General features: G+C 44.4%; 54 protein-coding genes (2 of these 54 cut by a window edge). 34 read left to right on the top strand and 20 right to left on the bottom strand.

Going from position 1 to position 57,671, the window contains the following annotated elements:
* Window positions 1-706, top strand: partial view of a leucyl aminopeptidase family protein gene (locus tag E2K93_RS01305; RefSeq protein ID WP_135437349.1) — the 3' portion only. It extends 653 nt beyond the left edge of the window; 706 of the gene's 1,359 nt are visible here — the last part of the coding sequence; its start codon lies off the left edge, out of view; it ends in the stop codon at window positions 704-706.
* Window positions 707-885: 179 nt separating this feature from the next.
* On the opposite strand, the gene E2K93_RS01300 is transcribed toward E2K93_RS01305, so the two are convergent.
* A complete protein-coding gene (locus E2K93_RS01300) occupies window positions 886-2,604 on the bottom strand; it encodes an alkaline phosphatase family protein (RefSeq protein WP_135437348.1) in 1,719 nt (572 codons plus the stop codon).
* 188 nt (window positions 2,605-2,792) lie between these two features.
* Here E2K93_RS01300 and E2K93_RS01295 point away from each other — a divergent pair, with 188 nt between their 5' ends.
* Window positions 2,793-2,990, top strand: a complete 198-nt coding sequence (locus tag E2K93_RS01295; RefSeq protein WP_135437347.1) for a DUF3185 family protein — start codon at window positions 2,793-2,795, stop codon at window positions 2,988-2,990.
* A gap of 85 nt (window positions 2,991-3,075) precedes the next feature.
* On the opposite strand, the gene E2K93_RS01290 is transcribed toward E2K93_RS01295, so the two are convergent.
* A complete protein-coding gene (locus E2K93_RS01290; protein WP_228445432.1) occupies window positions 3,076-5,670 on the bottom strand; it encodes a TonB-dependent receptor plug domain-containing protein in 2,595 nt (864 codons plus the stop codon).
* Between the two features lie 468 nt (window positions 5,671-6,138).
* Here E2K93_RS01290 and recR point away from each other — a divergent pair, with 468 nt between their 5' ends.
* The 3 genes from recR (at window position 6,139) to adk (ending at window position 9,858) form a co-directional block, all read left to right on the top strand.
* Window positions 6,139-6,738 (top strand): recombination mediator RecR, encoded by a 600-nt coding sequence (gene recR / locus E2K93_RS01285; RefSeq protein WP_135437346.1) that lies wholly within the window; start codon window positions 6,139-6,141, stop codon window positions 6,736-6,738.
* 225 nt (window positions 6,739-6,963) lie between these two features.
* The gene (gene htpG / locus E2K93_RS01280) at window positions 6,964-8,907 is read left to right on the top strand and encodes a molecular chaperone HtpG (RefSeq protein WP_135437345.1); all 1,944 of its coding nucleotides are present in this window, start codon (window positions 6,964-6,966) and stop codon (window positions 8,905-8,907) included.
* Between the two features lie 306 nt (window positions 8,908-9,213).
* Complete coding sequence (gene adk / locus E2K93_RS01275) at window positions 9,214-9,858, top strand: adenylate kinase (protein WP_135437344.1); 645 nt, start codon at window positions 9,214-9,216, stop codon at window positions 9,856-9,858.
* A gap of 136 nt (window positions 9,859-9,994) precedes the next feature.
* On the opposite strand, the gene E2K93_RS01270 is transcribed toward adk, so the two are convergent.
* Window positions 9,995-10,396 (bottom strand): MAPEG family protein, encoded by a 402-nt coding sequence (locus E2K93_RS01270; protein ID WP_135437343.1) that lies wholly within the window; start codon window positions 10,394-10,396, stop codon window positions 9,995-9,997.
* Between the two features lie 192 nt (window positions 10,397-10,588).
* On the opposite strand from E2K93_RS01270, the gene E2K93_RS01265 reads away from it, so the two are divergent.
* The 5 genes from E2K93_RS01265 (at window position 10,589) to E2K93_RS01245 (ending at window position 14,415) form a co-directional block, all read left to right on the top strand.
* On the top strand, window positions 10,589-11,194 hold the full coding sequence (locus E2K93_RS01265; protein ID WP_135437342.1) for an energy transducer TonB: 606 nt from the start codon (window positions 10,589-10,591) through the stop codon (window positions 11,192-11,194).
* Window positions 11,195-11,476: 282 nt separating this feature from the next.
* The gene (locus tag E2K93_RS01260; protein ID WP_135437341.1) at window positions 11,477-12,085 is read left to right on the top strand and encodes an energy transducer TonB; all 609 of its coding nucleotides are present in this window, start codon (window positions 11,477-11,479) and stop codon (window positions 12,083-12,085) included.
* A gap of 53 nt (window positions 12,086-12,138) precedes the next feature.
* Window positions 12,139-12,801, top strand: a complete 663-nt coding sequence (locus E2K93_RS01255; protein WP_135437340.1) for an RNA polymerase sigma factor — start codon at window positions 12,139-12,141, stop codon at window positions 12,799-12,801.
* Entirely contained in the window at window positions 12,794-13,537 is a 744-nt protein-coding gene (locus tag E2K93_RS01250) for a hypothetical protein (RefSeq protein ID WP_135437339.1), read from the top strand. Before E2K93_RS01255 ends, E2K93_RS01250 begins: the two co-directional genes overlap by 8 nt.
* 140 nt (window positions 13,538-13,677) lie before the next feature.
* Window positions 13,678-14,415, top strand: coding sequence for an SIMPL domain-containing protein (locus tag E2K93_RS01245; protein ID WP_135437338.1), 738 nt, complete (start codon window positions 13,678-13,680; stop codon window positions 14,413-14,415).
* Window positions 14,416-14,494: 79 nt separating this feature from the next.
* Here E2K93_RS01245 and E2K93_RS01240 read toward each other — a convergent pair whose 3' ends face one another.
* From E2K93_RS01240 to hisG, 9 genes are all read right to left on the bottom strand, one after another.
* Window positions 14,495-14,968 (bottom strand): GNAT family N-acetyltransferase, encoded by a 474-nt coding sequence (locus E2K93_RS01240; protein WP_228445430.1) that lies wholly within the window; start codon window positions 14,966-14,968, stop codon window positions 14,495-14,497.
* Window positions 14,969-14,987: 19 nt separating this feature from the next.
* Entirely contained in the window at window positions 14,988-15,605 is a 618-nt protein-coding gene (gene hisIE / locus E2K93_RS01235; protein ID WP_135437337.1) for a bifunctional phosphoribosyl-AMP cyclohydrolase/phosphoribosyl-ATP diphosphatase HisIE, read from the bottom strand.
* A gap of 98 nt (window positions 15,606-15,703) precedes the next feature.
* Window positions 15,704-16,477 (bottom strand): imidazole glycerol phosphate synthase subunit HisF, encoded by a 774-nt coding sequence (gene hisF / locus E2K93_RS01230; RefSeq protein ID WP_135437336.1) that lies wholly within the window; start codon window positions 16,475-16,477, stop codon window positions 15,704-15,706.
* Complete coding sequence (hisA, locus tag E2K93_RS01225) at window positions 16,459-17,196, bottom strand: 1-(5-phosphoribosyl)-5-[(5-phosphoribosylamino)methylideneamino]imidazole-4-carboxamide isomerase (protein ID WP_135437335.1); 738 nt, start codon at window positions 17,194-17,196, stop codon at window positions 16,459-16,461. The genes hisF and hisA overlap by 19 nt, the downstream gene beginning before the upstream one ends.
* Complete coding sequence (hisH, locus tag E2K93_RS01220) at window positions 17,196-17,834, bottom strand: imidazole glycerol phosphate synthase subunit HisH (RefSeq protein WP_228445428.1); 639 nt, start codon at window positions 17,832-17,834, stop codon at window positions 17,196-17,198. Before hisH ends, hisA begins: the two co-directional genes overlap by 1 nt.
* Before the next feature lie 108 nt (window positions 17,835-17,942).
* On the bottom strand, window positions 17,943-19,037 hold the full coding sequence (gene hisB / locus E2K93_RS01215) for a bifunctional histidinol-phosphatase/imidazoleglycerol-phosphate dehydratase HisB (protein WP_135437334.1): 1,095 nt from the start codon (window positions 19,035-19,037) through the stop codon (window positions 17,943-17,945).
* A 2-nt stretch (window positions 19,038-19,039) separates the two neighbouring features.
* Window positions 19,040-20,221: a histidinol-phosphate transaminase gene (hisC, locus tag E2K93_RS01210; protein ID WP_135437333.1), complete on the bottom strand. Its 1,182-nt coding sequence runs from the start codon at window positions 20,219-20,221 to the stop codon at window positions 19,040-19,042.
* Window positions 20,214-21,638 (bottom strand): histidinol dehydrogenase, encoded by a 1,425-nt coding sequence (gene hisD, locus E2K93_RS01205; RefSeq protein WP_135437332.1) that lies wholly within the window; start codon window positions 21,636-21,638, stop codon window positions 20,214-20,216. The genes hisC and hisD overlap by 8 nt, the downstream gene beginning before the upstream one ends.
* A gap of 3 nt (window positions 21,639-21,641) precedes the next feature.
* Complete coding sequence (gene hisG, locus E2K93_RS01200) at window positions 21,642-22,544, bottom strand: ATP phosphoribosyltransferase (protein ID WP_135437331.1); 903 nt, start codon at window positions 22,542-22,544, stop codon at window positions 21,642-21,644.
* Between the two features lie 586 nt (window positions 22,545-23,130).
* Here hisG and E2K93_RS01195 point away from each other — a divergent pair.
* The 15 genes from E2K93_RS01195 to E2K93_RS01125 all read left to right on the top strand — a co-directional run bounded on the left by E2K93_RS01195 (window position 23,131) and on the right by E2K93_RS01125 (window position 37,009).
* The gene (locus tag E2K93_RS01195; RefSeq protein WP_228445426.1) at window positions 23,131-25,104 is read left to right on the top strand and encodes an ATP-dependent DNA helicase; all 1,974 of its coding nucleotides are present in this window, start codon (window positions 23,131-23,133) and stop codon (window positions 25,102-25,104) included.
* Between the two features lie 55 nt (window positions 25,105-25,159).
* A complete protein-coding gene (tsaB, locus tag E2K93_RS01190) occupies window positions 25,160-25,858 on the top strand; it encodes a tRNA (adenosine(37)-N6)-threonylcarbamoyltransferase complex dimerization subunit type 1 TsaB (RefSeq protein ID WP_135437330.1) in 699 nt (232 codons plus the stop codon).
* Window positions 25,859-25,884: 26 nt separating this feature from the next.
* Complete coding sequence (locus E2K93_RS01185; RefSeq protein ID WP_135437329.1) at window positions 25,885-26,604, top strand: M50 family metallopeptidase; 720 nt, start codon at window positions 25,885-25,887, stop codon at window positions 26,602-26,604.
* Window positions 26,601-27,155: a Slp family lipoprotein gene (locus E2K93_RS01180; RefSeq protein WP_135437328.1), complete on the top strand. Its 555-nt coding sequence runs from the start codon at window positions 26,601-26,603 to the stop codon at window positions 27,153-27,155. Before E2K93_RS01185 ends, E2K93_RS01180 begins: the two co-directional genes overlap by 4 nt.
* Window positions 27,156-27,271: 116 nt before the next feature.
* Window positions 27,272-28,168 (top strand): alpha/beta hydrolase, encoded by an 897-nt coding sequence (locus tag E2K93_RS01175; RefSeq protein WP_189637825.1) that lies wholly within the window; start codon window positions 27,272-27,274, stop codon window positions 28,166-28,168.
* 258 nt (window positions 28,169-28,426) lie between these two features.
* Window positions 28,427-30,082, top strand: coding sequence for a long-chain-fatty-acid--CoA ligase FadD (gene fadD / locus E2K93_RS01170; RefSeq protein ID WP_135437326.1), 1,656 nt, complete (start codon window positions 28,427-28,429; stop codon window positions 30,080-30,082).
* Window positions 30,083-30,235: 153 nt separating this feature from the next.
* Window positions 30,236-31,363 carry a ribonuclease D gene (rnd, locus tag E2K93_RS01165; protein ID WP_189637824.1) on the top strand — a complete coding sequence of 376 codons (1,128 nt, stop codon included), beginning with the start codon at window positions 30,236-30,238 and terminating at the stop codon, window positions 31,361-31,363.
* Between the two features lie 142 nt (window positions 31,364-31,505).
* Window positions 31,506-31,796 (top strand): YcgL domain-containing protein, encoded by a 291-nt coding sequence (locus E2K93_RS01160; RefSeq protein ID WP_135437324.1) that lies wholly within the window; start codon window positions 31,506-31,508, stop codon window positions 31,794-31,796.
* A gap of 8 nt (window positions 31,797-31,804) precedes the next feature.
* A complete protein-coding gene (locus E2K93_RS01155) occupies window positions 31,805-32,848 on the top strand; it encodes a lytic murein transglycosylase (protein ID WP_189637823.1) in 1,044 nt (347 codons plus the stop codon).
* A 127-nt stretch (window positions 32,849-32,975) separates the two neighbouring features.
* Window positions 32,976-33,542, top strand: coding sequence for a YcgN family cysteine cluster protein (locus tag E2K93_RS01150; RefSeq protein WP_135440370.1), 567 nt, complete (start codon window positions 32,976-32,978; stop codon window positions 33,540-33,542).
* Entirely contained in the window at window positions 33,499-34,308 is an 810-nt protein-coding gene (locus E2K93_RS01145) for a tRNA-uridine aminocarboxypropyltransferase (protein WP_228445424.1), read from the top strand. The genes E2K93_RS01150 and E2K93_RS01145 overlap by 44 nt, the downstream gene beginning before the upstream one ends.
* Before the next feature lie 192 nt (window positions 34,309-34,500).
* Window positions 34,501-35,481, top strand: coding sequence for a TolB family protein (locus E2K93_RS01140; RefSeq protein ID WP_135437322.1), 981 nt, complete (start codon window positions 34,501-34,503; stop codon window positions 35,479-35,481).
* Between the two features lie 32 nt (window positions 35,482-35,513).
* The gene (locus E2K93_RS01135) at window positions 35,514-35,822 is read left to right on the top strand and encodes a hypothetical protein (protein WP_135437321.1); all 309 of its coding nucleotides are present in this window, start codon (window positions 35,514-35,516) and stop codon (window positions 35,820-35,822) included.
* A gap of 90 nt (window positions 35,823-35,912) precedes the next feature.
* Window positions 35,913-36,305: an ACT domain-containing protein gene (locus tag E2K93_RS01130; protein ID WP_135437320.1), complete on the top strand. Its 393-nt coding sequence runs from the start codon at window positions 35,913-35,915 to the stop codon at window positions 36,303-36,305.
* Window positions 36,306-36,400: 95 nt separating this feature from the next.
* Complete coding sequence (locus E2K93_RS01125) at window positions 36,401-37,009, top strand: hypothetical protein (RefSeq protein WP_135437319.1); 609 nt, start codon at window positions 36,401-36,403, stop codon at window positions 37,007-37,009.
* A gap of 579 nt (window positions 37,010-37,588) precedes the next feature.
* Here E2K93_RS01125 and E2K93_RS01120 read toward each other — a convergent pair.
* The 3 genes from E2K93_RS01120 to pabB form a co-directional block, all read right to left on the bottom strand.
* Complete coding sequence (locus tag E2K93_RS01120; protein ID WP_135437318.1) at window positions 37,589-38,965, bottom strand: L-serine ammonia-lyase; 1,377 nt, start codon at window positions 38,963-38,965, stop codon at window positions 37,589-37,591.
* A 121-nt stretch (window positions 38,966-39,086) separates the two neighbouring features.
* Window positions 39,087-39,656, bottom strand: coding sequence for a CoA pyrophosphatase (locus E2K93_RS01115; protein ID WP_135437317.1), 570 nt, complete (start codon window positions 39,654-39,656; stop codon window positions 39,087-39,089).
* Between the two features lie 118 nt (window positions 39,657-39,774).
* Entirely contained in the window at window positions 39,775-41,178 is a 1,404-nt protein-coding gene (gene pabB, locus E2K93_RS01110; RefSeq protein WP_135437316.1) for an aminodeoxychorismate synthase component I, read from the bottom strand.
* Window positions 41,179-41,436: 258 nt separating this feature from the next.
* On the opposite strand from pabB, the gene E2K93_RS01105 reads away from it, so the two are divergent.
* The 3 genes from E2K93_RS01105 to E2K93_RS01095 all read left to right on the top strand — a co-directional run bounded on the left by E2K93_RS01105 (window position 41,437) and on the right by E2K93_RS01095 (window position 46,549).
* Window positions 41,437-42,966, top strand: a complete 1,530-nt coding sequence (locus E2K93_RS01105; protein WP_135437315.1) for a fumarate hydratase — start codon at window positions 41,437-41,439, stop codon at window positions 42,964-42,966.
* Between the two features lie 93 nt (window positions 42,967-43,059).
* Window positions 43,060-45,084: a prolyl oligopeptidase family serine peptidase gene (locus E2K93_RS01100; protein ID WP_135437314.1), complete on the top strand. Its 2,025-nt coding sequence runs from the start codon at window positions 43,060-43,062 to the stop codon at window positions 45,082-45,084.
* Between the two features lie 148 nt (window positions 45,085-45,232).
* Window positions 45,233-46,549 carry a DNA recombination protein RmuC gene (locus E2K93_RS01095; RefSeq protein WP_135437313.1) on the top strand — a complete coding sequence of 439 codons (1,317 nt, stop codon included), beginning with the start codon at window positions 45,233-45,235 and terminating at the stop codon, window positions 46,547-46,549.
* Between the two features lie 57 nt (window positions 46,550-46,606).
* Here E2K93_RS01095 and E2K93_RS01090 read toward each other — a convergent pair whose 3' ends face one another.
* Complete coding sequence (locus tag E2K93_RS01090; protein WP_135437312.1) at window positions 46,607-47,944, bottom strand: sodium-dependent transporter; 1,338 nt, start codon at window positions 47,942-47,944, stop codon at window positions 46,607-46,609.
* A 312-nt stretch (window positions 47,945-48,256) separates the two neighbouring features.
* Here E2K93_RS01090 and E2K93_RS01085 point away from each other — a divergent pair, with 312 nt between their 5' ends.
* A complete protein-coding gene (locus E2K93_RS01085) occupies window positions 48,257-48,898 on the top strand; it encodes an MBL fold metallo-hydrolase (protein WP_189637897.1) in 642 nt (213 codons plus the stop codon).
* Between the two features lie 86 nt (window positions 48,899-48,984).
* On the opposite strand, the gene E2K93_RS01080 is transcribed toward E2K93_RS01085, so the two are convergent.
* Window positions 48,985-49,386 carry a DUF6524 family protein gene (locus E2K93_RS01080; RefSeq protein WP_135437310.1) on the bottom strand — a complete coding sequence of 134 codons (402 nt, stop codon included), beginning with the start codon at window positions 49,384-49,386 and terminating at the stop codon, window positions 48,985-48,987.
* 386 nt (window positions 49,387-49,772) lie between these two features.
* Between E2K93_RS01080 and upp the strand changes: the two genes are divergently transcribed.
* Entirely contained in the window at window positions 49,773-50,399 is a 627-nt protein-coding gene (upp, locus tag E2K93_RS01075; RefSeq protein ID WP_135437309.1) for a uracil phosphoribosyltransferase, read from the top strand.
* Between the two features lie 638 nt (window positions 50,400-51,037).
* On the top strand, window positions 51,038-51,403 hold the full coding sequence (locus E2K93_RS01070; RefSeq protein WP_135437308.1) for a hypothetical protein: 366 nt from the start codon (window positions 51,038-51,040) through the stop codon (window positions 51,401-51,403).
* 189 nt (window positions 51,404-51,592) lie between these two features.
* On the opposite strand, the gene E2K93_RS01065 is transcribed toward E2K93_RS01070, so the two are convergent.
* Window positions 51,593-51,898, bottom strand: coding sequence for a hypothetical protein (locus tag E2K93_RS01065; RefSeq protein ID WP_135437307.1), 306 nt, complete (start codon window positions 51,896-51,898; stop codon window positions 51,593-51,595).
* Window positions 51,899-52,079: 181 nt separating this feature from the next.
* Window positions 52,080-53,936: a M2 family metallopeptidase gene (locus tag E2K93_RS01060; RefSeq protein WP_135437306.1), complete on the bottom strand. Its 1,857-nt coding sequence runs from the start codon at window positions 53,934-53,936 to the stop codon at window positions 52,080-52,082.
* Window positions 53,937-54,396: 460 nt separating this feature from the next.
* On the opposite strand from E2K93_RS01060, the gene E2K93_RS01055 reads away from it, so the two are divergent.
* From E2K93_RS01055 to E2K93_RS01045, 3 genes are read left to right on the top strand one after another with little or no spacing between them, the layout of a single operon-like run.
* Window positions 54,397-55,026, top strand: a complete 630-nt coding sequence (locus E2K93_RS01055) for a TetR/AcrR family transcriptional regulator (RefSeq protein ID WP_135437305.1) — start codon at window positions 54,397-54,399, stop codon at window positions 55,024-55,026.
* Window positions 55,027-55,028: 2 nt separating this feature from the next.
* Complete coding sequence (gene nagZ / locus E2K93_RS01050) at window positions 55,029-56,069, top strand: beta-N-acetylhexosaminidase (protein ID WP_228445422.1); 1,041 nt, start codon at window positions 55,029-55,031, stop codon at window positions 56,067-56,069.
* Window positions 56,070-56,113: 44 nt separating this feature from the next.
* Window positions 56,114-57,481 carry an SLC13 family permease gene (locus tag E2K93_RS01045; protein ID WP_135437304.1) on the top strand — a complete coding sequence of 456 codons (1,368 nt, stop codon included), beginning with the start codon at window positions 56,114-56,116 and terminating at the stop codon, window positions 57,479-57,481.
* A 24-nt stretch (window positions 57,482-57,505) separates the two neighbouring features.
* Here the strand turns inward: E2K93_RS01045 and E2K93_RS01040 are convergent, their stop codons facing one another.
* A protein-coding gene (locus E2K93_RS01040) for a transporter (protein ID WP_228445420.1) crosses the window boundary here: on the bottom strand, window positions 57,506-57,671 show its 3' portion. The gene runs 644 nt beyond the window's last position; the window shows 166 of its 810 coding nt (coding positions 645-810); its start codon lies off the right edge, out of view; its stop codon occupies window positions 57,506-57,508.

The following is a 57,671-nucleotide window of genomic DNA, read 5'->3' as shown; positions in this document are numbered from 1 at the left end:
TGGTAAAGGCGTCTGTTTTGACAGCGGTGGTTTGGATGTAAAACCGGCTGCAGGTATGCGCTATATGAAAAAAGACATGGGTGGCTCGGCGCATGTGCTTGGTCTTGCTCGTCTTATCATGGCGTTTGGTTTGAATGTACGTTTACGAGTGCTTATTCCTGCGGTAGAAAACGCCATTTCAGGCAACGCCTTGCGCCCAGGTGATGTCGTTACAACGCGCAAAGGTCTTACCGTAGAAATTGATAATACCGACGCTGAAGGTCGTTTGGTGTTGTGTGATGCGCTTGATGAAGCGATGAACGATAAGCCAGATATGGTGATTGATTTCGCTACGTTAACTGGTGCGATGCGTGTTGCCTTAGGCACCGAATTACCAGGCTTTTTCGCCACCAATGATGCGACCGCGCAAGGCATCACTGATGCCGGATTAACCATACAAGATCCAGTATGGCGTATGCCATTGCATCAACCGTACGCGGATATGCTGAAAAGTGATGTTGCCGATATGAGCAATTGTGCCACAGGCCCGTTTGGTGGGGCGATAACCGCGGCATTGTATTTACAATCGTTTGTTGAGCAAGGTACCGACTGGTGTCATTTTGATATTATGGCGTTTAATGTACGTCCACTAGCGGGTCGCCCTAAAGGCGGTGAAGCGTTCGGTGTGCGCGCGGTCTTTAAACACTTACAGCAAAAATACGGTTAATTCGCGAGCGCAATTAAAGTGTGCTTAATGCTTTTAATACGTTTGATGTGCTGAGTTTGTTAGGGCTTAATACGTTAAGCACGATAGCAATAGCTTAAAATGAATATGAAAACGCCGAAGGTTTTGCCCTCGGCGTTTTTTATTTTTGACTATGTTTGGCAGTTATCATCGAAAGCATGTTAGCGGTCGACAACCTCGACCAACACTTTGCCTTCGCTGGCTGATGGCGCTTTGATGTTTAACAAGGCCGACAGGGTTGGCGCCAGATCAATGGTTTCAACACGGCGATTGACGTTTTTTGCTGCTATGTCTTTTCCAACAAATATAATGGGCACATGGGTATCGTAATTCCATGGCGAACCATGGGTTGCAGTGACCGTTAAGCCTTCTAAATCATTGATGAAATCGTGTGGCTTAAATACCAGATAGATATCGCCTGAACGCCCCTGACTGTGGTTGTTAAATACCGCTTGGTATACGGGCGTATCAGGGAAGTTTCCTGACTCAAGTTTATGACTGGCAATCGCGGTAAAAATTTCTTCGCGTTTATTCAGCTCGGCGACCAACAAGTCTTGAACCATGGCCGGTGGAAAGTCAGTCTTAGCGATGGTGTCCATATCAAGATAGATATACGGTGGTGAGAACGCTTCAACCAACCGTTCATTGATGCGCAGCAGCTTTTTAACGGCTTTGACTTCATCGCTTTGTTCCCAATCGGTACGTGGCACATATTCACCGTAGATGTTTTTCTCATTCAAATAGCCTGGCACTTCCGGACCGCCGTGATCGGCAGATAACACGATTACCGTATTGGCAAGACCAACGTGCTCATCAATAAATTCAAACAAGTCTGCTAAGGTTCGGTCTAAACGTAAGATGTTATCTTCCGATTCGAGGCTGGACGCGCCAAAAAAATGGCCTATGTAGTCGGTAGCCGACAAGCTGATGGCCAAATAATCGGTAATATCATCGTCGCCAATGTCTTCTGCCTTAACCAAAGCTTTGGCAAAGTCGACGGTCATCTCGTCACCGACAGGGCTGACCGTGAGCAAGGTGGTAAAGTATTTAGACGACGCACTGCCAAAGGCATGAGGAAAGGTGCGACCATATCCGGCCATATCCATCTCCCAAGCTTTATCATCGTCATTGCCAAACAAATAGGTGTCTTTTTTGTTTAACAATTGCCATTGAGTACCAGCAAATTGTTTTATGTAACCTTTGTCGTTCCAGTCTTCTACCCAGCTTGGATACGCTTGGTAGTAATAATTTGAGGTGACAAACTCACCGGCTTGTTTTGAAAACCAAAATGCTTTTCCTGAATGACCTGCCAGTGACACTGCGCCACGGTCTTTTACGGAAACTCCAAACACCTTGGCCTTGCCATTGGTACTGATGCTCAGTTCGTCGGCAAAGGTTGAGCCGATGATGTTGGTTGGTGAACGTCCTTCAACGTTAGCGGCTTTTTGCGTTGGGTCGATTTCGGTGTCTTTGTCGACGCTGGCACCTTTGCTTAGCAGCACATAGTTGTCGTCTTCAATATTATATACCTGACGCTGAGCTTTACGATCAAACCACATATTGGCAATCAAGCCATGCGTTGCTGGTGTGGCGCCTGTTGCTAGGGTGACATGTCCTACAATGGTTTCGGTATTGGCATGTGGATGGTGAGCATCTTTGTAAACGACGCCATTATCAAAGAGATAATTAAAGCCATTTTTGACGAAGCGATCTTGATAACGATAGGGCAGATCGGCTCTTAATTGATCAACGGTGATTTGTAATACCAGTTTTGGCGGTTGTTGCTCAGCCTGCACCGCGCCACAAATGCCCATTAACATGAATGATAGGGTAATAGGATAGTTAAATCTTCGCGTATTCTTATATACGTTTTTAAGCATAACAATTCCTCTGATGATTGATGTATTGTGGCTTAGACTTGCAGAGCAACATGGTGAACATTGTGTTTCTCTGTATGCATTTAAGCCTAAGTCAGCATTAGCATTTCGGCAAATTTGCACAACTGAGGTGGTTGTCGTAGTCTAATAGCCATAGTTAACATTTTATTTACAAGGTTGAGGGAAACGCTATGTCAGGTAAATTAGCAAGTGTAATATTGATGATCGTCGGTGTGGCTTTGGCTGTATGGGGGCATCAACAGCAAGGTGAATTCACGGCACAAGTATCGGAAGCGGTAAGCGGTTCACCAACCGATGAAGTGATGATGTTTTATATCGCCGGCGGTGTGTGTTTCGTGGTAGGTCTGGTGTTGTTTTTAAAAAAATAATCGTCGCTCTATTTCATAATCTTTGCAGCACCATAAAAAAAACGGCGCATTTAGCGCCGTTTTTGTTTCTGCTAACACATTACCGTTAGAACTTGTATGTCGCTTGTGCGTACATGAAACGGCCTTGACCGCTGTGCACGTTAACAACAAAGCCCATAAAGTCGTGATAGGCAAACGGTGGTTCTTCGTCAAGCAAGTTGGTCGCACCTAAGGTCAAGGTAACGTCTTCAAAGCCAAAGTAGTTCACTGCCGCGTCTACTGTGGTCATCGAATCCACTTTCTTGTCGATGCCTAACGATGCTTCTTGTTCGAATTCGTCAATGAAGTTAACCGCTAAGGTCGAGGTGAAGTTGTCTAACATCCAGTCTACCGAGGTTGTCCAACGGACTTCTGGTTGCTCAAAACCACCTTCTTCGGTGCCTTTGTAATCTTCAAACTCTAAAACGTAGTTCATCACATAACCAAAACGGAACTGACCAAAGCCGGTTTCAAGGTTGTAACGAATATCAACGTCTAAGCCCGAGGTATCTAAGTCACCAATGTTTTGGAAACTGTCATTAACGCGAATAACCTCACCCGGATCGTTTGCGATACTGGTAGGGCGACGCTCTACGATATCTGGATCCAAACCAAAGTTATCCATCACAAATTGCGTATCAGCATCAATGATGTCTTCAATTTGATAATCGTAGTAATCAACCGAGAAGTTCAAGTTATCGGTGATATTGTAAATGATACCAACGTTATAACTGGTTGATTCTTCAGGGCCAAGATCTGGGTTACCTTCAAATACCGCGGTGTATTCTTGTGGCTCACAGGCTCGATCTTGGTTACCAATAGCATCACAACGTAAGGTATCGACCAAGTTTGGTGATTCATCAGTGGTACCCAAACCTAATTGGTGTAACGACGGTGCTCTAAATGCGGTGCCGTAAGAACCACGAATACTTAAATCATCGGTTGGAGTCCATAAAAATGAGACTTTTGGATCGGTTGTTGTACCAAAGTCACTGTAATCTTCATAACGTACCGCAATTTGAACTTCTAATGAATCAAATACCGGAATCGCTACCTCACCAAAAATGGCGGTGTTGTCACGATCACCATTGGCTTGCGTTGCCTCGGTACCAAACACGTTACCGCGTAAGAATTGATCATCTGGGTTGTCAGATATTTTCTCTTCACGATACTCTGCACCAATCGCTAACATCAAATCACCTGCTGGCAACTCAAACACCGGACCAGAGAATTTGATATCGAGGGATTTATTGGTGGATTTACCAACACGCGTGGTGGTGGTTTCAATGTAATCTAAAGATTCTTGTGAGTTAGAAGATGGCTCAAATGGGTTCCACAAACCGCTGTCGATGGCTTCTTGAATTCGCAGTGAATTCGGGAAACCATCTACGCCGCGCTCTGTTGACTCACTTTTGATGTAACTGTATGCCGCTTCCCAGTTCCAATCACCAATGTCACCTTGCAAACCAAAGATCAAACGATAGTAATCGGCATCAACACGTTTTTCACGGTTACCAATATCAACGGTACGACGACGCATGGTTAAGTCTTGACCAAAAAACTCATGGCTTGGCATATCCGCAAATGGATGGTTTGGATTATCGCCGGCCATAAACAGCTCATTAAAGCTTGGGCTACCGGCACCACGGATGATGGATTTGGCGTTCTGACCATTTAACTCAGCAAAGCCGCGTAAGGTGTCAGAAATTTCATAACTGCCCATGTAGTTGTAGCTGAAACGCTCAACGTCAGGGAACATCGTCATATAAGGCGCATAATCGTAACGACACAGATTATTGGCAAAATCACGATCCGCTTCAGGACAGGTATCATTGCCGTACAGGTCAATTAAACGATTTGAAGGGTCAGCAGCCAGGGCAATGGTGCCAGGGATACCCGATGATGAACGGAAATCCGTTGCCAATGGGTCGCCTGTGCGTGCCGCTTGGTTAGAGGTTTTTGAATAATCACGATCCGCGTACAACACTTCTTCGCGATCAAAATAGTCGACGATAAAAGTATGGCTAGATTTATCGGTTTGGTGACCAAATACTAAGCTGACGTTTTGCTCTTCACCACCACCGTCGGCTGTATCGCCATATTTAACGGTGACTTCTGCGCCATCAATGTCATCGCGTAAGACAATGTTGATTACACCAGCAATCGCGTCAGAACCATAGATTGCTGAAGCGCCATCTTTAAGGATATCAATGCGCTTAATGGCCGATACCGGAATATTATTGATATCAACAAAAGCTGTATCTATGCCTTTAGCAAATGGGCTTACCGATACACGGCGACCGTTTACCAAAATCAACGTAGAGTCGGCACCTAAGCCGCGCAATGAAACCGATGAACCACCATTAGCGGTGTCATCTGAGCTGTTTGCTTGAGTTGAAAAGGTACCTTGGCCAGAAATTGGCAGTTTAGCGAATACGCCAATCAAGTCGGTTGCACCGGTACGGGCGATATCATCGCTGTTTAAACTGGTGACCGGTGAAGGGCCTTCCATATTGGTACGTTTAATGTGTGAACCGGTAACTTCAATGGTTTCAATATCACCTTCGACTGCCTCATCAGCGGCCTGTGCAGTGAAACTTAGATTTGCTAACAAGGCGCTTGATAACGCCATAGCGAGTGAGCTTTTTCTAAACATCGTCATAGTTTTCTAGTCCTTATGCTTATATTTATTAGTCCCCTGTAAACATGGATACGGCTTCATTCGCACGCTTACAAAAGTTGCGCGTCACGATTTAAAAGCAAGTTAAAACGAGAAAAAGAAACGCTTTTGTAAAATGACAGAGTCTACATCAGCATTATATTAGGCACACGGATGGGGTAGGCAGGCCGTTAACCGAGGGAGTAACTGGTTCGAATTGCATTCCATCACTGTATATCCATGTTCTTTTAACCGTTTACGTTACCCTTAATCGAGAAACTAGCCCTATAGTTGAACATTAATTGGACACTGTCCAGTCCTTTATTAACATGTCATTTACATTAAATGTTACGAAAAATGAACAGGTTAACACTTTTGACGCATTTTATTGGCTAATCCTGTCAACACAGGATGAAATGCACCGCCGTTGTTTGCTAGTATGCAGGAAACGGTTTATACAACAGATTGACTATGAAACTCAGCCCTTTGGTTCAGGACTTAATTGACGGTTTAAAATGCTTACCTGGCGTAGGCCCAAAATCGGCACAACGTATGGCATTTCACTTGCTTGAGCGCAATCGTATCGGTGGCGGAAAACTGGCAACGGCATTAGCGATGGCAATGGACGATGTTGGCCATTGCAAAGGCTGTCGAACCTTCACCGAAAACGATTATTGTGATATTTGCCAAAGCCCATCACGTGCAGAAAAACGACAAATGTGTGTGGTTGAATCGCCTTCAGATATTATCGCCATCGAACAAACCGGCGAATTTACCGGTCGCTACTTTGTGTTAATGGGGCACTTGTCACCAATTGATGGAATAGGCCCAGAACAACTTGGTTTGGATATATTGGATAACCAACTGCAAAATGGCCAGTTTGATGAACTCATATTAGCGACTAACCCAACGGTTGAAGGGGAAGCGACGGCGCATTTTGTGGCTGATATGGCAAAACGATACGATATTTCTACCTCACGCATTGCCCATGGTGTGCCGGTTGGCGGCGAATTAGAATACGTTGATGGCAACACCTTATCGCATGCCTTTAGTGGCCGAAAAACCATCTAAAACTTCTCTTTTCAAGGGGTCAGAACACTTGAAACGTTCAAGTGTTCTGACCCCTTGAAGGTTCTTTGAGAAAATATTTTCATAAAATTTCCGCTTTCCCCTTTAAATCGAAAATAATTATCCCCACTTAATTTTCATCTGTTACCGCACAGTGAGATGCCGAACATAAGGTGTTGTTGCTGTTTTGCGGTGTGTTGTTAAGTGTATTTTCAGGAGATGTTTTTTATGTCTGACCAAAGTCATAAAGAAGTTCACGGTTTTCAAACAGAAGTTAAACAACTTCTGCAGCTTATGATCCACTCACTTTATTCTAATAAAGAAATTTTCCTACGTGAGTTAGTATCAAACTCGGCAGATGCTGCCGATAAATTACGTTTTAAAGCGCTAGAAAATGCCGAACTTTATGAAGGTGACGGTAACTTGCGTGTGCGTGTGTCTGCGGACAGCGATGCCAATACCATCACCATTTCTGATAATGGTATCGGTATGACTCGTGATGATGTTATTGCCAACCTAGGTACCATTGCCAAATCAGGTACAGCGGATTTCTTCTCGCGTTTGTCAGGCGATCAAGCATCTGACTCGCAACTTATCGGTCAGTTTGGTGTTGGTTTTTATTCTGCCTTTATCGTTGCTGATAAAGTGATTGTACGTACCCGTGCTGCCGGCACTGACGCAGCGGATGGTGTTGAATGGACATCCGCCGGTGAAGGTGATTTCACCGTTGAAACCATCGAAAAGGCCAATCGTGGTACTGACATCATCTTGGTATTAAAAGAAGATGAAAAAGAATTCCTAGATGATTGGCGCTTAAAGTCAATCGTCACCAAATACTCAGATCACATCTCTATTCCAGTTGAAATGCTGACTCCAGCTGTTGATGCGGTTGATGAAGAGAAAGATGAAGAAGGCAATGTTGTTCGTCCTGCTATCGAAGCAAAGCCAGCTGAATGGGAAGGGGTGAACAAAGCCGAAGCACTTTGGACTCGTGAAAAGTCAGATGTATCTGATGAAGAGTATAAAGAGTTTTATAAGCATGTATCACATGACTTTGCTGAGCCGCTTTTATGGGCGCACAACAAGGTCGAAGGTAACACAGAATACACCTCGTTATTGTACGTACCAAGCAAAGCACCATTTGATATGTACAACCGCGAACGCCAACACGGCTTAAAGTTATACGTCCAACGTGTGTTTATCATGGACGACGCTGAACAATTTATGCCGACTTACTTGCGCTTTGTTAAAGGTTTACTTGATTCTAACGACTTACCATTGAACGTATCGCGTGAAATCTTGCAAGACAACAAAGTTACCCAAGCGATGCGCAAAGGTTGTACAAAACGCGTATTGGGTATGTTAGACAAGCTGGGTAAAAAAGACGCTGAAAAATACCAGTCGTTCTGGGATGAGTTTGGTCAAGTTCTAAAAGAAGGCCCAGCTGAAGATATGGCCAACAAGGAAGCCATTGGCAAGTTGTTGCGCTTTAGCTCTACGCACACCGACAGTGCGTTGCAAAATGTATCGTTAACCGATTACATCGAGCGTATGCCAGAAGATCAAGACAAGATTTACTATGTCGTTGCCGACAGTTTTGAAGCGGCGAAAAACAGCCCGCATTTAGAAGTGTTCCGTAAGAAGGGCATCGAAGTATTATTGATGAGCGATCGTATCGACGAATGGTTGATGAGCCACTTCACTGATTTTGATTCAAAACAGTTCTCTTCGGTAACTCGCGGTGACTTAGACTTAGGTGACATGGACGACGCGGAAACCAAAGAAGCGCAAGAGAAGCTGGAAAAAGAGTTTGATTCAGTGATCGGTCGTCTTAAAGACAGCCTAGGTGACAAAGTAAAGGATGTGCGTATCACCCATCGTTTAACCGACTCTCCAGCGTGTATTGTTACCGATGAGCAAGACATGAGCAGTCAAATGATCAAGTTGATGCAATCGGTTGGTCAGGAAGTGCCTGAAAGCAAACCTATTTTTGAAATCAACGCCGAGCACGATTTGGTCAAACACATTGCCGATGAAAGCGATGGTGACAAATTCAATGAGTGGACTGAGGTTTTATTCGAGCAAGCCATGTTAGCAGAGCGCGGCAGTTTGAAAGACCCAGCATCGTTTGTTAGCAAACTTAACAAATTGATGATGAGCTTAACCAAGTAACACCTTAACAGGGCGTTTCGACAATAAGCCGACGCTTAAATCGCGTAAAAGGCCAGCATTTGCTGGCCTTTTTATTGTCTGACAATGGCTCGCTAGCCATTGAGTTTTATCACTATTGTGTTGCTCGTCGTTTATTTTTGCTGACTTACCGCAAATATTGTTGAAAAAAGATGACTTTTTTATGAAACATTTGGATTGAAACACTTGTTTGCAAACTGGTCAGCAAGTATCATTGCGTTTTTATAAATATAAATTTATGGCTCCGATGCAATTCGTGTCTGAGTTACGACATTTAAAGGTCTGTTTATGCGCATTATTCTTTTAGGTGCACCGGGTGCTGGTAAAGGTACTCAAGCTCAATTTCTGATGAGCAAATACGGTATTCCACAAATTTCGACAGGCGACATGCTACGTGCGGCGATTAAAGCTGGTACGGAGCTGGGTTTGGAAGCGAAAAAAGTTATGGATGCTGGTCAATTGGTTTCTGATGAGTTAATCATTGGTTTGGTAAAAGAACGCATCGCACAAGACGACTGTAAAGACGGTTTTTTGCTTGATGGTTTCCCACGTACCATTCCACAGGCCGACGCAATGAAAGAAAATGGTGTCTCTGTTGATTCTGTTATTGAATTTGACGTAGCTGACGAAGTAATCGTCCAGCGTATGGGCGGCCGTCGTGTTCACCCTGGTTCTGGTCGTGTTTATCACATCGTTTACAACCCACCAAAAGTGGAAGGTAAAGACGATGAGACAGGCGATGATTTAGCGATTCGTCCAGATGATGAAGAGTCAACGGTACGTAAGCGTTTGGGTATCTACCATGAGCAAACTAAGCCATTGGTTGACTACTATCATGCAGAAGCAAAAGCAGGTAACTGTAAGTACATTACTATTGACGGTACTAAGCCGGTTGAAGAAGTAAGTGCTGAGCTTGCATCAGAGCTTGCATAAATCGCAACGCTGATTAATTAGATACAAAAAGGCCCGCAGTAGCGGGCCTTTTTTATGGTCAATACGTTAAGCATTGCGGGTAGTAGTCTGGTACTAATATTGCTTTTAGGTATTGCTTTTAATGCATCAAATGTTATTAAAAGATGGCAATAATATTTAATATCGACAACACCAAAATGGTGATAAAGGTACTTAACGTGCCAACAAATCGCTGCCAAGAGGTACCGATGCTTTTCCCTAGGCCAATAGCATGAAAAAAGCGAGCGGTTACCAATAAACCACCAAAGGCGTGTACAAACATTACATTGCCACCACCCAATTCGTAAATTGCTAACAGTAATAAAGCAATTGGCACGTATTCGATGAAGTTCGCGTGCACACGTATTGCTTTAGCCAGCTCTGGGTGTTCTCCACCGCCGTCACCAATGCCGACACGCTTGTTACGACGCTGACCAATGACTTTGAATGACAAGGCAATATATAAGATGGCGAGGATGCCTGTATAAAAGCCGGTAATGGCTAAAGAAGCTGTTTGCATAAGTTTTTGTTCTCGTTAATGAATATCGGTTACTATGTTAGTGCAAAGCAATCTTTCCGAAAACCAGTTTCTGCATTTTTTGCAAGATATTTTGGCTTTTAGTATCTAGGACTATACTTATAGCACCATTTTCTGCGGGAGAGCTTTATAGCCAGGCAAGCTGAATCAATAAAGACAAGATATGGGGGAGAAGTGAAGTTTTTTGTGCCAATTATTTTAGGAGCATTCATCTCGTTCGCCCTGTTCGCGATCATGGCATCTCTGGTTGCCACAGAAGAGGTCTATATTGAAGAAGTTGAAGACAACCCCATTATTACCATCGTTAAGCTGCCTGAAGACTCTGCCATCGCCCGTAAAAAGCGCATACTCGATCCACCGCCTGAACCATTACAAAAACCCAGTGGTCTGATTGGTGTTGATATGCCCAAAGTGACTACCGAAACCAAGTTGCCGAATGTCAGCATGCCTCAAATCGAAGTCGATGGCTCACTTGAATCGCAGGAGTTTGCGGTTGGTGCCATTAAAGATAACGACGCAAGACCAATTTATCGTGCCTTACCGCGTTACCCCATAGAAGCCGCCCGAGAGCAGATTCGCGGTTGGGTAAAACTGAAATTTGCGGTCAATCGTTACGGCAAAATCGAAAACATTGAAGTGCTCGATGCCAGCCCACCAGAGATATTTGATCAAGCCGCCATTGACGCATTAAAGCGTTGGAAATATCAGGCCAAAGTGATCGATGGCAAAACCGTGCGTCAAGAAGGTATGTCTGTGCGCATCGACTTTGGTAAAAAATAATATCGCTCTTTTTCACATTTTTTAAATTTGTTTAACTTTCTTTAACCCCTTTCTTAATTCCCCAGCGTTTTTCCTATAACAGTGCATCAACTTCATTAAGTGCCATAAGCAAAACCATCTATATGATGTTTAGTAAGGTTTTTAATATGGCGTTTGGCATAGCGTTAACATAATGCATGAGCTGAAGACGATGAGTAAAACAGGATGTTTTGCGCGCTGACTGGTACCAGACCATCACCAGGGCATGGCCCTAACAATAGATGTTCCAGGCAGGAGAATAAGATGAAAAAACTCGTATCTTTGTTAACCATCACCAGTATGGTTGTATTCGCGCTATTTGTGGTCATGGCCTCGTTAGTCACACCTAAGCAAGGCGGAATTAGTGAACCATTAGCATACACGCCCATAGAGTTCGTCGAACCACCTAAAGACAGCACAGTGAAAACCAATGAGCGTAAAATAAAGCCGCCACCAAAGCCAAGAACGACGCCACCATCACCAACACCTGTGGCAAGTACATCGCAGGGTATTGATATCGATATATCCGTACCTGGACCGAGTATGAACGATTCATCGCTGGACAGTATGGACAATTTTGTTATGGCGGATCATGAGGCGCGACCTATTGTCCGGGTATCGCCTAAGTATCCTGCGATTGCCGCACGTGAAGGTAAAGAGGGGTGGGTGATCTTATCGTTCAGTATTAATGAGCTTGGGGCAGTAACCAATATTGAAATAGTGGAGTCTAATCCTAAGCGTACCTTTGATAAAGAGGCCAAGCGGGCACTGAAAAAATGGAAGTACAAAGCCAAGCTCGTTGACGGTCAACCGGTTGCACAACATGGTATGACAGTGCAATTAGATTTTACATTAGACCAGGCTAATGGTTAGGTGATAATCTGTTGATTATTAGAATAATAACAAGTCGATAAAAGGGATTGCCTTTGATCAAAATATCCTCTTTACGTTGGTCAAAACGAGATGCGGGGCGCGATATGGATAACGCTAGCGCGACTACCCGTGCCTCGTTTTGGCAAGGCTTACGGCAAGCATTGCACGGACTGTCGTCAGCCTCTAACGAGCAATTGCTACGAACATTTGCCAAACAGCAGGACGAAACGGCACTGCATCTTCTGGTCGATCGTTTACATCAAGATGTGTTCCATTACGTGCTTAGCCAAAGTGACAAAACGCTGGCGCAAGACATCACTCAAATTACCTGGCTAAAAGTGTTGGACAAGGCACCTTTATTTGTTGATAAAGGCGGTAACAGTGGTAAAGCCTGGGTGTTTCGTATTGCTCGTAATGCGTTAATCGATGAGTTACGAAGCCAACAACGTTGGCAGTTTGAAACACTCGATGAAGTACACGTGGCAAATCAAGAGAGTTTGCAAACGGTCGAGCAAGATGGCGATTTACAACAGGCCTTTGATAACGTCTTAGCCAACCTACCATTTGCTCAACGTGAAGCATTTGTATTGCAACAAGAAGGCTTTTCGATTGTCGAGATCAGTGAGATTTGCCAAGAAAAGTCAGAAACCATCAAATCTCGATTGCGTTATGCCCGCAACACCTTTAAACAGCTTTTAGGAGGTTACCATGAGTAACCACGATGATAAATTTGACCAACAACTCGATGCACTATACCAAGGTCGTAAGCAAGCCAATCAGGCGAGTGGTAAGCAGCAACAACAGATAAAAGATGACCTGTCTGCTCGTATGCAAAACAGTGACGATATCAGTCGTCGCTTACATCACAAATACCAAAATTGGTCGTCGTTTAAAGTCGCTGGTTTTGCGGCATTGATGTTTGTTGTTGCGGTGCCACTGTTTGACCAACTTAAGCAGCAGCTGGATACCGTGGCGGTGAAAAAACTCGATGTGGTGGTGCTTGAACAACCGGCAACGGACAGCTCACAAACTGAAGATGCAGACCAGCTTGCCAGTTTGGCGTTACCGGAATTTCAACCGGTTAATAAGCGCCCGATGCAGTTTAATGCCATTGCTGCCATCGACGATGCCGCTAAAATCGATGCCTTTAATCAGCAAGTCAGTGAGTACTTTCAAGAGCAGCAACATGTGTTTGCTGATCAACAGCAGACGCTTTATGCCAATCAGGTTGTGACTGGACGGTTGATCAAAGAAAAGGATATGTGGTTTATTGAGTTTTGCGATAAGAATTTGCAATTGCTGGCGTTTGAAGAGGTTGAGCAATATTTGCTGGCGGATCCGTTATTGGACGAAACCAGAGAAGGCCAGTATGTGGATTTATATGCCAATGGTAATACGGTGTTGGCGTTATTAAATAACGAACACGTGCATCAATGTGATGAAGTGCATTAATGATACTGAAAGACGCTGATTCAAAACGGTGAGCATTTTCATACACCGTCTTTATCGCTGCAATCGTAGACTGTATCAATCACCTATAGCTAACAGCGCGTAAATCAGACAATGTAATTTACCAATAAAAAGGACACAGTATGAAAACGACCCATGGTGTTATTGTGGTGTTATCTTGGTTGATGTCAATCATAGCAACGCAAACAGCAGCACAAGCTCTACCGGATTTTCCGTTTGTGACGGTTGAGGTGACGAGCGAGCGGCAAGTGCAACCGAATCAAGCAAGTCTATCGTTTCAGTTGTTAACTTTCGACAAACAAGCGGATGTCGCCAGTGAACTACTGCATATGAGTGTTACCACAATGCTTGAGCAGCTAACCCGGCTTGGCATAAAAAGTGAGCAAATCACCTCATTTGAAATCAGTAAACGGGCAAAGCGCAAACGTGATGATGACTATAACTCGTTAGATATACTGGGTTATGAAGTCAGGCAGGCATTTAAACTTGAACTGTCTGAGTTAAGCCAATACAGCGACATCGTCAATATTTTGTATAAGGCTGAACATGTGCAAGACATCGAATCACGTTTTGATCATAGCGAACGCGAACAGATCAGCGCCGAACTCGTGTTTGACGCGGGCAAGAAAGCCAAACAAAAAGCGCAACGTTTGGCGAAAGGGTTAGGGGTTGATATCGAGTCAGTGTTTGCTATCAATGATAGCGGCTCATTTAACAATGCCTTAGCGTCATTTGCGGTTGCCGACAGATACGTACAATACGGTTCATTTGCTCGCAAAGCAGCGCCGATTACCGTCTTTGAGCCGCAGTTTATCGAGATATCAAAAACCATTCATGTGATTTACAAATTAGCGATCTAGTTGGTAGCCAACAAGCTTTGAAACTCAAACTTTGAAAATGGAGCCTTGAAACTCAAACTTTGAAAAAACACAATCCAAGTTAAACAGGCTGACACGCCTTAAGCATGCCAATATGCGGAATGCCGTCTTCGAGGTACATCTCTGAGACGGTAGCAAACCCTAAGTCTTGATAAAACGTTTCTAGGTATTGCTGCGCAGAAATTTTGATATCTTGTCCAGCAAAATGCTGCTGACATAAGTCTAATGCCTGAACCATCATCTCTTTACCCAGACCACTCCCGCGGTGACTCTCGGCGGTAGCAACACGGCCTATGCTGACGTAATCATCATAAGACACGCCTTTTGCCAAGATGCGTAAATAACAGGCTAGGGTGTCATCATCATAGCCCAGCAAATGCAAGGTTTGGGGATGGCGATCGGCATCGTCAAGCTCGGGGTAGAAACACTCTTGTTCAACCACAAAAATGTCGACTCGCAATTTTAACGCGTCATAAAGCTCGTTGATGCTCAACTGTTGAAAGGTTTTGGCCTGCCAGTACATTGTCTTACTCATTGGGGATGCATTTAAAAAATTATTGATGGCGTGATTGTAATACCTTCATCACTTCTTTTAAATCAACATTTTGCTCAGCAAGTAAAACTAAGCTGTGATAAAACAAATCGGCACATTCATTAAGCAACTCGTCACGGTCGTTGGTGGCAGCAGCAAGTGCGACTTCGACGCCTTCTTCACCTACTTTTTGCGCACAGCGTTTGGTACCGCTGGCTAATAATTTCGCTGTATAACTGTCTTCCGGTTTGTCGTTTTTGCGTGCATGTATGACCTGCTCTAAGTAGGCAAGAAAGTTTTTATCCGCTATATCTTGCTCGGGAAAGCATGAATCTGTGCCTAAGTGGCACGTTGGTCCATGAGGCCGTGCCAATATCAACAGGCTGTCTTGGTCACAATCGGCGACGATACTCACCACATCTAAGGTATTGCCTGAGGATTCACCTTTTTGCCAAAGACGCTGTTTTGAGCGAGAAAAAAAGGTGGCTTTTTGATTGGTTAACGTTGCGCTTAACGCCTCTTGGTTCATATAGCCTTGCATCAATACGCTGCCGGTATCGGCGTGCTGAACGATTGCTGGGATCAGGTTATCCATCTTGTCCCAAGAAAGTGACTCTATATTATGGTTCGTTACAAGCATGTTGTTTCCTTTAATATGGTTAGCTCTTAGCTCTTAGCTCTTAGCTCTTAGCTCTTAGTTCTTAGCTCTCAGCCGCGGCGCTTGCGCTCGTATGAGCGCTAGCTGCGCATGGCAATGCCTTGCCCGCGTAGGTAATCTTTTAAATCGTTAATATCTATGATGCCTTTATGAAACACGCTCGCCGCTAACGCTCCGTCGACATCGGCATCGACGAAAGCGTCTTTAAAGTGCGCCATCGTACCGGCGCCACCAGAGGCAATAAGGGGTATTTGACATACTGCTCGCACCGAACTCAGCTGTTTTATATCGTAACCTTGGCGCACGCCATCTTGGTTCATCACATTTAGCACGATTTCGCCGGCGCCACGTTGTTGTACTTCTTTGACCCAGTCATGGGTATTCCACCGGGTTTTGGCGGTTTTGCTTTCATCACCGGTGTATTGGTATACCTGATATTGGCCTGTGTCTTGATCAAAATACGAGTCAATACCAACCACCACACACTGCTGACCAAATTGTGCGGTTAGGCGTGAGATTAAATCCGGGTCGTTTAACGCTGGTGAGTTAATCGAAATTTTATCTGCGCCCATCGCTAACAAGGTTTGCGCATCTTGCTCGGTTTTGATGCCACCGGCGACACAAAAGGGGATGTCGATAACGCGGGCTATTTTCTCAACCCAGCTTTTATCGACAACACGGGCATCTGAGCTGGCGGTAATATCGTAAAATACCAATTCATCAGCACCTTCGGCGGCGTAGCGTTGTGCCAGCGGTACGATGTCACCGATGATTTCATGATTGCGAAATTTGACGCCTTTGACCACCACGCCATCACGAACATCCAAACAAGGAATTATGCGTCTTGCCAGCATGTGATAGCCTCCTTGACGGTAAATTTACCTTCTAATAAGGCACGACCTAAAATAATACCATCGGCGCCAGATGTGGCGACTTGTTTGATATCATTTAAGCTGCCAATGCCGCCTGAAGCTTGCCAGAATATTTGTGGAAAGGCTTGTTTCATTTGTTGATATAAGTCGACATTAGAGCCTTGCAAGGTGCCGTCTTTGGAAATGTCAGTACATAAAATCTGAGCGATATTGTCGGCGCCGTAAAAGCGAATTAATTGCTCTAAGGTTTGCTCGCTTTGTTCGATCCAACCGTGGGTCGGTAAGCGTTTTTCACCAAGCTCATTTATTTGCACATCCAGCGCTAAGACAATGCGTTGCTTGCCATATTGCTGCAACCAATCTTTAACTAACTGTGGTTGTTTGATCGCCAAACTGCCGATCACGACGCCACTGGCGCCGAGTTCAAGCAAGGTGTCGACGTCTTTTTGCTCACGCACACCACCGCCAACTTGCACCGGCATAGGTGCCATGGCAATGATCTCACTTAACCGTTTGGTTTGACGATTATCACTGTTTTTTGCACCGTCTAAATCAACCAAGTGTAAACGTTGGCCACCATCGTTAAAGTACTGTTCAACTAGCGCTTCTGGCGTTTGTTTGTATTCGGTTTTTTGACCGTAATCACCTTGATATAAGCGTACGGTTTTACCATCGATTAAATCAATTGCCGGAATGATCATCAGCAATTCTCCATAAAGTTTTTGAGAAGTTTGGCACCGCTTTTACCGGAGCGCTCAGGGTGAAATTGCACCCCATAAAAGTTATCGCGAGCTAAGCTTGCAGAAAACGCTTGGCCATAGTGACACTGAGCAAGGGTTGCATCGCCTACAGGCGCACAATAGCTATGCACAAAATAAAAGTAATCTTGCTCAGTAATACCAGTAAACAGTGGCGAGTTGGCAATAGAGCCCAGGTTGTTCCAGCCCATATGAGGCATGCGTAACGCCTGTTCGGTGGTGTTCTCTATGGCGTTTATCTGGCTATCAATGATGCCTAAACAATCGGTCGCTTGTTCATTTTCGGTCGATTGCTTGGTTAATAATTGCATACCCAAACAAATACCGAGCAAAGGTTGGCTTAGCGTTGGCACCAAGGCATCGAGACGCTTTTGTTTGATCCCTGCCATCGCGTAGGCGGCGGCACCAACGCCAGGTAAAAACACTTTTTTAGCGGCTTTTATGGCATCGTGATCATCACTGACTACGATGTTATAGCCGAGGCGCTGCAAGGCAAACTTCAATGAATTGATGTTGGCACAACCGGTATCGATGATCAGCGCGTCTGGCGTTGATGTATTGATGTCGGAATCTGTTATCACGTGGTGTTTCCTATATAAAAACTATGTTATTGCACATATCGCTAAAGCCTAAATTGCTAAAGCCTGACCAGCTAAGGTTTGAATAGCTGAGCTATCGTCAGGCAACCATTACAAAACGCCTTTTGAACTTGGTAATGCGTCTCCACTGACCTTAATGGCTTGGCCTAACGCACGGCCGAACACTTTAAATAAACTTTCCACTTGATGATGGCAGTTACCTTGGCTGGTCGAAAGGTGCAGGGTGACGGCCATGGCATCGGTCAAACTTTTAAAAAAGTGACTGACCATTTGCGTCGACATTTCACCAACACGGTTGTCGCTAAATTCGGCGTTAAACTCGATATGCGGGCGGCCAGATAAATCAATGCTGCATTCGGCTCGACACTCATCCATCGGCAACACAAAACCAAAGCGGTCGATACCACGCTTATTACCAAGGGCTTGTTTTAGTGCCTCACCCAAAGCTAATGCGGTGTCTTCAACGCTGTGATGATCGTCTATATGCAAGTCGCCCGTTACCTGACAATTGAGGTAAAAACCACCGTGGGTGGCGATTTGATCAAGCATGTGATCGAAAAAGCCGATGCCGGTGCTTATTTGTGAGCCACCTTGGCGATCAAGGTTTACCTCAACATTAATGTCGGTTTCTTTGGTGGTACGGGTAACGCTGGCAATACGGTCGTTGCGCAGTAACTGATCGCAGATATCATTCCAGTTAAGTTGATCTCTATCGTATTTAAAAGCTCGCAAGCCCATGTTGCTGGCCAATTGCACGTCGGTGTCTCGGTCACCAATAACAAACGAGTTAGCAAAATTGATTTTCTGTTGCTGTAGGTAATCGCTGACCAAACCGAGTTTAGGCTTACGGCAACTGCAGTTATCTTCATCAAAATGTGGGCAAATAAGCACATCAGCAAACTGCACACCTTGTGATGCAAATAACGCCATCATTTTATCGTGAGGCTGGTCAAAGTCGGCTTGAGGATAGCTGCTTGTGCCTAAGCCATCTTGGTTAGATACCATCACCAGAATGTAGCCCGCAGCTTGCAGTTGCAATAGAGCCGGAATGACCGATGGCTCAAATACCAGTTTTGCCAAACTGTCGACTTGCTTATCGATTGGCGGTTCCTCTATCAAGGTTCCGTCGCGGTCGATAAATAAAATATTGCTGTTGTCTTTTATAAAATCGAGGGCCTGACTCATGGTTATTCCTGTGTTTCTTTATTAAATAGATTGTCGGTACTGGTGCCATAGAACTGCTCGTTAAAGCTTAATACGGCGATGAAAAATTGTTGTAATTCGGCTTCACTGCCAATACTGACTCTGAGGCAATCATCCAGCCCAAGCTGTTTGGACTGGTTACGAATGACCACCCCTTGTTCAAGCAAGCTGGTAAATAACGCTTGGCTATTATCAACACGAAACAGCAAATAATTGCTGTTTGACTCAAATAGTTGCACCAGCCAAGGTTGTTGTTGCAGGAAGTCTTGGGTTTTATCCCTAAGTTGCTTGGTGCTTGCCACTCTGTTTTGCATATCACTGCGCTGAGTCAGTGCTTGGCTGGCAATCATGGCAACCGGTTGGCTGATTGGGTAGGGCGCAATCACTTTGCACAACTGATCAATGATGGATGGATTCGCTAGGGTAAAACCGCAACGCAAACCGGCCAGAGCAAAGGCCTTACTTAAGGTGCGCAATATCACCAAGTTGGCATATTTATGCAGTAATGGCACTAAGGTTTTTTCCGGGCAGTATTCGATATAGGCTTCATCAATCACAACCAAGGCACTGTCTTTGTATAATTCCAGGGTAGTAACAATGTCGACCAAGTCGATGTTGTTGCCAGTAGGGTTATTTGGAGAACAAATGAACACCAATTTCACCTTGCCAACGTGTTGCTGCATGGCGCTAATATCTAATTGCATGTTGTCTGTTAACAGCGGCGCGTGAATCACACGTGTATTGTGGGCTTCGGCGCTGATAGCGTACATGCCATAGGTCGGTGGACAAATTAAAATACTGTCTTGTGCCGATTGGCAAAAGGTGCGAATAAGCACTTCGATACCCTCATCAGCGCCACGCGTGGCGAGTAAGTATCGATTGTCGATGCCGCAATAGTCACTGTAGGCATCAATCAAGGCTTGCGGTTGGAAGTCTGGGTAGCGATTGAGCGTATCTAAAGACAAGGTTGTTGTGCGACTGTCACCGGCTTCATTGGCATTGAGCCAGACTTTACCTTGGGATTGTTCACGCCTTGCCGACTGATAGGGCACCATATCTTTGATATCGCGGCGCACTAATTCATTGGCAAGCTTTTGTGCCTGACAGTCCTCAAGGTTGCTTTGATACTGATTAAGGCGTGAGGCTTTGTCGTCAACATTACTCATCGGCTTTGTCCTTTGCAGTTGCGTCCTGTGTGGTATTGCCCTTGAGCGGAGCATCCTTTTGGTCTTGATCTTTAATTTGATTTTGGTCTTTTGGCGTTGCTGCTAATTCACTTGCTAAGGTGCGCTCGACCTCTGGGTTAACTCGAATGGTGACGGCACGCTGATGGGCATCTAGACCTTCAGCATCGGTTAACTCAACGATGGTTGGCGCTAACGCGGTAAGACCTTGTCGGCTTAGCGTTTGTACCGTATAACGACGGGAAAAGTCAGCCAAACTTAAAGACGACAATACCTTTGAATAGCCATAGGTGGGTAGCACATGGTTGGTGCCACTGGCGTAATCACCAGCCGATTCAGGGGTGAAATCGCCAACAAAGATAGAGCCAGCACCACGCAGCTGGGTCAATAACGTGTCATTATCGCTGGTTTGAATGCTCAAATGCTCTGGGCCATAAAGGTTGGAAACCTCGGCGGCTTGTTGCAAAGAGTCGGTCACAATAAAGCGGCTTTGCTCAAGTGCTTGCTCGGCAATCGCTTTACGAGACAGGCTTTGCAATTGTGACTCGACGTGTTGTTTAACCGTTTTGGCAACCGATTCACTGTCGCTTAGCAGAATAACTTGTGAGTCCGTGCCATGTTCTGCTTGCGATAACAAATCCGCTGCAACATAGGCTGGATTGGCACTGTCATCGGCAATAACCAATAACTCTGACGGCCCTGCAGGCATGTCTATGGCAAAGCCAGGCACCTGTTGCGATAATTGCGATTTGGCTTCGGTGACAAATCGATTGCCAGGGCCAAACACCTTATTTACCGCTGCTATCGACTCGGTACCTAGCGCCAATGCCGCCACGGCTTGCGCGCCGCCAATGGTATAAATCTCACCTATTTGGCACAACTTAGCGGCGTATATAATCTCATCGGCAATATCACCATTTTTGTCTGGTGGGCATACCAATACTACACGGCGACAACCCGCAAGCTTTGCCGGAACGCCTAACATTAACACCGTCGATGGCAGCGGTGCAGAACCGGCGGGAATGTACAAACCGACACTGTCGATGGCTTCTGTTTTTAAGATGCATTCAACACCAGGCATGGTTTCGACCTGAATATCTTGTGCCTTTTGCGCGCTGTGAAATGCTTCAATTTGACTGTAGGCGGTTTGGATTGCCAATTTGCGTTCAGCCGATAAGCTTTGTGTTGCTTTGACAACCGCTTTGTCGGTTAAACGTAAAGACGCTAAGCTTACGCCGTCAAACTTTTTGGTCAGTGCAAATAGGGCGTCATCGCCGTTGCATCTGACCTTATTAATGATATCAGCGACATTGTCTCGCAGTGTATCGCTGTCACTAATTGCAGGGCGTGCTAGTGTTTTTTGCTTGTCATTAGCACTAAGTTGAGACCAGGTGATCATGGCTTACCCCATCATCTTTTCAATTGGCATGACAAGGATGGAGTTACAACCTAGTGCTTTAAGTTGTTCCATGGTTTCCCAAAAGATGGTCTCACTGCTGACCATGTGTACGGCAACCAGATCATCGCGCTCTGCTAAAGGCAATACCGTTGGGGTTTCGCTGCCTGGCAACAAGGCTGAAACATCATTCAGTTTATCTTTTGGTGCGTGCAACATAATGTATTTGCTTTCACGTGCTTTTAAAACACCCTTGATACGAGGTAATAGCGTATCGATGGTTTGTTGTTTGGTTGATGAAAGGGCATTTGGGCCCTTAATTAATGCGGCTTTTGACGTGTAAATGACTTCCACTTCTTTTAAGCCATTGGCTTCTAGCGTGGTACCGGTTGATACCAAATCGCAAATGCCATCGGCCAAACCAACTCGAGGCGCCACTTCTACTGAGCCATTGAGCTTGGCAATTTCAAAGGAAATGCCATTGTCTGTCGCAAAACGATTTAATAACCTTGGGTAGGTCGTAGCAAGACGCAAACCATCAAGACTGGCAATACCTTGATAATCGAACTCTTCTGGCACAGCAATGGATAAACGACAACCGCCAAATTGCAACGAGCAGATTTTTTCATACTCACTGGCTTCTTGGGTTAATTGACGTTGCAGAGCGTGCTCTTCTAGCGAGTTATCGCCAACAATACCAAGATCACATACGCCATCCATAACCAAACCCGGGATGTCTGATGAACGCACCAGCATAATATCGACCGGCATATTGGCGACATGAGCCAGTAATTTCCGATCCGCTAAGTTGAGTTTCATGCCGCATAATTTAAAGAGCTTTTGTGATTCATCGCTCAAACGGCCGGATTTTTGTATCGCAATGGTTAATCTGTTTTTATCTAGTGTCATGGTGTTTTCACCTGATTGTTCTATGTCGTTAGCAAATTACGTGGGCTTTTATTTAACTCATAAAAAAGCCCCGAAAGTTTGGACTCTTTCGGGGCGGGTATTATTTACCTTGCTGAAGAGCCCATAGCCCCTCAGCGAATAACCTGAGGGCTAACCGCAAATGTGGTGATGATGGTGTAAGTTCAAGTTATTCATAATATTCTCTTCGCTATTGAGGCACGACTTATGTGTTGTGCTTGCTCTTTATACTAGTCTCATTTTAATCAAGATCACAAGAGTCTCTCTTGTATTAAAATGTAATTGCATATATTCATTTATCAATAAAGTTAACCAAATACGCTGTAAAGACTAGCTGTTAACCTTTAATTAACACCTTATCATGTGAAAATTTTAGCGCAACCCCTAGTTTGTTCTATTTAATAATAATTCATCATATTGTCATATTTATATAGTTGACTTAGCCCGAAACGAAGCGTGTTGTTGAAATATTTGTTCACAGATTATTGTTGTTGTTTAGCATTATAAAAGCGCATTAACCTTGTTATAATGCTCAGCATAAACCATTCCAATATGCAGACATAAGCGGTTGAGTAGTCAGACTTTATTTATCAAAAGCGTTCACGAATCTTTTGCCGAGCAAGGTGCTCTGGCGAACGTCATTGACGGTTTTAAGCCACGCCAAGCGCAATTGGATATGGCCAACCATGTGGCGCAAGCCATAGAAAAACAGCAACATTTGGTTGTTGAGGCGGGAACAGGTACTGGTAAAACCTTTGCTTATTTATTGCCAAGCATTCTCAGTGGTAAAAAAGTCATTGTCTCAACGGGTACCAAAAACCTGCAAGAGCAACTGTTTCATAAAGACTTGCCGGTGGTAAAAAACGCATTGCAGTCTGGTGTTAAAGTGGCGCTATTAAAAGGCCGCTCAAACTATTTATGTTCGTTTCGTTTGGAGGAAAATTTCTCCAGTGCACCGGAACGTCGACAAAAATCAGCGGTAACGTTAGACAGCCAAGGCTTGAATGATCTGGTTAAGGTTAGAGAATGGTCAAGTCACACTGAACGCGGTGATATTGGCGAGTTAACACAAGTCAGTGAAGATTCGATGATTTTGCCATTGATCACCTCGACCGTCGATAACTGCCTCGGTCGAAATTGCCCTGATTATGACGCCTGTTATTTGGTTAAAGCCCGAGAAAAAGCCATCGATGCGGACTTGGTGGTGGTTAACCATCATTTATATTTTGCCGATATGGCGTTAAAAGATACCGGCTTTGGTGAGCTGATCCCAAAAGCCGATGTCGTGGTGTTTGATGAGGCGCATCAAATCGGTGACATTGCCAGCGAATATTTTGGTAAGTCGTTCTCCACCCGCCAGTTGCTAGAATTGGCGAGCGATTGTATGCAGCAGTATCGTGTTGAATTAACCGACGTTAAGCAACTGCTCAAAGCCAGTGAAAAACTGGCTCGCTCGGCAGGGGACTTTCGTTTACTGTTTGCCATGGACCCAAGTCGTGGCAATTGGCGCGAGCAGGTACAATACAGTCAGTTTTCTCGCGGTTTTGCCCAGCTTTATGACGATTTAAAGTTTTTATACGATGTGTTAAAAATGTGCATTTCGCGCAGCGAAGTCATTGATAACTGTTTTGAACGTTGCACAGAGTTGTTGGCCAAATATGAGGTTATGCAAGACACCCAAGCGTTTGGCATGAGTCTGTGGTATGAAACCACCCGACGTCATGTGGTATTGCATCAAACACCGTTGTCGGTTGCGGATAAGTTTTCAGAGCACACCGACAGCAGCCAAGGTGCCTTTATTTTCACCTCGGCAACCTTGTCGGTTAATGGTGATTTTGCTCATTTTACCAAAGCTTTGGGCTTAGATAATGCACAGCAATTGATGCTGGAAAGTCCGTTTGATTATCAGAGCCAATCGAAATTATTGGTGCCTCGTTATTTACCACAGAATAATGATCGAAATCGTGCCCAAGCCTTGGCAAATATTGCCATTCCATTAATCAATGCCAGTAAAGGTAACTGCTTTTTATTATTCACCTCTTATCGCATGTTAAATCAAGTGGCCGAGTTATTAAGTGAAGAGATAGACAACACCTTATTAGTGCAAGGTCAAACGGCAAAATCGACCTTGCTCGATCAGTTTATTGATGATCCGCACGCGGTTTTACTGGGCACCGCCAGTTTTTGGGAAGGGGTCGATGTACGTGGTGACAGCTTAACCTGCGTATTGATTGATAAATTACCGTTTAGCGCCCCTGATGAACCATTATTGCAGGCAAAAAGCGATGATGTTCGACGCAAAGGCGGCGACCCGTTTAAGCAAATTCAGTTACCTGAAGCGGTAATCTCCTTAAAGCAAGGGGTAGGCCGTTTGATTCGTGACGTCAGCGACAAAGGTGTTTTGGCGATTTGTGATACGCGAATTGTAAACCGTCCATATGGTGCGGTATTTTTGGCATCACTGCCGAATATGAGCCGTACTCGCGAGCTAAATCAGGCAGTTAAATTTTTAAAATCGCTGCATCAAGATATAAAAAAGTAAGTTACAATAGCCAATATAACTAATTTTCACCCGTTTTAAGTAAGAGAGAGCACACGTGAATTATCTGGCCATCGACGCCTCGACCGAAGCCGCATCTGTGGCGTTATCATTTAACGACAAAATCTATCATCGTTTTGATATGTGCCCGCAATCCCATAGTTTGTTGTTATTACCTATGGTTGATGATGTCTTAAAAGAAGCCAACGTCAGCATCGCTGATCTGGATGGTCTTATTTTTGGTCGTGGCCCTGGCAGTTTTACTGGCGTTCGCATCGGCATTGGTGTGGCACAAGGGTTGGCATTTGCGGCGGATATACCCGTTGTCGGTGTTTCTACGTTACAAGCTATGGCACAACAAGCCTATGATCATTTTTCTCACCGCAACGTATTGTCTGCTATTGATGCGCGCATGAGCGAAGCTTACGTTGGTTTGTATCAAGTGGACGAAAACCAGCTGATGCAACCGCTGTTAAATGAAGCGGTGATGGCACCGGATTTAATTAAGGCGCATATTGACGATGTGATCAGTGATGATTTGCACGGTGCTGGCAGTGCTTGGGATTCGTATCAAGATAAAATGGCCTCATTGGGGGACATTGTTGTTGATGAGAAAGTGAAGTTTCCACATGCGTTAGCGATGTTAAAATTAGGCGCCGCGGAATTTGCCAAAGGCAATGGCGTCGATGCCGAACATGCGCAACCTGTTTATGTTCGCGACACCGTTACCTGGAAAAAGCTGCCTGGTCGCGAATAAACCAATAATGATATTTAGGAGGTGAGATGAGTCAATCAAGTAACAACACATCATCCACCTCTGTGCGCCTGTTTACCAATGTCTATTTGTTGCTTCTGCTAGCCATTGTCATCAAGTACCTACCCATCGTTTCAATTCCTTTTGAATGGTTAGAAAGCTATTTTCATGAAATAAGCCATGGCATTGCCGCCTTACTGAGCGGCGGTCATATTGTGCAAATCCAATTGTTTGCTAACGGTGCAGGCTTGTGTACCACTCGAGGTGGCAGCCCAATGTTTATCGCCTTTGCCGGCTACTTTGGTGCCGCCATTTGGGCGATGGTGATATTTTCTCTGGCTAACGTGCATGACAAAATTAGTCGAGTTCTAAGTTATCTATTGGTGGCCTTGCTTGTGGCATCGATGATCTTTTGGGTGCGCGACTTTTTAACCTTATTTATCTGCCTGATTTTAGTCGGCGTATTCGCCTTGAGCATAAAAATCCAACACCTTGGTATACTTAAAGGTGTATTGCAGTTAATCGCCTTAAGTGTGGTGCTAAGTGCTATCAAGTCGCCGTTGTATTTGATGGACAACCGTGCCATTGGTGACGCCAGTGCGTTGCAACAAATGACCATGCTGCCAGAGGTCGTATGGATCTTATTTTGGTGTGGGTTTGGCTTGTTTGCGCTATATCGTATGTTGCGCTCAGCCCATACCAGCAAACTCAAAACTAAGGCGAAAGAAGCTAAAGGAGCCGTATCATGAACTCTGTCCGTCTCATCGCCACAAGCTTACTGATTGCATTGTTGAATACCGGGTGTGCCAACATACCTGATAGCTTAGAAGTCAACGATACAACGCGGTTAATTCCTTTTGCCGATGTTCGTGCCATGCCTCAAGGGTATATTGGCGAAACGGCACGCTGGGGCGGTATCATTGCTAGCATTGATGTCAAAGAAAATGGCACCGTATTAGAGGTGGTGTCGATGCCACTCAATGCAAACATGCGACCAAAAACAAAAAATAGCAGTGAAGGGCGATTTCGAGTCATTACCGAGGTCTTTCTTGACCCGGTAATTTACTCTGAGGGACGAAAAATAACGGCAGTTGGCGTCATTGGCGAAGGTGAAAACGACACCATAGGCGAGTATGCCTATTTGTTTCCGGTGTTAAAAAGTGACCGGGTATACCTTTGGAAGAAAGTCACTAAAATCAATGTGCATACCATGCATTCTCCGTGGTGGCACTCGCCATATTACTGGCAGTACGCGCCAGTGCACCAATACCCGACTACGGTTACGGTAGAGCAGCCGTAAAGGCCAGTAAAAACCTGTTTATCGAGTGCTGTGCAATGTTATGTTAACGGCGAGAGTAACTGCAAACGCAACAGCAAAAGCAACAACAGCAAAACCAATCACTAAAAGAGATATTTGTGTCGACTAATAAAGCAAACAACAATAACAATCATAACATCAGCGCAATACGCTTTGACTTGCCGCAAATTAGCTTGCACGGTCTCGAAATTGGCAACCCAGATGGCAAAACCATTCTTTGTTTACACGGCTGGCTAGATAATGCCGCCAGTTTCCTGCCGCTTTTTGAGCAATTACAACAAAGCCAGTCGGCGTTGTTAAGCCGCTGTCGATTTATTGCCATTGATTGGCCAGGGCATGGTTTAAGCGATCACCGAGGTGGCGACGCGCATTATCATTTTGTTGATTACGTTGATGACCTATACCAATTGTTGCACCATTTGAAACTGCAAAAAATAACCTTACTTGGCCACTCTATGGGCGGCATGGTGTCGACCTTATTTGCCGGTACATTTGCCGAAAAAGTAGAGCAATTGTTGCTGATTGAATCCGTTGGCCTGATCACTGAAACCGACGAGCCAGGTAAATTACTGCGCCAAGGCATTGAAAGTCGAGCCAAGCAATCGCAGAAAAATAAGACTTTGCATAAAGATATAGATAGCGCTGTTAAAGCACGCATGAATGTGTCCGATCTTGACTATGATTCAGCGCAAAAAATCGTCTCTCGGGCAACGGTTGACGTTGATGGCGGCGTGCGTTGGCGCTCAGATCCTAGGCTTCGAACTGTTTCTTTGATGCGCTTTGCCTTGCCACAAGCACAACACATTGTCAGTCAGATCAGCGCACCAGTAACGCTGATAAAAGGTGACCAAGGTTTTGCCATGATTGACCAAGGTTTGACATTTTTTGGTAAAAAAATGCGCAACTTGAATACCGTCACTTTTGCTGGCGGCCATCATGTACATATGCAACAAGCTCAACAACTTAGTCAACTTTTAGAGCAGATTCTTGGCTAAATTTTCGTTTTTGGACTGGTGAACAATTATCCAAACAGATGTTTTTTCTGGTCGTACCTCTTGCTTTTTCCCGCGGTTGTGGAATGATACCCCGCTAAACCAAATGTCTAGCTATCAACTATACTTGTCGGCATTATCGGAGAAAATAACCGATAAACTGTCGTTTAAACGTCACTAAAACCGACGAACTTAGGTTGATGGCAACAACAATAATAACGGGTTGCCAAGGCAAAAACCCGAGTGATCAGGAGATGGGCTGTGGAGAGAATCTGGCTTGAGAAAAGCTATCCAGCAGGGGTGCCGTTTGACATCGACGCGGATAAATACGCATCGTTAGCTGAGTTGTTTTTCAAATACACCGAACAATATGCTGACAATACCGCATTCATTAATATGGATGTGTCCATTACATATCGTGAATTACTGCAGCAAGCCAAGAGCTTTGCCAGTTATTTACAAAATCAATTGGGCATGAAAAAAGGCGATAAGCTGGCCATCATGGTACCCAATACATTGCAATACCCCATCGCGTTATTTGGTGGCTTGATTGCCGGCATCACGATCGTTAACGTTAACCCGTTGTACACCGCTCGTGAGCTTAAACACCAATTACAAGATGCTGGTGTAAAAACCATTGTCATCATTGATAACTTTGCAAAAACATTGCAAGAGGTTATTGATGATACTCCGGTTGAACATGTCATTTTAACCTCGCTTGGTGATCGTTTAGGTCTGGTGAAAGGCTTTGTCGTCAATATGGTGGTTCGTCATGTCAAAAAGATGGTACCAGCGTATAACCTTGCCAATACCATTGCCTTTAATGATGTGATCAAACAAGGCAATGCAAATCTGTTTAAAGAAACCGATGTTAACGGTGAAGACTTAGCGTTTTTACAGTACACCGGCGGTACAACGGGTGTCTCAAAAGGCGCGATGTTAACCCATCGCAATATGGTCGCAAACCTAGAACAAGCCAAAGGCGCATTAAAGCCGTTGTTGGTACCAGGTGAAGAAACCATTGTTACAGCCTTACCGCTTTATCATATCTTTGCGTTAACAGCGAACTGCTTAACCTTCTTTACCTTGGGCGGCTGTAATCTATTGATCACCAACCCAAGAGATATGCCGGGCTTTATTAAAGAGCTAAGCAAGTACAAATTCACCGTTGTGACTGGGGTAAATACCTTATTCAATGGCTTGTTGAACACACCTGGTTTTAAAGACTTAGACTTTAGCAAACTTAAGGTGTCACTCGGCGGCGGCATGGCGGTACAACGTCCTGTGGCTGAACGCTGGCAGCAAATCACCAAAACTCGCATGCTTGAAGGTTACGGCCTAACTGAGTGCGCACCTATGGTGACTACCAGCCCATACAACCTGCAAGCGTACGATGGCACCATTGGTATTCCTGCACCGTCAACCTATATTCGTATTGTTGATGATGAAGGTAATGAAGTTGCCATGGGCGAGTCGGGCGAAATGCAAGTCAAAGGCCCGCAAGTGATGAAAGGCTATTACAAACGCCCAGAAGAAACCGCGGAAATTTTACAAGACGGTTGGTTATCTACCGGCGACATTGCTTGTGTTGATGAGCGTGGTTACTTCAGAATTGTTGACCGTAAAAAAGATATGATCTTAGTCTCTGGCTTTAATGTGTTTCCAAACGAAATTGAAGAAGTGGTGGTTACTCACCCTGGCATTGATGAGTGTGCAGCGATTGGCGTGCCACATGAAGTCAGCGGCGAAATTGTGAAGATTTTTGTGACCAAAGCTGAAGATGATGTCTGTGAAAAAGATATTATTAAACACTGTAAAGCCAACCTAACTGGTTATAAAGTGCCTAAGTTAGTTGAGTTTCGTGACGAGTTACCAAAAACCAACGTCGGTAAAATACTGCGCCGCGAATTACGCTAATACAGCTTGCTGGTTATCATTAAAAATAAACAGAGTGGCCTAGGCCGCTCTTTTTATTTGCCTGTTGCTGGCAAAATTGCTCATTTTTTCGCAGTTGACAATTGCGCCCGTTCGTCCGACACTTGCCTGCAACCTATTTAATCTGAGTATATTGTGCAGTTTTCTTACATTAGCGACGAAAATGAACTCGTCCAATATTGCCAACAGGCATCCAGCAAAGACCTGGTATGTATTGATACCGAGTTTGTTCGCACCCGTACCTTATTTCCAAATCTTGGCTTATTGCAAATCTATGATGGTGAGCAACTTGCCCTGATTGATCCGGAAGCGATTGCTGATTTGTCGCCTTTTTGGCAGTTATTGCAAAACCCTGATGTATTGAAAGTGATTCATTCATGCTCTGAAGACTTAGAAGTTTTCTTAAGAGCGGGGCAGTGTCGCCCGGTCAATATGCTCGACTCGCAAATAGCGATGGCATTTCTTGGTCATGGTTTGTCGATGGGATATGCGGCGATGATCAAGCATTATCTTGGTTTGGAATTAGATAAAAGTGAATCGCGAACCGATTGGCTTAAACGCCCGTTAAGTCAGCGTCAGTTAGAATACGCCGCAGCCGACGTTTATCATCTCTACCAAATTTGTGATCGTGTGATAGACGAAATCAACGAAGCTGGTTTTTATCAAGCTTTAATGATGGAAAGCGAATGGCAAATCGAGAAGAAATTTAGCCCAATCGACCCGCTGAAACTGTATTTAGATAACAAATCCGCGTGGAAACTTCAGCCGCGTAACCTGGCGATTTTGCAGCATCTATTGGCTTGGCGTTATGAACAGGCGGTGCGTCGTAATTTGCCGCTCACCTTTGTTGCAAAAGACGCTACTTTGTTCACATTGGCATATAAAAACCCGAAAAGCGTTGGCGCGATGGCAAACTTTGAAGGAATTGATATTCTCGATATCCGCCACAAAGGCAAGGCCATGCTTAATGTGATGCGCAAAGTTAATGAGTTGCCAGATGACGAGCTGCCAAAGCAAATGTCTCGCTTAGACAGTTACCCTAATTACAAAAACACCTTTAAAGCGGTAAAGCAAAAACTCACAGAACTGGCGGCGCAGAATAACCTTGATATCGCCGTTGTTGCCGGTAAGCGTCAAATACATCAATTGCTTACTTGGCACTGGCAGCTGAACGAGCAAAGCGAACAAAGTGTTGAGCTGTTGCAAGGCTGGCGCGGCGAGTTGTTTGCTCAACCAGTACGTGACTTTTTACAATCTCTATAAGCCTTTTATAATCAGGTGTTACTGAATCTCATCAGTAACACGTTGAACCTTTGAAAAATACCTCAGTCAGAGCTATTAGCCCTTTAAGCATAAAGGGCTAGGTGATATATTGGCATTAAACCTTAAACACATTCTAAGAATTATGATTTGCGTTATATACCGCAGCTCGAAGAAAGCTGATACCTACCTTTATATCACCAAGCGAGATGATTTCTCGACCGTGCCTGAGCCATTGATGCAAATGTTTGGCACGCCAAATTTGGTTACCATGGTAAATTTGGCAAAGCGTGACAAGTTAGCATTGGCTGATATTAAAAAAGTTAAAAGTGAATTGACCGATAAAGGTTACTATTTGCAATTACCGCCACCTAAAGAAGATTTGTTAAAACAACACCGCAAAGACGTGGGCGTTGAAGACAAAGATATGGAGTAATAATGATAATGAAAAAGCATCTAGCCGCATCCATACTTGCTCTGAGCAGTGTACTGGCGTTACCGCTAAGCGCACAAACCGCTGCAGAGCCGCATTCCAGCAAGAAGATGACTTTCGAACAGTATATTGAAGGTTTAAAACAAGAAGCCCGTGAAAAAGGCTTTAGTGAGCAACTCATTGCCACAAGTTTTGCCGATGTTAGCTACCATAAACGCGCCGTTAAAGCGGATCGTAACCAGCCGGAAGTGGTGGAAACATTAGAAACCTATTTACCAAAACGGGTACCGGATTGGAAGGTCAACAAAGCCAAAGATATGATGAAAAAATATCATAAAGAACTGACGGCTGTTGGCAAGCAATACGGTGTGCAGCCACGTTTTATTGTCAGTCTTTGGGCGTTAGAGTCTAACTTCGGTAAAATCACTGGCAATTTTGATGTGATTTCAGCGTTATCAACCATGGCTTATGACGGTCGTCGTGAAGCGTTTTTCAAAGGCCAAGTATTTGATGCATTGACTATCTTACAACAAGGTCACATCAAAAAAGCTGATATGAAAGGTTCTTGGGCTGGCGCTATGGGTCACAACCAGTTTATGCCAAGCTCGTTTTTATCTTTTGCCGCCGATGGTGACGGCGATGGTAAAAAAGACATCTGGAATAATACCTCAGACGTGTTTGCATCAATTGCCAACTACTTGAGCCAAGTTGGTTGGAACAATGACATTACTTGGGCTCGTCAGGTTAAGTTACCGCAAGGTTTTGATAACTCACTTGCCATACCGCAACGTACCGGTGGTCGTAAACCGTGGTTGCAACATTGGAGCCGCACTGAGATGTCGTTAAGTGATTGGCAAAAAGTTGGTGTGCGTCGTTATGACGGCAGTGATTTACCTAACGTTGATATGAAAGCCGCCTTGGTTTTCCCTGATGGCGAGCAAGGCCGTGCCTACTTAGCCTATGATAACTACAAAAGTTTGATGCATTGGAATACGTCTTATTACTTTGTGACTTCGGTCGGTCATTTGGCTGATCGCATAAAATTCAGTCGCTAACACGCAAATCATCATTCATTCTGCGCCATAACCGTGTCTGCGACGTGGTTATGGCGTACACTTTATATAGCCCACCCATTGTATAAGAGTCCATACGCCAGTGAGTAAAAAGTCCAAAAAGCGCCCAATGCACAAAGCATCAAGCGGTAAAGCATCGAGTCGCAAAGCAACGTCAGAGACAGAGCAATTTTGGTTGCATAAATCACTAGAGCAAATGAGCGAACAAGAATGGGAGTCGCTATGTGATGGCTGCGGTAAATGCTGCTTACATAAGATCATTGAAGAAGAGCATGACGAGGATGCCGAGTTACCCGATGAGGGCTTACAGGCACCTACGGATTATATTCGTGAAGGCGAAGAAATGTTGTACACCAACGTGGTGTGTCACTTATTAAACGACAAAAGTTGTACCTGCACCCGTTACAGCGAGCGCACCAAGCTAGTTCCTGATTGCGTTAAGCTTACCCAAGAAAACTTAAGTGATATCTTTTTTATGCCGCAAAGCTGCGCTTATCGACGCTTACAAGAAGGTCGAGGGTTGCCATCGTGGCATCCATTACTTAACAAAGGCAAAAAATCGGCAATGCATCAAGCTGGCATGTCGGTACGCGGCAAAGTGATCAAAGACGACCAAGTCAATATGCAAAACTATGATCAGTATGTTGTCAGCTGGCCGGTTGACGATATCGACTAACGCTATGTCCCACGCCGTTAACCGTTTATATCGCTACCGCAAATCCATCAGCACCCGTGAGTTTCGCGCGAGAGGGGCAAAAGTACCTCGTTGCGAGACCTGCCGTCTACATCAAGATTATTGTATTTGTTCGTTACGTAAGCTGAGCAATAGTAATATCGCAACAGCTTTGCTGATGCATGACGATGAAGTACTGAAACCAAGTAACACCGGCCGCCTTATTGCCGATGTAATTGACAATACCCATGCCTTTTTGTGGCAACGACAAGACATTGATGCCGGTCTTGATGCCTTGCTTAAAGATAACCGCTATCAGCCGTTTGTGGTCTTTCCCAAAGCCTACGCGATGCCAGAGCAAACCGTATATGAACGCGCGGTTGAGCAAGAAGATGGCAAGATACCGCTATTGATTTTTATTGATGCTACTTGGCGCCAAGCCCGTAAAATGTATCGCAAAAGTTCATATTTACATAATTTACCCATGATAAGTTTGGATTTAACGGCGCAAGATGACATCGAAACAGGCTCACGTTACCAATTGCGCAAAGCGGTCATTGATGGTCAATTGGCTACCGCTGAAGTTGCAGCACATGTCCTGACGCTGTTTGGCGAAAGCGTCAACGCACAGCATTTGAATTTATGGTTTGATGTGTTTACCTACCGTTATCAAAAAGGGGTGAAACAACATAATAAGGGCGATCCTCTAGCGGTTGAGCGCTACCTCGATTTTATTGCTGAGCAGCAACTCAAACCGAACTGCCAATAAGGAAGTAGTCAGGGTGCTAATCAGAGCATTAATCAGAGCGTCAATCAGAGTATCAAACCGGGCTCTAAACTAGGACGGGTCAGACTAGAGCAGTCCAGATTAGGCAATCGACAATAACTAAATGCTTGACTTTATTGTTGTATTTGTTGAAAGTGAATTTATCTTCTCGTGCAAATAAATCGTGGACACATTATGAGTCATTCTCCTTTTCCTGCCGTTAATAAAATTCCTAATCATATTGCCCGTTTGGCGCTGTTGCCAATGGCGATATTTAGCGCTGCAACCGTAGCGGTAGAAGATGACGTATATTTGGCTGAGCTGACAAACAATACGGTTAACAGTGTCACCAATGTCACTAACCGACCAGGGTATGACAATCAACCGCATTTTTCTGAAGATGGAAAGGCATTACTGTTTACCTCCATGTATCCGGTGAGTGACAAGCTAACCGATAAAGACGCTGAAAAAGTGCAAACAGACAGCATGCGCTACCACATTGACAGCGCCGCGATCAGCAATTTAACCAACTCTTCAGCCAGTGAATATTCGCCTACGATTACCCCTGATGGTAAGCATTTTTCCGTAATACGAGTTGGCGATGATGGCCGTCAACTGTTGCACCGTTACCCGTATAAGAGCACCGCCAATAACGCTGAATTGCAAGGCGAAACCATTCTTAAAGATGTATTCGATGTCGGCTATCACGTGTGGCTAAATCAGGACGAATTATTGTTGTTTGTACTTGGTGAGCCGATGATGTTGCAACGTGCCTCAGTTGAAACTGGCAAGACGGCTATGGTTGATACCGATATCGGTCGTACCTTGCGTGCGCTGCCAGAGACTGTCGCGTCAACGCCACAGTTTAGTTACACCAAGGCCAAAGGCGACCGCTGGCAATTAAAAGTTTACCAAGCTGATACAAAAACAGTGACCGAACATAGCATGCTACCGGGTCACAACATGTATTATGCTTGGCACCCAGATGGTAGCTTGCTTTCAGCCAGCGAGGCCAAAGTGATGGTCAATCGTCAATGGCAGCACAAAGATGAATGGCAGTTGTTTGCTGATTTTAGCGAGCAGTGTCAGGGCAGCATTACTCGCATGGTGGTCAGTGATGATAGCTCAAAATTAGCGTTCGTTTGTTCTGTACCTGCAGCTAATCCTGAAAAATAAACACAATATTTAAAATAATAAAAAGGTTAATTATGAAAAACTTTAAACTACTCGTTACCGCGGCGGTTCTTGCTGTTGGTGTAAGTGATGTTGTTAATGCAAAAAATGATAAGCACAAAGACTTGCCTCCTGGCTTAAAGAAAAAGGCTGAACGAGGCCAAGCATTGCCACCAGGTTGGCAAAAGAAGCTCGAAGTAGGCCAAGTGGTCGATGAGGTTGTCTACAACCAAGGTAAGGTTGTGGCGCGAGAAGACAATGGTGTGATCACTATCAGCGTTGAAGGCGAAGTATTTAAAGTGATTGAGAATACTCGAGAGATCGTCGAAATACTGAGCTCATAACCCATCAATCCCTATGCAGCACACAGCAAGGTTGCTGCCACGCATTCCCTGCTTATATGGAAGAGCAGGGAATAATAAGAGAATCGAACTATGTCAGGCATTACCGAACTGCAACAGCTGTTAAGCGCCATGTCGCCCAAGCTACAAGATGATGAGTTTGTATTTTGTACGGTATCAGGCGATTTATGTGACTATGCTGCACTGCAACCTGTAGCCACATTTATCGAGTCCGAAGGATTAACCCTAGTCTTAACAAAAGCCAACGCGTTAAGCGCAGGATTAGCGTTTGAAGGCAGTTTTCGCCAGATCACCCTTACCGTGCATTCAAGTTTAGAAGCGGTAGGGCTTACCGCTGCGGTATCAAGTAAACTCGCCGAGAAGGGCATTAGTGCAAACGTCATCGCCGCTTATTATCATGATCACATTTTTGTGCAATCAACTAAGGCTGATGCCGCACTGTTGGCGTTACAAGAGTTTTCATAAATTGATGCCATATTAATGTCTGTTTGGAGCGACAAGCGGACGAAAATGAATTGTATATCTCGCTTATCTGAAAAGAATATAAAAGGAATTACTAATTGAAAAATCTACTAACAATTTTATACGGCATCTTGTATCTAGCACTTCTATTAGGAGGCTTTTTTCTAGGGCTTGAGAACCAAAGCACTATATCTATATCGTTAGTCGGTTTAACATTCGCATCGCTATTTTTCATGATTGGTTTATGCGGTTATGTATTGAATAAAGCGATTTTCAAACATAGCACTTGGAAAACATCATTTTACCTTCTCATTGGTATAACGTTGTTTAGTAGTTTTGTAAATTTAAACAATTTGTTTGCTGTGTTTTTTCTATGTTTAATTAATACTCCTATGGCTTTTATCCTTCACTCCTACAGTAAAGAAGACCAAGACATTTGGCTTAAGGATGAAGAAGTATTAGCAGGCAATAAATTAAGTGAGTTTATTGAACAAAATGAATCTGTATCGTATGAAAAATCTGGACAAGATTCTAAGCACTCACTTTCCGTTACTAACGAGGAAGGCTTTTATATCGTAAAAATAAATAGAGTTTCTGATGATAAAACGGAAGAATTTACAGAACGCTTTATAAACCCAGGTCTGGTGAAGAGATATATAGAACAATACTCGATGGTAAAATTTTCAGAATTGTTAGGCGAAACCTAAAGCCAGTTTAAGATTCAATTTTTCTCTCATTTACGTTACCTATTCAATGTCTCTGAATGGCACAAAGCGGAAATAATTAGTTTCAAGTGATCTGACCCCTTGAAGCAAGTGATCTGACCCCTTGAAGCAAAAGCTTTTGGGTAAACCTGTAACGGATAAAGATATTGCATTGTATCGTCTGAAAACAATTCGAACCTTATATTAATAGCAAACAGTAGTCTATGATTGCTGTTAGCTAGAAGCAGTAAAACGCAGTCTCTCAAAAATAACACCGTCATTGCGGCGAAGGCCGCAACCTCGTATCGTAAAGGTGTGCCTTTAACACCGCAATATTGAATCACTTCGAAACTGGAAAAGATCCCACCCAAAAACACGGTGGGATGACGCACAGGATGTGCTAAAGCAAATTGCTTCATGGATGAAGGTTGTATATTTGTGACGGTGTTTTTCTGATATTGTGCTAATGCAAATGGCTTGATGGGTGACGGTGGGTTCTCTAACAAAACAAAAGGGCGGTTCAGTAATCTGAGCCGCCCTTTATCGTATCTAATGTCGTGTCGAACTATGATGTGTGTTGGCTTAACACTCGATGATGTTTACCGCCAAGCCACCACGTGAGGTTTCTTTGTATTTCGTTTTCATATCTTGACCTGTGTCCCACATGGTCTTGATCACTTTATCCAAAGAGACTTTCTGTGTACCGGTGCCACGCATAGCTAGGCGAGACGCGTTAATCGCTTTTACCGCACCCATGGCATTACGCTCGATACATGGTACTTGAACCAAGCCACCAACAGGATCGCAGGTGAGGCCAAGGTTATGTTCCATACCGATTTCTGCGGCGTTTTCTACGTGTTTCGGGCAACCACCCATAATTTCTGTTAACGCACCGGCGGCCATTGAACAAGCAACACCAACTTCACCCTGACAGCCCACTTCAGCACCAGAGATAGAAGCATTGGTTTTATACAAAATGCCAATCGCAGCGGCGGTCAATAAGTAACGAATACAATCGTCATCGGAAACCGGTTTTACAAACTTGTTGTAGTAACACAGTACGGCAGGGATGATACCTGCGGCACCGTTTGTTGGTGCTGTGACCACTTGTGAACCGGCGGCGTTTTCTTCGTTAACCGCCAGAGCAAACAAGTTAACCCAATCCATCGCTTGTAAAGGATCGGCGTTCTTTTCAACGGTTAGTAAGCGATGTAAGTTTGGCGAACGACGTTTTACGTTTAAGCCACCCGGCAAGGTGCCTTCGGTAGTCATGCCGCGTTCAACACAGGCATACATGCATTGCCAAATTTTTAATAATTCATCACGAATGTAGCTTTCATCATTAAGGCACTTTTCATTGGCCATCATAATCGACGAAATGCTTAATCCGCTTTCATCACACAGTTTCAGTAATTCATCAGCGGTGGAAAAACGGTAAGGTCGTTCAATGTTGGCATGGAACGATAATGCTTTGTCTTTCTCTTTTTCAAACTCACTGTCTTCAACGATAAACCCGCCACCAATTGAGTAGTAGGTTTTTTCCAAAACTACGTTGTCAGCAGCGTAAGCAAAAATGGTCATTGCATTGGCATGCGCAGGCAATGTCTTGCGACGATGATAAATAATGGCGTCACTTTTTGGGAAGTCGATTTCACGCTCATGATTAAGCTGGATCTTTTCGCTTTTTACCGTTTTATCGAGGATCTTGTCGATATTCTCAACGGCAACGCTTTCAGGGGCTTCACCATGTAGACCGAGAATGCAGGCTTTGCCTGTACCGTGGCCAATACCGGTTTGCCCTAAAGAACCAAACAGTTCTACTTTGATGCGAGTGACGTCATCAAACACATTGTTTTGTTTTAGCGACTCGATAAAACGGTTTGCGGCACGCATTGGGCCGACGGTGTGAGAGCTCGATGGACCGATGCCAATCGAGAACATATCAAATACACTGATCATCTTGTTACCTGAAACTCTTGTTGCTGCCTAAATTTGGTTGTTAGGCTTTTTATTGAAATAATATTCGGATATTACCGTAAATTACCAAATAATCACAGCAACACTGTGGGTAAAATTGATTTTATTTGAGGTGTCGGACCAGATCTTTGATCATCGCTGCGGTCGCACCCCAAATGTTGTAGTGTAAATATGGCATAAAATGGACGTTATGCGTAGTGCCGCGCCGACTGATGTTAAAGGATAAGTGATTACCCTCATCAATAAAATGATCGAAAGGGACAATGAACAATTCGGCCACTTCACCATGGTCAATAACAAACGGGTAATCTTTGGGGACAAAACCAATATACGGGGTAATTTGATAACCGGTGATCACATGATGTGGTTTTAACTGGCCAACAATTTGCACATCACTTGGTTTGACGCCAATTTCCTCATCGGCTTCACGCAATGCGGCGTGTAATAAACTGGCATCGGCGTCTTCAACCTTGCCCCCTGGAAAACTGATTTGCCCTGGGTGATGCTTTAAGTGCGCGGCGCGTTTGGTTAATACCACTTCAATGCGATCGCCGTTTTCGACTAATGGAATAAGCACGCTGGCTTGACGCAAATCACCAACGTGTTGATACGCGTTTTCTATTTTACTCAGGTTTTGAAAATTGAATCGTTGCAAAAACTGCTGCTTGTTCATCAAAAGCCCTTAATTGAGATTGGCGTTTACCGCATGATAATTTCATCATAACAAGAAAGCCCGGATTCGTCATGAGACGATTCCGGGCTTTGAGGCAATCACTGTTACTATGTTTTGATCAGTTATTGTTGGTCAAAATAGGCAAGATTTTAGCGACCTTATCAAAGGTTTCTTGGTATTCACTATCAACCTTCGAGTCAGCAACCAGACCACCACCGGCCCAACAATGTATTTTGTCTTGTTCGCATACTAAGGTGCGAATGGTTATTGATGTATCCATTTTGCCACAGGCCGATAAGTAGCCAATCGAGCCGCAGTAAACACTGCGTCGATGGGGTTCGAGCTCTTCAATAATCTGCATGGCGCGGATTTTTGGGGCGCCGGTAATCGAGCCGCCAGGGAAGGCGCCGCGAAGTAAGTCGGTGGCAGATTTATTCGGGCTTAACATGCCCTCAACGGTACTGACTAAATGATGCACCGCGGGAAAACTTTCAATGGCAAATAATGACGGTACTTTAACGCTACCGGGCAAACATGCTTTGGAAATATCGTTACGCAGTAAATCGACAATCATTAAATTCTCGGCACGATCTTTACTGGCGTTTTGCAGTTCTTTGGCGTGGGCGTTGTCAAATTCGACAATGTCAGAGCGCGGACGCGTACCTTTAATTGGTTTTGTTTCAACCCGCTGATTATGTATTTGCAAAAAGCGCTCTGGCGATACACTGAGGATGGCACCGTCATCAAACCGCATAAACGCTGAAAACGGCGCATTGTTGTGCTTACGTAATGTTAGGTAGGCGTCAAATTCATCGCCTTCATACAAGGCGCTAAATCGCTGTGCTAGGTTGATTTGATAACAATCACCTGACCGTAAATATTGTTGCACTTGAGCAAACTTTTGCTGGTATTGCTGTTGGCTCATATTCGCTCGCCAATCACAAGCTAAGGTAAACGGCGTGAGCGATTTCGTCTTTGCGCTGCTTACTTTGTGTTTAATGTCTTGCGCCAAGGCGTCTATATCATCATGCCAGCTTATCAGCGTATAGGTTTGCTGTTTGCGATCAAAGATGATTGCTTTGCTGTATATGCCTACCGCCATATCGGGCAAACTGATATCCATCAGTGCTGTTGCCGGTAATGATTCAAAACGACGGCCTAAATCATAGGCGAAATAGCCTAATGCACCGCCACAAAACGGGATGCTGTCATGTTCTTTAATGGTGTTGGCAAACACGCTAGCGCTGGCTTGGTCGACTAAGGTCAGAGGATCGTCTTGACTTATGGTCAGCTCGTCATTGCGACGGTCATAGACTTTGGTCACATTAATCGATGTGGTTAGGGTGATAAGCGGATCAAACACCAGAATGTCAAAGCGACAATCTGGATGCGCGCTGTCACCTGAGTCTAGCCAAAAGCTCCAGGGTTCACTGGCAAAGGCGCGCGCAAGGTCAATAATGCTGATGTCGTTATCAAAACATAAAGTTCGTGTTTGATAGCGATTGCTTGTTTGGTGGTTCACGGTCGTGGCTAATCAACAAGGTTTGATATTTTCTGGCGGCTATTGTAACAGAGTTATAATGAATTTCATCAATGTGTTATTGAGATAAACGCCTTGCAGGAGTATTATACGTGCACTTTTATATACAAAACTGACCTGCGATACCAAGGATGTCATTTAGTTGGTATGTTCACTCACTGATACGCGGGTTGCACTACGGTTCGTGACGAAGGGTCACTGATAGCAAGATAAAAACGAGAACACTTAAACGAGAAGACTATGACGGTTATTAAGCAACAAGACTTTATCGACAGCATCGAAGATGCGTTGCAATACATTTCTTACTACCATCCATTGGATTACATCCAAGCGCTAGAAAAGGCTTATCATAAAGAGCAAAGTCAAGCAGCGAAAGATGCAATCGCGCAGATTTTGATCAACTCACGCATGTCAGCAACAGGTAAACGACCTATCTGTCAGGATACGGGTATTGTGACTTGTTTCGTTAAAATCGGCATGGACGTTAAATGGGATAAAACGGATTTAACGGTACAGCAAATGGTTGATGAAGGTACGCGTCGTGCTTATAACAATCCTGACAACCCCTTAAGAGCCTCTATTGTTGCTGATCCTGCCGGCAAGCGCACCAATACTAAAGATAACACACCATCTGTTGTGCATATCGATATGGTCGCCGGTGACAAAATTGAAATCATGATCGCGGCCAAAGGCGGCGGGTCTGAAAATAAAACCAAAATGGCGATGCTTAACCCAAGTGACTCGATTGCTGATTGGGTTGAAAAAACGTTGCCAACCATGGGCGCTGGCTGGTGTCCACCAGGCATGTTAGGTATAGGCATCGGTGGTACCGCTGAAAAAGCCGGTGTACTTGCTAAAGAAAGCCTAATGGATCCGGTTGATATTCAAGAATTGATTGACCGAGGCCCAGAAAATGCAGAAGAAGAATTGCGTTTAGAAATCTTTGACCGTGTCAACAAGCTAGGCATTGGTGCACAAGGCCTTGGTGGTTTAACTACCGTAGTTGATGTGAAAATCAAATCGGTACCTACTCATGCCGCGTCTAAGCCTGTGGTAATGATCCCTAACTGTGCGGCAACGCGTCACGTGCATTTTTATTTAGATGGTTCGGGCCCTGCTAACTTACAGCCACCAAAATTGGAAGAATGGCCTGAAGTGACATGGGAAGTTGGTGAAAACGTTCGTCGTGTTAATGTAAACAAGTTAACCAAAGCCGATATCGCCGACTGGAAAACCGGTGAAACGGTATTGTTGACGGGTAAAATCTTGACCGGTCGTGATGCGGCACATAAACGTATTCAACAACTGCTTGAATCAGGTGAAGGCTTGCCAGAAGGCGTCGACTTTACCAACAAGTTTATCTACTACGTTGGACCAGTTGATGCGGTCGGTGATGAGGTGGTTGGCCCTGCAGGTCCAACAACAGCAACTCGTATGGATAAGTTCACTGAAATGATGCTTGCCGATACAGGCCTATTGGGCACCATTGGTAAAGCTGAGCGTGGTCCTGGAACCGTAGAAACCATTAAAAACCACAAGTCGGTGTATTTGATGGCCGTTGGTGGTGCAGCTTACTTGGTATCAAAAGCGATTAAGAATTCTCGCGTGGTAGCCTTTGAAGAGCTGGGTATGGAAGCCATCTACGAATTTGATGTAGAAGACATGCCAGTGACTGTGGCGGTTGATAGCGAAGGCGAGTCAGCGCACGTCACAGGGCCGGCCATCTGGAAAGCGAAGATTGCCGAACTGGACGAAAAACTGAGCGTCTAGTCATCCAGAAAAAACATAAAAACGCACCGCTAAGAGTGCGTTTTGTTTATTTAACAATAGACATAATTCGACACAACAAACGACAAGAGTACTATGAAAACATTACTAAATAGCAGTCTAGCGCTTGCCTTGATGGCACTGATGCCACAAGCAATGGCGGACACTGAGGTTTTGACCGTTGATAAACTTAACAGTCTTAATCAAGTCCACAGTGTGTCCATCTCTCCCGATGGCAGCACCTTGGTTTACGGTATCCAAAAAGGCCAAGAACGTGGCAATAACCACCTTTACCTGCACGATGTGAAATCAGGCGAAGTACGCCAACTGACCTCTCACAAGGCATCTGAAAGCTCGGTTAATTGGAGCAAAGATGGCAAAGGCTTGTATTTTCTATCGTCTCGCAATGGCTCATCACAATTGTGGTATTTGCCACTAACCGGTGGTGAAGCGCGTCAAATAACCAACTTTCCGCTGAACGTCGAAGGCTACAAGTTAAACCAAGATGAAAGCAAAGCAGCGTTTGCGTTTACCGTTATGCCAGGTTGTGAAAGTTTTGCTTGTACGCAAGAAGCGATTGCCAAAGAACAAAGTAAAAAACACAATACCCGTGCCTATGACAAGCTGATGGTGCGTCATTGGGATGTGTGGCTTGATAACTTTAACTCGCACATTTTTGTCGCCGATATCAACAAAAACAAAGTTGCCACAGAAGCCAAAGATGTTATGGCTGATTGGGATACGGACTTTGCCGGTATGTCACAAGTATCGTTCAGCGCTGATGGTGCTAAATTGGCGTTTTCAGCCAAAGCACCTGGTGTTGATCACGCATGGCACACCAACTGGGATATCTTTGAGGTTGATTTAGCAAGCTACAAAATCAGTAACCTGACCGAAGCCAATAAAGCCTGGGATGCTATGCCAGTGTATTCATCTGACGGTAAGTACTTGGCATGGAAAGCAATGCAAACACCAGTATATGAGTCAGACAAGTACACGCTAAACGTCAAAGACTTACGCAGCGGTGATGTTAAACAAGTTGCTTCCTTGTGGGATCGTTCAATCTCTAGCTTCCAGTTTGACCAAGACAATCGCTCGGTTATCGCCATTGCCCAAGATTTAGGCCAACAATCAATATTTTCAATCGACATTAACTTTGGTGAAGTTACGACGGTATTTAACGACGGTTATGCCGGTAATGTATCGATTGCAGGCGATCAGTTGTATTTCACTCGCCACAACATTGCCAACCCAACCGATGTCTACAGCATTGCCAAAGATGGTTATGGTTTAAAACAGCTAACCAATGTCAATAAAGACAAGTTAGCGAACATCAGCATGGGCGAATTTGAACAATTCAAATTCAAAGGCTGGAACAACGAAGACGTACATGGTTACTGGGTAAAACCGGCAAACTTCAAAGAGGGTGAGAAATACCCAATAGCGTTTCTAGTTCACGGTGGCCCACAAGGCAGCTTTGGTAACATGTTCCACTATCGTTGGAATGCACAACTTTGGGCAGCGCAAGGTTACGGCGTGGTCATGGTCGACTTTCATGGCTCGACAGGCTACGGTCAGGCATTTACCGATTCAATTTCAGGTGACTGGGGTGGCAAACCATTAGAAGACCTGCAAAAAGGCATGGATTACATCGTTGACAAACAAAGCTGGTTAAACCGCGATAAAGCCTGTGCATTAGGCGCATCATACGGTGGTTACATGATGAACTGGATCATGGGTAATTGGTCAGACGGTTTTAACTGTGTTATCAACCACGCCGGCTTGTTCGACATGAAAAGCTTTTACAATGTGACCGAAGAATTGTGGTTCCCAGAGCATGACTTCTCAGGCCCATATTGGCAGTTTAAAGAAAACTACGACAAGTTTGACCCGTCACGTTTTGTTGATAACTGGAAGATGCCAATGTTAGTGATCCAAGGTGAATTGGATTATCGTGTGCCGTACGGGCAGTCTTTAGGCGCGTTTACCACTCTACAACGCAAAGGTATTGAGTCACGTTTGGTGATGTTCCCAGATGAAGATCATCATATTCGCAAACCAGATAACTTAAAAGAATGGTACCGTGAAGTATTTGCATGGATGGAAAAGTACCTGAAATAAGGTTATTTCATTAGCAAAACATAAAATCCCGTCATAGCTCAGTTATGGCGGGATTTTTTATTGGCTTTTCATAAACTTGGATTCGTGCTTTAATAACTGTAAATATAAACAGTATCTGTATGCAGATACTCGATAAGAAGAAAACCTCATGACGACAGACATGTTTTTGATGCTCATCAGCGCAGCCAGTGTGCTGCTACTAATCATGCTAACGCTTGTGCTGATGCAATTGAAGCAACTAAAAAGCCAAGCAGGGCAAAGCGATAAAGACAACGCGATATTAGCGGAAAAGTTAGAGCAAATTAATAAAGCGACAGGTCAACAAAGTCAGTTACAAAGCGCCTTTGTCACGGCGACGCAACAGGCATTAACTCAGCTGCGTTTGACCTTAACCGAGCAATTAGCCGGTCATAAAGAGCAGTTTAATAAAAATCAAATAGATGCCATCAATCAATTGGTCGAGCACTTGCAAAAGAGTACCGCACAAAACCGTGAAGAGCTCAGTAAATCAATGCAAGCCAATGCTGAGGTGCTGGCTAAGCGCATGAATGAGTTAACCCAAAGTACCGACAAGCGCTTGCAAGACATCTCTGCGGGCGTTGAAAAGCGTTTATCGGAAGGCTTTGATAAAACCACCAAAACCTTTAATGACATTGTTAAGCGACTGGCGCTAATTGATGATGCTCAGCGCAAAATCACTGAGCTATCGACCAATGTGGTGAGTCTGCAGGAAGTACTTGCCGATAAGCGCTCTCGTGGTGCGTTTGGTGAGGTGCAATTGAATGCGTTGATACGTAACGTACTGCCAGAAAAACACTTTGCTATTCAGCATACCTTGTCGAACAGTAAAATCGCCGATTGTATATTATTTTTGCCGCAACCGACCGGCAACATCGTCATTGATTCGAAGTTTCCATTGGAAAGCTATCGTAAGATGACCGAAGTGGGGATCAGCGAGGTCGAACGAAAGGGCTACCAGAACCAATTTAAACAGGATATCAAAAAACACATTAATGACATCAGCGACAAGTACATCATTAACAATGAAACCGCCGATGGCGCCATTATGTTTTTACCTGCAGAAGCGATTTTTGCTGAAATCCACGCCCATTTCCCTGAATTGGTTGAGTTGGCCTATCGCTCTCGCGTATGGCTTACCTCACCAACGACGTTAATGGCGGTATTAACCACGGTTCGCAGTGTGTTAAAAGATGAAGCAACCCGTCAGCAAGTTCATATCATTCAAGAGCATTTGCACAAACTTGGCGGAGACTTTAGCCGTTTTCGTGACCGATTTGATAATCTCGCTCGCCATATTGACCAGGCAGCGACTGACGTTAAACAGATACACACGTCAGCCAATAAAATCAGCAGTCGTTTTACTAAAATTGAACAGGTCGATTTGGCTGATAATGACAGCGATAAAAAAAGCGCCAGTATGCTGGAGAACACACTGGCGCCTTAATACGGCTTTCTATCGTTATTAGGTATGGTGTTTACACTAATGGATTACATCAGGTGATTACATATTAGAAATCACATTGATAAACACTGTGGTCAGTAACAGAGGGCAAACAAAACGTAAGTAGTTTGCCCATAGTTTTAACCAAGGCTTTTGTGCCAGTAGGGCTTTGTCAGCCAGTTGATTACCGCGTTTGTATATCCAACCCACCACAATAAAGTAAAACAAGCCCATAATCGGTAGCTGGAATGAATTTACCCAGTTGATCACCGCGCCAAATAAGCTATCAAAGTTAAACACCAAGGTCATACTTGCTGCCAATACAACAAGCGAGACAATAAACGTTGACTTAAAGCGTGAATATTTTTTGTCTTCAACCAAATAGGCGACAGGCACTTCTGTTGATGAAATGGTTGAGGTTAGCGCCGCCATCGACATCAATGTAAAGAACACCAAGGACACATAAATACCTATGTCGCCCATCGAATCAAATAGGGCAGGTAAGGTTGAGAATATCAGTTGTGGGCCACCAATTAATTGACCGTCAATAAACACTTGCTGGCCCATATGTTGCGCTACAAACAAGGTTGGGATGATCAACAAACCCGCTAGAAAAGCGATTAAGGTATCTAGCGCACCAATAGAAATCACTAGCTTGCCAATATCGGCGTCTTTTTTCATATAAGAGCCGTATACCATCATGCCACCGACACCAATCGATAACGAGAAGAACGCTTGCCCCATGGCCGAGATGATTAATTTAGGATCGCTAATTTGTGAAAAGTCAGGGGTCAGGTACATGGCGACACCTTCGCTTGCCCCCGGTTGCTGTAGGATGTATATGATCAGGCCGATCAATAACACAAACAGTACCGGCATCAAACGTGATGACCAACGTTCAATACCGCTATGAACACCACGATTAATGATTAGCGCACTAAGCACAATAAAAATAGGCGTAAACGCTAAGTTACGAGCGACACTCGAATCGGCTAGCCACGTAGCGGCGCTATCAAAACCCAGTAATGCCATTAACGGCGACAGTGCGTGCGACAACATCCAACCGGCAACAATGGAGTAAAAGCTGAGCATTAGGATGGCGCCAAGTAAGCCAAATAAACCGGCGTAACGACCCAGTCGTTTAGACACGTCCTGACAGGCATCTTCTAACGCACCAACCGGGTTTTTTTGCGCTTGGTTACCCAAATATATTTCCGCAAATAGAGCCGGAAACGCCAGTAGCACGGTTACGATCAGGTAAACAAAGACAAAGGCACCACCGCCATTGTTTGCTGCTTGCGTCGGAAAACCCCACACATTACCGAGACCAATAGCTGAGCCGGCTGCCGCAAGGACAAAACCTATTCTTGAATGAAATGAATCTCTAGTTACTGACATAATGAAAATTATTTTTGTTATTTTAATAAAGCAGTTGTCAATAACACACAATTTAGCAGCAATAGGCAAGCAAAACTTAATGCTTTGCAAATAAAGCGGCTGCAATTGTTGAAAATATGCGCAGTTAGCGAAATTTACCGTTGCGCAGTAAAAAGTGCTGGTCAGCGCGAAAGCGGCTTATTATCATGTTTGCCGTTAATGTGTCGTAATGCATGCGTTGTATATCGACCGCTAAAAGTAGTCCTGAAAGACAAACTGAAATTAATCCTTAAATTAAACCTGAAATATTAACCGCTAGAAATATAGATTATGCTGCAATATAAAATCGTTCCTGTTACGCCATTTATGCAAAATGCCACCATTATTTGGTGCGACAAAACCATGCAAGGCGCCATTATCGACCCAGGTGGAGAAACTGAGCGCCTGCTCGCAGAAGTGAGTGCTTTGGGAATAACACTGAGCAAACTATTGCTAACTCATTCTCATGTTGATCACGCTGGCGGCACGCAAGATATTGCCGATAAATTAAATCTTCCAATAGAAGGTCCACATCGCGACGATCAATTTTGGATTGATATTTTTGAGCAGCAAATTCAGCAATTTGGTTTTCCCGGTGCTCGTGTGTTTAGTACCAATCGCTGGCTAGAAGAAGGCGACACAGTGACGGTCGGCGAGGAAACGCTTGAAGTCTATTTTTGCCCAGGACATACCCCAGGGCACGTGATTTTCTTTCACCGTGACAGCAAACTTGCACAAGTAGGCGATGTTCTGTTTAAAGGCTCAATTGGTCGCACCGACTTTCCAAAAGGCGATCACGCCACGTTGATCAATGCCATTAAAACCAAACTATGGCCACTTGGTGATGATGTGCGCTTTATACCCGGACATGGGCCTATGGGCACGTTTGGCGAAGAGCGCCGCAGTAACCCATTTGTTGGTGATTCTGTAGGTTAAAATCAAAGCGTCAGCAGTGTCACCACACCTTCACTATAAGCCAAGAGGTGTTAATAGGGGGCGTGGTCATCTATTCCGTTGCTATGTTATACGTCGTCTGTATCCATTTGACCTGACATACGGCGGCGAATGTGCGACCACGACATACCTATGGCCAGAATCGCTGCCAGTATGATTAATATTACCCAGGTAAAGCCGCCGGCTTCTTGTAAGCTGATCCAGCCCCAAGAGATAAATAGCCATACTAGGGCGCCAAAAAATACCGCAGCTAAAATGAGACCAATGGTACCAAGCGAGCGCAGGGTCGCTCGAATATAAATGATCCAACCAATCAATAACGCCACACCGGCCAGTAAAACTAACGGCGCAAAACCCGCGTTTGCCGCCCAATGGACAAACGAAAAACCACTCGGATTATAGGTCAATAAAACCAATATTAAGGCAAATATGAAGCGTATACCGACACCTTGGGGGCTGATTTCTTTCATAGAATGTCTCTCATCTTTCTGTTGGCTATGGTGTTAAGCGTTAGCGGGTCTAAATAGCCTTGCAAATATACAAAGCGACTAAAATAGATAAAGTTGCTAAAAGCTACTAAGAGTTTAGTTCAGATTTTTAAAGTCGTTATTGGCAACTGACCATATACCTTGGTGTAGCGGTTAATCTAGCACGGCGAAAATATATGTTTTGCGACTCTCTTGTTGTGCTGAAAATGAATATTATCAAAGTGTTGTCGTTTCATTTTAGTTCCATTTTAGTTATGGGTTAGGCAAGCTTATCCAGTAACTGTAAGCGCTTTCTTAATGCTGGCGTTGATCCTCACTGCATTTCTACCATACTGAAAGATATCTGCGTGTAAAAAGGGACAAAGCAAATGACAGTTGTTGAAGTTGATCACCCATTGATCCGCCATAAACTTGGCTTGATGCGATGTGATGGCATCAGTACCAGGGACTTTCGTGAGCTAGCATCGGAAGTAGGCTGCTTACTTACATACGAGGCATGCAAAAATTTTGCATTAGAAAAAACCAAGATTGAGAGTTGGAATGGGCCGATAGAGGTCGACCAAATTCGAGGCAAGAAAGTCACCGTGGTGCCGATTCTTCGAGCGGGTCTAGGCATGATGGATGGCGTATTAAAACTTATTCCTAATGCTCGGATTTCCGTGGTAGGCATGTATCGTAACGAAGAAACGTTAGAGCCTGTGTTTTATTTCGAGAAGCTTGCCGGCGAGATTGATGAACGCGTTGCTTTGGTTATTGACCCTATGTTGGCGACAGGTGGCTCTATGGTGGCAACGATTGATCTTCTTAAGCAACGTGGGTGCCGCAAAATCATTGCCTTAGTGTTAGTTGCCGCGCCAGAAGGCATAGATGCTTTGCTGCAACATCACCCTGATGTCGAGCTTTATACCGCTGCAATTGATGAAAAACTCAATGAGGATGGCTATATCTTGCCAGGGCTCGGTGATGCGGGCGATAAGATCTTTGGTACCAAATAGTATTTTTGACATACGGCATATAATCACACCTAAACATCTCTTCGCACCAATCGTGCAATAAAATCCAGACAAAAAAAGAGCAGGGAATACCTGCTCTAAGTTAACTTAATTGCAACTAGCACGTTGCAGTGAACTTTGATGAAAGATGAAGTGGTCTATCCTTTAACCTCCTAGTCCAACAACCGAGGAAACAAACGCACTTTCCAGGGAATAACACGCCACGAAGGCACACACAACAGATACGGTAACTAAGATACGTTTGGTCATGTTTTTTCCTCTCCTTTTGAACACTTTTAATTGTAGGCATAGATTGCTAAAAACTGGACATGGATATTGCGAGGAATCTAAAAGCTTTTTATTGTCAGCTAAGTGTTTGTTTCTTCCATTTATATTAAATTTCTTGTAGAGGAAAATCAGGTTTTCATCAGGTTTTATTTGGCCTGCAGTGTAATTAATTGTGAACAGATAGATAAATGATCCATTTTATGAAAGTTTTCATTTGTCATTCCATTAGCCGTTAAAACAATGTTAGGATCGCCGTGTAGCCAATAAACGCCCGAGAAACTAAATAACGGGTGAATCTATAAATAGCGCTAGCAAATAATGCAACAATTGAATTATGTTTGGGGAAAACCATAATGGATAAAATGCGAGTCGAAATTGACCTGTCAGGTCACGATGTAAACTGTCAGAACACGGTAAGTGATGTGATTTGCCAACAACTTTTGTCTTTAAAAGACGACTTTGTTGAGCGTTTATCGCGTGTGTCTAACCAATTTTGTCCTAAGGCTGTCGTTGACATGGACAGTTTCAACGTTGATTTAGCTGATATCCAACAAGACAAAGGTATGGTGCGAGTAGGCTTTGGCTATCAGTCTTTTCATGACTTTGAAGACTTGCAAACACAACAACATATCAAAGAGAACTGGCGTTTTGAGCTAGCTCAACAAAAAGCCGTGTTTGAATTGGATCTTCCTGAATTGCACCCTGTCCACGAAATTTAAAGGACGGCCATCGAACTAGGTGGTTTATCGCTTGAAAACTTAACTGTTCACTTTCATTAGGGTCTTGTTTGCAAATAACGTATTTGTAAAAAAGCCTGAATGGCAAGACAAGCGAGACAAAATCAAAATGAAAAGCGCAGCATCAGCTGCGCTTTTTTATGGATGTAAACATGTATCTAATGCGCGATGCTAATGGCGACCGCGCATGTCGCCGGATAATTTAGTGCTGTCATCTAACTGGCTACCATCGAGTTCCGGACTATCTGGTTGTGGTACGGAATAACTGCTACCGCTAAAGCCACCTGCGATTATATGGCATTGATTTTCCGTCAACAGAGTCATTGTCTCGGCTACATGCTCTGATGTCGCCGCGATTTTTGCCTTAGCGTTTTTTGTTGCAGTCATTGTTGTCGCAGTATTTGTTGTCGCAGTACTTGCTGTCGCAGTACTTGCTGTTATGGTTGGTGTGATTTTTACGTCGCGAGTGTTGGTCATTTTGACCTCCTTGTCATGGTGCTTTATCGTCAAAGGTTCGTCATCCTGACAAACCCAAATGATGGGGTGTTGCCTATTGAGTGTGAAATAGACTGACGTGAAGTCAACAAATTAGGCTAACAAAAAAGGCGCCAAAGGGCGCCTTTTGATTAGATGAAAATAGACAAACGATTAGGTTCGCTTAGAAACCACATTGACGCCCTTGGTTTTGTTGGTCTAACCACGCTTTTAGTGGAGCAAAGTAGTCTAAAATGGCGCTGGCATCCATTTGCTCACTACCGGTTAAAATTTTATGCGCTTGTTGCCAAGGCTGGCTAGAGCCCATTTCCAACACTTGATTCAATTTCGCACCGGCTTCCTTGTTGTTGTAGATAGAACAACGGTTGATAGGGCCTTCATAACCGGCCACTTCACATAACGCTTTATGGAATTCAAATTGAAGAATATGGGCCAAGAAATAACGTGAATATGGCACATTGCCTGGTACATGGTACTTGGCACCTGGATCAAAATCGTCAGCAGCACGTGCAATTGGTGCACCAACACCTTGATACTGCTGACGTAATTGCCACCATGCAGTGTTGTAGTTTTCAGCGGTAATTTCACCGTTAAATACTTTCCAGCGCCACTGATCAACCAATAAACCAAATGGAATAAAGGCCACTTTCTCAAGCGCCATCTTCATTAATAAGCCGATGTCTTTTGAGGCATCCGGCACGGTATCAATTAATCCAATTTCTTTTAAATAGGCTGGGGTTACGGATAAAGCGATGGTATCACCAATAGCTTCATGAAATCCGTCATTGGCACTGTTTTGAAATAGCACGGATTGATCTTTGTAGGCGCGTTGATAGACGTTATGACCTAACTCATGATGAATAGTAGAAAACTCTTCGCCTGTTTTTTGGATACACATCTTGATTCGGATGTCGTCTTGCGAATCTAGATTCCAAGCCGAGGCGTGACATACTACGTCTCTATCTTGTGGTTTGGTAAACAGTGAACGCTGCCAAAATGTGTCTGGTAGTGGTGCAAAACCTAGCGACGTGAAAAAGTTCTCCGCGCCTTTGACCATATCCAATTCGCTGTAATTGTGCTTAAGCAATTGTTGAGTGACATCATAACCTGGATCGGCGTTTTCAGGTGCGACCAAATCGTAAACATTGCCCCAGCTTTGTGCCCACATATTACCCAATAAATGTGCTGGAATTGGTCCATCTTGAGGAACTTTGTCTTCACCATAATGTTCACCTAATTTGGCACGTACGTGACAATGCAGGGCATCATAAAGTGGTTTGACTTGGCCCCAAAGGCGATCAAGTTCTTGGCCGAACTCTTCAGCGGGCATATCGTAATTTGAACGCCACATCGCGCCTAAATCGCTATAACCTAAGCCTTGAGCACCTTCGTTGGCAAGTTCGACTTCACGTTCGAATAATGGTTTCATCTCTTGGCTAACGGTGCGCCAACCGCGCCATGCTTCAAGCAGGGCGTCATAGTCTCGGGACTCTGCTAACACTTTTGAAAGTTGGCCTAAATTGAATGTTTCACCCGCCTCGTTGGTATACGATCCTTTACCATACATGCCGCCTAAATCAGAGGCGATTTTCGCCAGCTCGGCACTTTTCTTGGAGTCTTGAGGTGCCGGTAAGACCAATGCTTGTTTTAAAATATCAAGTTTTCGACGTTGCTCAGCGCTTACTTGTTGACCATCATATTTAGCCGCTTGTAAGGCAAAACGCACGCCTGCTTCAGAGTACTCTTTACCTGCGCTCGCCGCTAATGCAGCGGTATCTTCAGTAATAAAATTTTGGTAAACCCATTCAATTTTCGACGATTCATTAATTAAACGCGTCATTTCTTGTTCGGTTTCGACAAGGAATTCTGCCACAGGTTGCAAGGTGTCTGCTTGGCTTGATTGGTCGGCTTTTGCAGCCATAGGTGCTTTGCTTACAGCTTTATTGGTGTCGTCAGAACATGCGGTAGTTGCAAGTGCTGAAGCGATGACTATCGCCAGAGAACTTTTGATTAATTTCATAGGTATCCTGATGTTTTCGTTATGCTTGGTCATCTCGGTGAGTTATTGCTGATAACCCATTGGTGGTCATCGCAGAAGCCGGACGCCAAGCTATTTTTATTAGACGCAATGAGTATAGGATAATGGAGATGGAGGTTAAAGCGTTAGGCACAAAAAAAGACCCATTGGCAATATTGACAGATCGAGCCATTGGGTCCAGGGAGAACGTGTTTGGTTATTTAAAACCAGATTTAACACTGATTTACTAAGTATGGTTGCTGTGTATATTTTTGCTTAATATTTGTACGATTTTTTTCAATTGAATTTTGCTTGCCTGATAGAAAAAAGCATATCGTGTTTTAAGCTCGGATAGGCGCACATAAAACTTGACAGAAATAGTGCTTCCTGTCATTTTAAACAGGTGTTTGAATTAGGCCGCTAATGGTCGTTTCACAAATTAAATAACAGAATAAGCGCACCCATGGATACGAAAACAAAAATATTAAATGCAGCTGAAATCCTGTTCGCTGATAAAGGCTTTACATCAACTTCGCTACGTGAGATCACCAGTGAAGCAGAGGTAAATCTGGCCGCGGTCAATTATCATTTTGGTTCTAAAAAAGAATTGATTAAAGCGTTAATGAAACGCTATCTCGATGAGCTGAATCCACCGTTAGTGGCGTCATTGAATGCGGTAAACCAACAAACCCCTAAGCCGTCATTGAATGACGTGTTTGAGGCATTTGTTGAACCGTTGTTATCATTGAATGAGTTTCGTGAGAACGGCACCAGTATCTTCTTACAGTTATTGGGGCGAAGCTATATCGATAGTCAGGGCTTTTTACGTTGGTTTATTACCACCAATTACCCGCACATCATCGATAATTTTGTTATTGCGGTTGAAAAAGCCTATCCAGAGTTGACCCGTGAAGAAATATTCTGGCGTCTGCATTTCACAATGGGCACCGTGGTTTTCACCATGTCATCGTCTGCTGCGTTGATCGATATCGCCGATAATGATTTTGGCAATAAAGTTGATGTGGCAGGTGTAATAAAACGCATTATTCCTTACGTCGCGTCAGGTGTTGGCGCTCCGATTACCCGAGATTAAACATGGCATTATTGATGGTTGATGTTGACGGCGTTGAGCTAAACGCTGAAGACAAAGACATTTTGGCGCACCCTAAAGTTGGTGGCCTTATTTTGTTTTCCCGAAATTTCACTGACATCGAGCAGTTATGTCAGTTAACCCGCGCCATAAAGCAGATTAACCCCAAGTTATTGATTGCCGTGGACCATGAGGGCGGCAGGGTGCAACGCTTTCGACAGGACTTTTCCGCTATCCCTGCGATGGGAAAAATTTATGCAAACTTTGCACAAACTTGTGATCAAGATGCAGCGCTGCAAAAATCTCAACAGTTTGCTCAAGCGATGGGGTATTTGATGGCCCGCGAGGTACAAGCAAGCGGTATCGATATCTCGTTTGCGCCGGTGCTAGATCTTGATGATGTGTCTGATGTTATCGGCGACCGCGGTTTTCATAAGGACCCGGCCATGGTTAGTGCGCTTGGCGATGCATTTATTGTTGGCATGCATCAAGCCGGTATGAAAGCCACTGGCAAACACTTTCCAGGCCACGGCAGTGTGAAAGAAGACTCGCATGTTGCCATGCCGATTGATAAGCGCAGTAAACAACAAATTTTTGCCAAGGATATACAATCCTTTGAGCAGCTCAATGACAAGGGTATGCTTGATGCGTTGATGCCAGCGCATGTGATTTACCCGAACGTTGATCAACATCCTGTTGGTTTTTCGCGTTTCTGGTTGCAGGATATTTTACGCCAACAAATGGGCTTTGATGGCGTGCTGTTTAGTGATGATTTATCAATGCAAGGCGCCACAGGTGTCGGTGGCTTTGTTGAACGCTGTGAAGCGGCAGCGACGGCGGGTTGTGATATGCTGTTGGTGTGTAATAATCGCCAAGGTGCGATTGAAGCAATTGAGCAGGCCAGTATCAATGCATCCGACCCTATGTGTGTGCAACGTATTCAGCGGATGTTAAATGCAACACCTCGTCCGTGGTCATCACTTGGTGATGATGCGGTATGGCAATCATGTCGACAGCAGTTACAGGCATTTAATGCAATGGTTTAACCGTTGGCGCCAATAAATATAAAAATAATTAAAAAAACAAACCAATGAAATCCAGACTCGTGTTACTTATTGCGCCTTTATTGGCGCTGCTCTGTTACTTTAGCTTACTCAGCACTGGCTTAACCCATGAAGCGTCTGTCACCGCGGCGATCACGTTATTGACCGTGGTATTTTGGGTTACGGAAGCACTGCCTATTCCTGCAACATCGCTTATTCCATTTGCATTGCTTCCTATCTTTGGCGTGCTAGATCACAAAGGCGCGGCATCGGCATTGGGCTCCCATGTGATCTTATTGCTTATGGGCGCATTTATGTTGTCCAAAGCATTAGAGAAAAGTGGTGCGCATGAGCGCTTGGCTGTGTACATGGTGACCTTAATTGGTGTCTCCAGCGCTCGACGTTTGGTGCTTGGCTTTATGTTAACCAGCGCCATATTAAGTATGTGGATTTCAAATACCGCGACTGTGCTTATTATGTTACCTATGGCAATGGCTTTGTTAGCGCATGTCGATAATGAGCGTTTAAAAATAGCGCTTATTTTAGGTGTTGCTTACGCCTCAAGTGTTGGTGGCGTGGGAACCTTAATCGGTACACCGCCTAACGTAATATTCGCGGGTATTTATGAAGAACATACCGGTATGGAGTTTGGTTTTCTAGAATGGATGAAAATCGGTGTACCTGTGGTTCTTCTGGCCGTGCCATTAATGGCGATGTGGCTAACCCGCGGGTTAACCTTAAATGAATCGATAACCATGCCTAAACCTGGGCCATGGCGGGTAGAAGAGCGACGCACATTGTGGGTGTTTGGATTAACGGCACTGGCTTGGATCTTTCGCAAGGAACCGTTTGGTGGCTGGAGCGGATTGATTGGTAGTAGCGGTATCGGCGATAGTACCGTGGCGCTAGCTGCGGTGGTATTGATGTTTGCCATCAGTAATGGCAAAGGTGGGCGTTTACTTGATTGGTCGTCGGCGAAGAAAATTCCTTGGGATATGCTGTTGTTGTTTGCTGGTGGTATTGTGATTGCCAAAGGCTTTGTTGCCTCTGGTTTATCGGACATGCTTGGTACTTGGTTGGCGAGTTTAGCGCATCTACCTTTATTGGTCATGCTGTTAGTTATTTGTTGGGTGGTTACTTATCTGACCGAAATCACCAGTAATACCGCTACTGCGACCTTGTTAATGCCAGTACTGGCGGTGGCGGCGCTGTCGGCGGGGTTTGATGCTAAGGTGTTTATGATCCCAGCTGCAATATGTGCTAGTTGTGCCTTTATGTTGCCGGTGGCAACGGCGCCAAATGCCATAGCCTATGGCACAGGCAAAATCAGCATAGGTCAAATGGTGCGAGAAGGGGCAATATTGAGCTTTGTCGTCGCTATGTTGGTTGCATTTCTGTGTTATTTATTGCTTTAGCACAAGGCGGGGAAAGCGAGTTCGTTATTTAGGAAACAGCAAATACAAATTTAAGTTCAATGACAATCCTTCGGGATCACCTGGCGCAGATTCAAGCCAATATTTAAAGCCGCCACCAAATAAGATGGGTTGGCCGCTGACTTCGAAATATTGTGAAGCGGTGATTGTTAAAGGGATTGACCATTGATCT

Origin of the sequence: Thalassotalea sp. HSM 43, assembly GCF_004752005.1 — a bacterium.
Lineage (GTDB): Bacteria > Pseudomonadota > Gammaproteobacteria > Enterobacterales > Alteromonadaceae > Thalassotalea_A.
The sequence above is the reverse complement of the archived record's forward strand: the minus strand, read 5'-3'. Positions and strand labels throughout refer to the sequence as shown.

Coding starts and splice junctions, on each gene's coding strand:
- E2K93_RS01300 (WP_135437348.1), bottom strand. CDS start 2,604: ATGCTTAAAAACGTATATAAGAATACGCGAAGATTTAACTATCCTATT.
- E2K93_RS01295 (WP_135437347.1), top strand. CDS start 2,793: ATGTCAGGTAAATTAGCAAGTGTAATATTGATGATCGTCGGTGTGGCT.
- E2K93_RS01290 (WP_228445432.1), bottom strand. CDS start 5,670: ATGACGATGTTTAGAAAAAGCTCACTCGCTATGGCGTTATCAAGCGCC.
- recR (WP_135437346.1), top strand. CDS start 6,139: ATGAAACTCAGCCCTTTGGTTCAGGACTTAATTGACGGTTTAAAATGC.
- htpG (WP_135437345.1), top strand. CDS start 6,964: ATGTCTGACCAAAGTCATAAAGAAGTTCACGGTTTTCAAACAGAAGTT.
- adk (WP_135437344.1), top strand. CDS start 9,214: ATGCGCATTATTCTTTTAGGTGCACCGGGTGCTGGTAAAGGTACTCAA.
- E2K93_RS01270 (WP_135437343.1), bottom strand. CDS start 10,396: ATGCAAACAGCTTCTTTAGCCATTACCGGCTTTTATACAGGCATCCTC.
- E2K93_RS01260 (WP_135437341.1), top strand. CDS start 11,477: ATGAAAAAACTCGTATCTTTGTTAACCATCACCAGTATGGTTGTATTC.
- E2K93_RS01250 (WP_135437339.1), top strand. CDS start 12,794: ATGAGTAACCACGATGATAAATTTGACCAACAACTCGATGCACTATAC.
- E2K93_RS01245 (WP_135437338.1), top strand. CDS start 13,678: ATGAAAACGACCCATGGTGTTATTGTGGTGTTATCTTGGTTGATGTCA.
- E2K93_RS01240 (WP_228445430.1), bottom strand. CDS start 14,968: ATGAGTAAGACAATGTACTGGCAGGCCAAAACCTTTCAACAGTTGAGC.
- hisIE (WP_135437337.1), bottom strand. CDS start 15,605: ATGCTTGTAACGAACCATAATATAGAGTCACTTTCTTGGGACAAGATG.
- hisF (WP_135437336.1), bottom strand. CDS start 16,477: ATGCTGGCAAGACGCATAATTCCTTGTTTGGATGTTCGTGATGGCGTG.
- hisA (WP_135437335.1), bottom strand. CDS start 17,196: ATGATCATTCCGGCAATTGATTTAATCGATGGTAAAACCGTACGCTTA.
- hisB (WP_135437334.1), bottom strand. CDS start 19,037: ATGAGTCAGGCCCTCGATTTTATAAAAGACAACAGCAATATTTTATTT.
- hisC (WP_135437333.1), bottom strand. CDS start 20,221: ATGAGTAATGTTGACGACAAAGCCTCACGCCTTAATCAGTATCAAAGC.
- hisD (WP_135437332.1), bottom strand. CDS start 21,638: ATGATCACCTGGTCTCAACTTAGTGCTAATGACAAGCAAAAAACACTA.
- hisG (WP_135437331.1), bottom strand. CDS start 22,544: ATGACACTAGATAAAAACAGATTAACCATTGCGATACAAAAATCCGGC.
- E2K93_RS01185 (WP_135437329.1), top strand. CDS start 25,885: ATGAGTCAATCAAGTAACAACACATCATCCACCTCTGTGCGCCTGTTT.
- E2K93_RS01180 (WP_135437328.1), top strand. CDS start 26,601: ATGAACTCTGTCCGTCTCATCGCCACAAGCTTACTGATTGCATTGTTG.
- E2K93_RS01160 (WP_135437324.1), top strand. CDS start 31,506: ATGATTTGCGTTATATACCGCAGCTCGAAGAAAGCTGATACCTACCTT.
- E2K93_RS01155 (WP_189637823.1), top strand. CDS start 31,805: ATGAAAAAGCATCTAGCCGCATCCATACTTGCTCTGAGCAGTGTACTG.
- E2K93_RS01150 (WP_135440370.1), top strand. CDS start 32,976: ATGCACAAAGCATCAAGCGGTAAAGCATCGAGTCGCAAAGCAACGTCA.
- E2K93_RS01145 (WP_228445424.1), top strand. CDS start 33,499: ATGATCAGTATGTTGTCAGCTGGCCGGTTGACGATATCGACTAACGCT.
- E2K93_RS01140 (WP_135437322.1), top strand. CDS start 34,501: ATGAGTCATTCTCCTTTTCCTGCCGTTAATAAAATTCCTAATCATATT.
- E2K93_RS01135 (WP_135437321.1), top strand. CDS start 35,514: ATGAAAAACTTTAAACTACTCGTTACCGCGGCGGTTCTTGCTGTTGGT.
- E2K93_RS01130 (WP_135437320.1), top strand. CDS start 35,913: ATGTCAGGCATTACCGAACTGCAACAGCTGTTAAGCGCCATGTCGCCC.
- E2K93_RS01120 (WP_135437318.1), bottom strand. CDS start 38,965: ATGATCAGTGTATTTGATATGTTCTCGATTGGCATCGGTCCATCGAGC.
- E2K93_RS01115 (WP_135437317.1), bottom strand. CDS start 39,656: ATGAACAAGCAGCAGTTTTTGCAACGATTCAATTTTCAAAACCTGAGT.
- E2K93_RS01105 (WP_135437315.1), top strand. CDS start 41,437: ATGACGGTTATTAAGCAACAAGACTTTATCGACAGCATCGAAGATGCG.
- E2K93_RS01100 (WP_135437314.1), top strand. CDS start 43,060: ATGAAAACATTACTAAATAGCAGTCTAGCGCTTGCCTTGATGGCACTG.
- E2K93_RS01095 (WP_135437313.1), top strand. CDS start 45,233: ATGACGACAGACATGTTTTTGATGCTCATCAGCGCAGCCAGTGTGCTG.
- E2K93_RS01090 (WP_135437312.1), bottom strand. CDS start 47,944: ATGTCAGTAACTAGAGATTCATTTCATTCAAGAATAGGTTTTGTCCTT.
- E2K93_RS01080 (WP_135437310.1), bottom strand. CDS start 49,386: ATGAAAGAAATCAGCCCCCAAGGTGTCGGTATACGCTTCATATTTGCC.
- upp (WP_135437309.1), top strand. CDS start 49,773: ATGACAGTTGTTGAAGTTGATCACCCATTGATCCGCCATAAACTTGGC.
- E2K93_RS01070 (WP_135437308.1), top strand. CDS start 51,038: ATGGATAAAATGCGAGTCGAAATTGACCTGTCAGGTCACGATGTAAAC.
- E2K93_RS01065 (WP_135437307.1), bottom strand. CDS start 51,898: ATGACCAACACTCGCGACGTAAAAATCACACCAACCATAACAGCAAGT.
- E2K93_RS01060 (WP_135437306.1), bottom strand. CDS start 53,936: ATGAAATTAATCAAAAGTTCTCTGGCGATAGTCATCGCTTCAGCACTT.
- E2K93_RS01055 (WP_135437305.1), top strand. CDS start 54,397: ATGGATACGAAAACAAAAATATTAAATGCAGCTGAAATCCTGTTCGCT.
- nagZ (WP_228445422.1), top strand. CDS start 55,029: ATGGCATTATTGATGGTTGATGTTGACGGCGTTGAGCTAAACGCTGAA.
- E2K93_RS01045 (WP_135437304.1), top strand. CDS start 56,114: ATGAAATCCAGACTCGTGTTACTTATTGCGCCTTTATTGGCGCTGCTC.